Source organism: Ruegeria sp. HKCCA4633 (genome assembly GCF_013034605.1).
In the GTDB taxonomy this organism is placed as follows: domain Bacteria; phylum Pseudomonadota; class Alphaproteobacteria; order Rhodobacterales; family Rhodobacteraceae; genus Ruegeria.
Window position 1 is genome coordinate 56,665 of record NZ_WQGJ01000006.1, and the last position, 55,885, is coordinate 112,549.

At 56.6% G+C, this 55,885-nt stretch carries 62 protein-coding genes (2 of these 62 running past the window's edge); 26 read left to right on the forward strand and 36 right to left on the reverse strand.

Translation table 11 applies throughout. The features are described from left to right. Positions 1-732 carry the 5' portion of a dimethylsulfonioproprionate lyase DddP gene (dddP, locus tag GOV85_RS15040; RefSeq protein ID WP_171179566.1) on the reverse strand. 612 nt of this gene lie to the left of the window's left edge, so the window shows 732 of its 1,344 coding nt (coding positions 1-732); the start codon lies at positions 730-732; the stop codon falls past the left edge of the window. 122 nt (positions 733-854) lie between these two features. On the opposite strand from dddP, the gene GOV85_RS15045 reads away from it, so the two are divergent. Beyond that, entirely contained in the window at positions 855-1,598 is a 744-nt protein-coding gene (locus GOV85_RS15045; RefSeq protein WP_171179567.1) for a DUF3445 domain-containing protein, read from the forward strand. Positions 1,599-1,633: 35 nt separating this feature from the next. On the opposite strand, the gene GOV85_RS15050 is transcribed toward GOV85_RS15045, so the two are convergent. The 5 genes from GOV85_RS15050 to GOV85_RS15070 all read right to left on the reverse strand — a co-directional run bounded on the left by GOV85_RS15050 (position 1,634) and on the right by GOV85_RS15070 (position 6,121). Beyond that, complete coding sequence (locus GOV85_RS15050) at positions 1,634-2,563, reverse strand: hypothetical protein (RefSeq protein ID WP_171179569.1); 930 nt, start codon at positions 2,561-2,563, stop codon at positions 1,634-1,636. Positions 2,564-2,744: 181 nt separating this feature from the next. Next, a complete protein-coding gene (locus tag GOV85_RS15055) occupies positions 2,745-3,533 on the reverse strand; it encodes a lytic transglycosylase domain-containing protein (protein ID WP_171179572.1) in 789 nt (262 codons plus the stop codon). Between the two features lie 66 nt (positions 3,534-3,599). After that, the gene (locus tag GOV85_RS15060) at positions 3,600-4,235 is read right to left on the reverse strand and encodes an MSMEG_1061 family FMN-dependent PPOX-type flavoprotein (RefSeq protein ID WP_171179574.1); all 636 of its coding nucleotides are present in this window, start codon (positions 4,233-4,235) and stop codon (positions 3,600-3,602) included. 107 nt (positions 4,236-4,342) lie between these two features. Next, entirely contained in the window at positions 4,343-5,749 is a 1,407-nt protein-coding gene (glnA, locus tag GOV85_RS15065) for a type I glutamate--ammonia ligase (protein ID WP_171179577.1), read from the reverse strand. A gap of 33 nt (positions 5,750-5,782) precedes the next feature. Further along, positions 5,783-6,121: a P-II family nitrogen regulator gene (locus GOV85_RS15070; RefSeq protein ID WP_171179579.1), complete on the reverse strand. Its 339-nt coding sequence runs from the start codon at positions 6,119-6,121 to the stop codon at positions 5,783-5,785. 169 nt (positions 6,122-6,290) lie between these two features. On the opposite strand from GOV85_RS15070, the gene GOV85_RS15075 reads away from it, so the two are divergent. From GOV85_RS15075 to tig, 3 genes are all read left to right on the forward strand, one after another. Continuing rightward, positions 6,291-7,895, forward strand: coding sequence for an NAD(P)H-hydrate dehydratase (locus GOV85_RS15075; protein ID WP_171179581.1), 1,605 nt, complete (start codon positions 6,291-6,293; stop codon positions 7,893-7,895). A 308-nt stretch (positions 7,896-8,203) separates the two neighbouring features. Next, a complete protein-coding gene (locus GOV85_RS15080) occupies positions 8,204-9,328 on the forward strand; it encodes a porin (protein WP_171179582.1) in 1,125 nt (374 codons plus the stop codon). Between the two features lie 185 nt (positions 9,329-9,513). Continuing rightward, positions 9,514-10,845 carry a trigger factor gene (gene tig / locus GOV85_RS15085; protein ID WP_171179584.1) on the forward strand — a complete coding sequence of 444 codons (1,332 nt, stop codon included), beginning with the start codon at positions 9,514-9,516 and terminating at the stop codon, positions 10,843-10,845. 98 nt (positions 10,846-10,943) lie between these two features. Here tig and GOV85_RS15090 read toward each other — a convergent pair whose 3' ends face one another. From GOV85_RS15090 to rpsF, 6 genes are all read right to left on the reverse strand, one after another. After that, positions 10,944-11,792, reverse strand: a complete 849-nt coding sequence (locus GOV85_RS15090; RefSeq protein ID WP_171179586.1) for an acyl-homoserine-lactone synthase — start codon at positions 11,790-11,792, stop codon at positions 10,944-10,946. 96 nt (positions 11,793-11,888) lie between these two features. Beyond that, complete coding sequence (locus GOV85_RS15095) at positions 11,889-12,590, reverse strand: LuxR family transcriptional regulator (protein ID WP_171179589.1); 702 nt, start codon at positions 12,588-12,590, stop codon at positions 11,889-11,891. Between the two features lie 238 nt (positions 12,591-12,828). Continuing rightward, on the reverse strand, positions 12,829-13,311 hold the full coding sequence (locus GOV85_RS15100) for a transglycosylase SLT domain-containing protein (protein WP_371732260.1): 483 nt from the start codon (positions 13,309-13,311) through the stop codon (positions 12,829-12,831). 156 nt (positions 13,312-13,467) lie between these two features. Then, positions 13,468-14,088: a 50S ribosomal protein L9 gene (rplI, locus tag GOV85_RS15105; RefSeq protein ID WP_171179592.1), complete on the reverse strand. Its 621-nt coding sequence runs from the start codon at positions 14,086-14,088 to the stop codon at positions 13,468-13,470. A gap of 12 nt (positions 14,089-14,100) precedes the next feature. Next, positions 14,101-14,328: a 30S ribosomal protein S18 gene (gene rpsR / locus GOV85_RS15110; RefSeq protein ID WP_005608650.1), complete on the reverse strand. Its 228-nt coding sequence runs from the start codon at positions 14,326-14,328 to the stop codon at positions 14,101-14,103. 28 nt (positions 14,329-14,356) lie between these two features. Further along, on the reverse strand, positions 14,357-14,710 hold the full coding sequence (gene rpsF / locus GOV85_RS15115) for a 30S ribosomal protein S6 (RefSeq protein ID WP_171179594.1): 354 nt from the start codon (positions 14,708-14,710) through the stop codon (positions 14,357-14,359). 292 nt (positions 14,711-15,002) lie between these two features. On the opposite strand from rpsF, the gene GOV85_RS15120 reads away from it, so the two are divergent. After that, entirely contained in the window at positions 15,003-15,512 is a 510-nt protein-coding gene (locus tag GOV85_RS15120) for a hypothetical protein (RefSeq protein ID WP_254442989.1), read from the forward strand. A gap of 125 nt (positions 15,513-15,637) precedes the next feature. Then, a complete protein-coding gene (locus tag GOV85_RS15125) occupies positions 15,638-16,210 on the forward strand; it encodes a YceI family protein (RefSeq protein WP_171179600.1) in 573 nt (190 codons plus the stop codon). Between the two features lie 91 nt (positions 16,211-16,301). On the opposite strand, the gene GOV85_RS15130 is transcribed toward GOV85_RS15125, so the two are convergent. Continuing rightward, positions 16,302-17,522, reverse strand: a complete 1,221-nt coding sequence (locus GOV85_RS15130) for a cytochrome b/b6 domain-containing protein (RefSeq protein WP_171179602.1) — start codon at positions 17,520-17,522, stop codon at positions 16,302-16,304. Positions 17,523-17,696: 174 nt separating this feature from the next. Here GOV85_RS15130 and fabD point away from each other — a divergent pair, with 174 nt between their 5' ends. From fabD to mltG, 7 genes are all read left to right on the forward strand, one after another. Beyond that, complete coding sequence (gene fabD, locus GOV85_RS15135; protein ID WP_171179604.1) at positions 17,697-18,635, forward strand: ACP S-malonyltransferase; 939 nt, start codon at positions 17,697-17,699, stop codon at positions 18,633-18,635. Between the two features lie 42 nt (positions 18,636-18,677). Further along, on the forward strand, positions 18,678-19,415 hold the full coding sequence (gene fabG / locus GOV85_RS15140; protein ID WP_171179605.1) for a 3-oxoacyl-[acyl-carrier-protein] reductase: 738 nt from the start codon (positions 18,678-18,680) through the stop codon (positions 19,413-19,415). Between the two features lie 208 nt (positions 19,416-19,623). Then, the gene (locus GOV85_RS15145; RefSeq protein WP_050602116.1) at positions 19,624-19,857 is read left to right on the forward strand and encodes an acyl carrier protein; all 234 of its coding nucleotides are present in this window, start codon (positions 19,624-19,626) and stop codon (positions 19,855-19,857) included. 138 nt (positions 19,858-19,995) lie between these two features. Then, complete coding sequence (locus tag GOV85_RS15150; RefSeq protein ID WP_171179607.1) at positions 19,996-20,535, forward strand: GNAT family N-acetyltransferase; 540 nt, start codon at positions 19,996-19,998, stop codon at positions 20,533-20,535. 123 nt (positions 20,536-20,658) lie between these two features. Continuing rightward, a complete protein-coding gene (locus tag GOV85_RS15155; protein WP_171179609.1) occupies positions 20,659-21,402 on the forward strand; it encodes a HisA/HisF-related TIM barrel protein in 744 nt (247 codons plus the stop codon). A 194-nt stretch (positions 21,403-21,596) separates the two neighbouring features. Further along, on the forward strand, positions 21,597-22,862 hold the full coding sequence (fabF, locus tag GOV85_RS15160; RefSeq protein ID WP_171179611.1) for a beta-ketoacyl-ACP synthase II: 1,266 nt from the start codon (positions 21,597-21,599) through the stop codon (positions 22,860-22,862). Continuing rightward, positions 22,863-24,020, forward strand: coding sequence for an endolytic transglycosylase MltG (mltG, locus tag GOV85_RS15165; RefSeq protein WP_171179613.1), 1,158 nt, complete (start codon positions 22,863-22,865; stop codon positions 24,018-24,020). Positions 24,021-24,105: 85 nt separating this feature from the next. Here the strand turns inward: mltG and GOV85_RS15170 are convergent, their stop codons facing one another. After that, positions 24,106-25,371, reverse strand: a complete 1,266-nt coding sequence (locus GOV85_RS15170) for a DEAD/DEAH box helicase (RefSeq protein ID WP_171179615.1) — start codon at positions 25,369-25,371, stop codon at positions 24,106-24,108. A 591-nt stretch (positions 25,372-25,962) separates the two neighbouring features. On the opposite strand from GOV85_RS15170, the gene GOV85_RS15175 reads away from it, so the two are divergent. The 5 genes from GOV85_RS15175 to GOV85_RS15195 all read left to right on the forward strand — a co-directional run bounded on the left by GOV85_RS15175 (position 25,963) and on the right by GOV85_RS15195 (position 29,031). After that, on the forward strand, positions 25,963-26,307 hold the full coding sequence (locus GOV85_RS15175; protein WP_171179617.1) for a hypothetical protein: 345 nt from the start codon (positions 25,963-25,965) through the stop codon (positions 26,305-26,307). A 494-nt stretch (positions 26,308-26,801) separates the two neighbouring features. After that, entirely contained in the window at positions 26,802-26,978 is a 177-nt protein-coding gene (locus GOV85_RS15180; RefSeq protein ID WP_171179619.1) for a hypothetical protein, read from the forward strand. Beyond that, entirely contained in the window at positions 26,978-27,250 is a 273-nt protein-coding gene (locus GOV85_RS15185) for a hypothetical protein (RefSeq protein ID WP_171179621.1), read from the forward strand. The genes GOV85_RS15180 and GOV85_RS15185 overlap by 1 nt, the downstream gene beginning before the upstream one ends. Before the next feature lie 36 nt (positions 27,251-27,286). After that, positions 27,287-28,426 carry a hypothetical protein gene (locus GOV85_RS15190; RefSeq protein WP_171179624.1) on the forward strand — a complete coding sequence of 380 codons (1,140 nt, stop codon included), beginning with the start codon at positions 27,287-27,289 and terminating at the stop codon, positions 28,424-28,426. Beyond that, on the forward strand, positions 28,426-29,031 hold the full coding sequence (locus GOV85_RS15195) for a hypothetical protein (RefSeq protein ID WP_171179626.1): 606 nt from the start codon (positions 28,426-28,428) through the stop codon (positions 29,029-29,031). Before GOV85_RS15190 ends, GOV85_RS15195 begins: the two co-directional genes overlap by 1 nt. Positions 29,032-29,336: 305 nt before the next feature. On the opposite strand, the gene GOV85_RS15200 is transcribed toward GOV85_RS15195, so the two are convergent. From GOV85_RS15200 to GOV85_RS15235, 8 genes are all read right to left on the reverse strand, one after another. Beyond that, positions 29,337-29,576: a hypothetical protein gene (locus GOV85_RS15200; RefSeq protein WP_171179627.1), complete on the reverse strand. Its 240-nt coding sequence runs from the start codon at positions 29,574-29,576 to the stop codon at positions 29,337-29,339. Beyond that, positions 29,573-30,082, reverse strand: a complete 510-nt coding sequence (locus GOV85_RS15205; protein ID WP_171179629.1) for a hypothetical protein — start codon at positions 30,080-30,082, stop codon at positions 29,573-29,575. The genes GOV85_RS15200 and GOV85_RS15205 overlap by 4 nt, the downstream gene beginning before the upstream one ends. A 40-nt stretch (positions 30,083-30,122) precedes the next feature. Further along, complete coding sequence (locus tag GOV85_RS15210; protein WP_171179631.1) at positions 30,123-30,338, reverse strand: hypothetical protein; 216 nt, start codon at positions 30,336-30,338, stop codon at positions 30,123-30,125. Positions 30,339-30,374: 36 nt separating this feature from the next. Then, positions 30,375-30,599 carry a hypothetical protein gene (locus GOV85_RS15215; RefSeq protein WP_171179633.1) on the reverse strand — a complete coding sequence of 75 codons (225 nt, stop codon included), beginning with the start codon at positions 30,597-30,599 and terminating at the stop codon, positions 30,375-30,377. Between the two features lie 238 nt (positions 30,600-30,837). After that, a complete protein-coding gene (locus GOV85_RS15220) occupies positions 30,838-31,026 on the reverse strand; it encodes a hypothetical protein (RefSeq protein WP_171179635.1) in 189 nt (62 codons plus the stop codon). After that, complete coding sequence (locus GOV85_RS15225) at positions 31,023-31,250, reverse strand: hypothetical protein (protein WP_171179637.1); 228 nt, start codon at positions 31,248-31,250, stop codon at positions 31,023-31,025. Before GOV85_RS15225 ends, GOV85_RS15220 begins: the two co-directional genes overlap by 4 nt. 3 nt (positions 31,251-31,253) lie before the next feature. Further along, positions 31,254-32,645, reverse strand: coding sequence for a phage major capsid protein (locus tag GOV85_RS15230; protein WP_171179639.1), 1,392 nt, complete (start codon positions 32,643-32,645; stop codon positions 31,254-31,256). 3 nt (positions 32,646-32,648) lie between these two features. Further along, entirely contained in the window at positions 32,649-32,795 is a 147-nt protein-coding gene (locus tag GOV85_RS15235) for a hypothetical protein (RefSeq protein ID WP_171179641.1), read from the reverse strand. Positions 32,796-32,802: 7 nt separating this feature from the next. Between GOV85_RS15235 and GOV85_RS15245 the strand changes: the two genes are divergently transcribed. Continuing rightward, the gene (locus tag GOV85_RS15245; RefSeq protein ID WP_371813603.1) at positions 32,803-36,408 is read left to right on the forward strand and encodes a glycoside hydrolase/phage tail family protein; all 3,606 of its coding nucleotides are present in this window, start codon (positions 32,803-32,805) and stop codon (positions 36,406-36,408) included. Continuing rightward, on the forward strand, positions 36,408-36,704 hold the full coding sequence (locus tag GOV85_RS15250) for a hypothetical protein (RefSeq protein ID WP_171179643.1): 297 nt from the start codon (positions 36,408-36,410) through the stop codon (positions 36,702-36,704). Before GOV85_RS15245 ends, GOV85_RS15250 begins: the two co-directional genes overlap by 1 nt. On the opposite strand, the gene GOV85_RS15255 is transcribed toward GOV85_RS15250, so the two are convergent. Next, positions 36,685-37,023, reverse strand: a complete 339-nt coding sequence (locus GOV85_RS15255; protein ID WP_171179645.1) for a TraR/DksA family transcriptional regulator — start codon at positions 37,021-37,023, stop codon at positions 36,685-36,687. The two genes, GOV85_RS15250 and GOV85_RS15255, sit on opposite strands and share 20 nt — an antisense overlap. 84 nt (positions 37,024-37,107) lie before the next feature. Here GOV85_RS15255 and cysE point away from each other — a divergent pair, with 84 nt between their 5' ends. Further along, a complete protein-coding gene (gene cysE / locus GOV85_RS15260; protein WP_171179647.1) occupies positions 37,108-37,917 on the forward strand; it encodes a serine O-acetyltransferase in 810 nt (269 codons plus the stop codon). Positions 37,918-37,924: 7 nt separating this feature from the next. Here the strand turns inward: cysE and GOV85_RS15265 are convergent, their stop codons facing one another. From GOV85_RS15265 to pgk, 7 genes are all read right to left on the reverse strand, one after another. Continuing rightward, positions 37,925-38,167, reverse strand: coding sequence for a hypothetical protein (locus tag GOV85_RS15265; RefSeq protein ID WP_171179649.1), 243 nt, complete (start codon positions 38,165-38,167; stop codon positions 37,925-37,927). A gap of 154 nt (positions 38,168-38,321) precedes the next feature. Further along, positions 38,322-39,632 (reverse strand): pyruvate dehydrogenase complex dihydrolipoamide acetyltransferase, encoded by a 1,311-nt coding sequence (locus tag GOV85_RS15270; protein WP_171179651.1) that lies wholly within the window; start codon positions 39,630-39,632, stop codon positions 38,322-38,324. Between the two features lie 14 nt (positions 39,633-39,646). Further along, the gene (locus tag GOV85_RS15275; RefSeq protein WP_171179653.1) at positions 39,647-40,132 is read right to left on the reverse strand and encodes a hypothetical protein; all 486 of its coding nucleotides are present in this window, start codon (positions 40,130-40,132) and stop codon (positions 39,647-39,649) included. Between the two features lie 3 nt (positions 40,133-40,135). Next, a complete protein-coding gene (locus GOV85_RS15280; RefSeq protein ID WP_171179655.1) occupies positions 40,136-41,500 on the reverse strand; it encodes a pyruvate dehydrogenase complex E1 component subunit beta in 1,365 nt (454 codons plus the stop codon). 15 nt (positions 41,501-41,515) lie between these two features. Then, a complete protein-coding gene (gene pdhA / locus GOV85_RS15285; RefSeq protein WP_171179657.1) occupies positions 41,516-42,505 on the reverse strand; it encodes a pyruvate dehydrogenase (acetyl-transferring) E1 component subunit alpha in 990 nt (329 codons plus the stop codon). Positions 42,506-42,681: 176 nt separating this feature from the next. Continuing rightward, a complete protein-coding gene (locus tag GOV85_RS15290; protein ID WP_171179659.1) occupies positions 42,682-42,981 on the reverse strand; it encodes a septum formation initiator family protein in 300 nt (99 codons plus the stop codon). 150 nt (positions 42,982-43,131) lie between these two features. Next, on the reverse strand, positions 43,132-44,322 hold the full coding sequence (gene pgk, locus GOV85_RS15295) for a phosphoglycerate kinase (RefSeq protein ID WP_171179662.1): 1,191 nt from the start codon (positions 44,320-44,322) through the stop codon (positions 43,132-43,134). Between the two features lie 133 nt (positions 44,323-44,455). Here pgk and GOV85_RS15300 point away from each other — a divergent pair, with 133 nt between their 5' ends. Both GOV85_RS15300 and GOV85_RS15305 read left to right on the forward strand, forming a co-directional pair. Next, positions 44,456-44,962, forward strand: a complete 507-nt coding sequence (locus tag GOV85_RS15300) for a peptidylprolyl isomerase (protein ID WP_171179664.1) — start codon at positions 44,456-44,458, stop codon at positions 44,960-44,962. Further along, positions 44,955-45,512, forward strand: a complete 558-nt coding sequence (locus GOV85_RS15305; protein WP_171179666.1) for a peptidylprolyl isomerase — start codon at positions 44,955-44,957, stop codon at positions 45,510-45,512. Before GOV85_RS15300 ends, GOV85_RS15305 begins: the two co-directional genes overlap by 8 nt. Before the next feature lie 65 nt (positions 45,513-45,577). Here GOV85_RS15305 and aqpZ read toward each other — a convergent pair whose 3' ends face one another. From aqpZ to GOV85_RS15335, 6 genes are all read right to left on the reverse strand, one after another. Then, positions 45,578-46,267, reverse strand: coding sequence for an aquaporin Z (gene aqpZ / locus GOV85_RS15310; RefSeq protein WP_171179668.1), 690 nt, complete (start codon positions 46,265-46,267; stop codon positions 45,578-45,580). Between the two features lie 111 nt (positions 46,268-46,378). Next, a complete protein-coding gene (locus GOV85_RS15315; protein ID WP_171179670.1) occupies positions 46,379-47,188 on the reverse strand; it encodes a zinc-dependent peptidase in 810 nt (269 codons plus the stop codon). A gap of 121 nt (positions 47,189-47,309) precedes the next feature. Next, positions 47,310-47,810, reverse strand: a complete 501-nt coding sequence (locus GOV85_RS15320) for a polymer-forming cytoskeletal protein (RefSeq protein ID WP_171179672.1) — start codon at positions 47,808-47,810, stop codon at positions 47,310-47,312. Next, a complete protein-coding gene (locus GOV85_RS15325) occupies positions 47,800-49,131 on the reverse strand; it encodes a DUF5930 domain-containing protein (protein WP_171179674.1) in 1,332 nt (443 codons plus the stop codon). The genes GOV85_RS15320 and GOV85_RS15325 overlap by 11 nt, the downstream gene beginning before the upstream one ends. Before the next feature lie 174 nt (positions 49,132-49,305). Further along, positions 49,306-50,124, reverse strand: coding sequence for a ferritin-like domain-containing protein (locus GOV85_RS15330; protein ID WP_171180055.1), 819 nt, complete (start codon positions 50,122-50,124; stop codon positions 49,306-49,308). Positions 50,125-50,178: 54 nt separating this feature from the next. Continuing rightward, positions 50,179-50,676: a peroxiredoxin gene (locus GOV85_RS15335; RefSeq protein WP_171179676.1), complete on the reverse strand. Its 498-nt coding sequence runs from the start codon at positions 50,674-50,676 to the stop codon at positions 50,179-50,181. Between the two features lie 68 nt (positions 50,677-50,744). On the opposite strand from GOV85_RS15335, the gene GOV85_RS15340 reads away from it, so the two are divergent. The 3 genes from GOV85_RS15340 to GOV85_RS15350 form a co-directional block, all read left to right on the forward strand. Continuing rightward, entirely contained in the window at positions 50,745-54,116 is a 3,372-nt protein-coding gene (locus tag GOV85_RS15340) for a DUF3971 domain-containing protein (RefSeq protein WP_371813604.1), read from the forward strand. Positions 54,117-54,158: 42 nt separating this feature from the next. Beyond that, on the forward strand, positions 54,159-55,205 hold the full coding sequence (queA, locus tag GOV85_RS15345; RefSeq protein WP_171179680.1) for a tRNA preQ1(34) S-adenosylmethionine ribosyltransferase-isomerase QueA: 1,047 nt from the start codon (positions 54,159-54,161) through the stop codon (positions 55,203-55,205). Between the two features lie 111 nt (positions 55,206-55,316). After that, a protein-coding gene (locus GOV85_RS15350; protein WP_171179682.1) for an MFS transporter crosses the window boundary here: on the forward strand, positions 55,317-55,885 show its 5' end (the start). 703 nt of this gene lie beyond the right edge of the window; 569 of the gene's 1,272 nt are visible here — the first part of the coding sequence; its start codon is at positions 55,317-55,319; the stop codon falls past the right edge of the window.

Genomic DNA, 55,885 nt, shown 5'->3' on the forward strand with positions numbered 1-55,885 from the left:
TTCCGAGGTTTTCCCATCGCCCACATTGGCACGCGCGAACTTTTCCATTTCTACGACCGCTGTCTCGCAGGCGTGGCTGGCGCAGCGCATGGCGAGGATTTCGTCAGGCCCTTTGATGGCACGGGTCTTTTCGGTCAGCTCTTCGCCTTCCATGATCTCGAACCCTTGCGCCTCAAGTGCACGCAGGCCGTGCAGCATGATCTTGTCGACGGCCAGTCGCTTGTTGCCGCCACTGTGTTCTTCGATCAGCACCCGCACTTCGTTCGAGAACACATCCGCAGCAACGTCGACCTTGTCACCCCGGTCAAAGTAAAACAGATCGGCGCCCGAACGTTGTTCACGCACCAGGGGGTTGAATGTGCTGAGGAAGGGCGAATTCTTGTAGTCCCAAATCACCATATAGCCATCAGCGCACAGCAGAACCGCGCGAAACGGGTTATGCGTGTTCCAAAGCTGCATGTTGGTGCTGTCGGTGGCATAGCGAATGTTCAACGGGTCAAACATCAGCAAGCCGCCATAGCCGCGATCTGCAATGGCCCGTGTCAGTCGCTTCCAGCGGTGTTCCCGCATCCGCGTCAGGTTGGGCAGCTCAAGCCCCGCAGCGGCCCATTCGTCAAAGGCCAACTGCGTTGGCCCGATCTCAATCCGATCATTGTCGTTCGGAGTACCGTCACCCAACGTCGCGCCTTTGCTGGGGTCAATCTTGCGCGTGTCTCGGTAATGTTGATTCATGGCGGGCCTCTTTAAGTGCTGCGGCAAAACTAAAGAGCCGACCCGTATCGTCTGACAAAATTGCGACGGCGAGGCTGTCGTTTTCGACCGACACGTGGCTCCGTGCGTGCTAAGTCTTTGTCATGGGGCAGATTCTACAAAACACAATCCCGTATGATGTTGGTAATCCACGTGCTCTGCCCGGGATACAGCCCACAACACTTGAAGATTGGCTGCATCAGGACGAGGCGTTTTCCGGTCAAATGCAGCGCCGTGAAGAGCTGCTTTGTGATCACCGAGACGACGTTCTGGCCCTTGATCCGCAAGCCGAACCTGCCGCCCAAGAGCTGCTGGATATGGTCTTGGCGCGCGTTTACCCGTCAGCAGCTGAGGCAGTTGTCCGACCCGATGGCGCGACGGTCCTCATTGATCGCAGCCAACCGTTGGATACGTTGTGCAAATTGGTGCAGGAAGACTTCTGCATTCTTCAAAAACTCGGTGAAGAGCATGTTTTGACCGGGGCGATCCTGTGCTTTCCGGCCAGTTGGCGCTTGTTGGAAAAATTCATGCGGCCTCTGGTCGACATTCATGTGCCGGTTCAGAGTTACGACGCCAATATTGCAAAGCGTGTGCAAAGATTGTTCGACGGAATTCAGCCCGGTCGTCCGTTGTGGCGTTTCAATGCTCTTTGGTATGAGGATTCCGAGCTGTTCCAGCCCCGCAGTGCCCATGCCCGACGAGAAATCCCGGATCGGCGCGAGAACTCGTTTTTGCGGAGCGAGCGGCAAACTTTATTGCGTCTGCCCGAAACAAACGCGGTCGTGTTTTCCATCCACACTTATGTGCTGGCCGCGCACGCAGTTGCAGAAATGGAAAACCCCGCCTGACGGCGGGGCCTCCAAGGAGGGTCTTGGTAATTCAGTTACATGCCCAACGCATCTGCAACATCGGCAAACGCATTGCTGGCGTTCAGTGCTACAATGGCAAAAGTGAACACAAGCACCTGGGTATTCAGGCGGAAATCTTCGCCTCGGATCAGGTTGACGGCGGCCATTGACACAGCGATTGGCGCTGAAACGCTGGCCAGAACACCTGTCATGCACCAGCTGCTCAGCCGCAAGACATCGCTTGGGCGTTCACCATCTTCTGTTATTTTGGCTCCAGGCGCGGTCTGGTCAAACGGGGGCGTGTCTTCGCTGCGGAACGCGATGCTGAGCAATTGCTCATCTGTAAGCTGGATCGGACGTGCCGTCGGGGCGTGAAGTGCACTAACAGTGTCGTCCAGCTCGGGCAGGTTGACGCCGGTGAACTGACCGGTCAGTGACTGAAAAATCTGTTTTCGGTCGCGCGTTGCGGGATTAGGCGCCAGGGTGTCGAAGGCGCTCATGAATTGTTCGACCGTTAGCACCGTGCTCGGCGAAAGCCATTCGACTCGCCGGGTCGAGCAGATATCGACCATGCGATACAAAATGACCACCAGCATCAGTTCCGAAATCTCAGTATCATCCAATAACGGGGACACGGGGGTGACTGATAGCACGAGCCGGTTTTGAGGATGTGACACGCGGGGTTTTGTTATGGTTTTTAACCCCGCGGCACGGTCCATACGCTCGTAACGGTCTTCCTGCTCGGGTGTGCCTGTATCCAGCGTAAGGCGAACCAAGTATTGGCTCGATACGATGCTGGCTTCGGAATAACTGAGCAACGCTTTGCGTTCGACCAGATGGCCATAATCTTCAAGCGTTGTGGCAACGATGGTTCCAAAACGCTCTAGAGCGCCGTTTGCGTCACCATCAAATTGCAGGCCGCCATGGTAGCTGTGCTTCCGAGCCACTGCTTTGTCCTTATTCAAGCTTTGTTCGAAAGACACTCTAGCAACCGTTCTGGGGCAGAATTTGGCGAAAAATGCAAAAAACCGAAATTTTCCCGCGATTGATTACGCTTTGGAAACCAAGAAACTAAAGGCTTTTGTTTGTCACTGTGGCGGAAATGTGGCGAAAACGGGTGCTGCGCATGTTTTCCGTGCGGCGACGTTATTGATCGATTCGGGAGGCCATGATCGCGATGGATTGCTGATACACTGAGGCTGCGTTCCACTGCTGCAATACACGGAAATTTGGCTCTCCTGGCTGATAGCCGCGCCCCGGTTTCCAGCCCTTCTTGCGAAGAAAATTTGCGGTTGAAGCCAGTGCGTCCGTCATGTTGTAGAAATCCACACGCCTGTCGCCGGTGGCATCGACCCCATAGGTCAGAGCATTGCCTGGCAGGAATTGCGTGTGGCCCAACTCGCCATGTTTTGCCCCTTTTGTCGCCATTGTGATACTCCCCTTGTCCACCAATTTCAGCGCCCCAATTGCGTGCGGAATAAAGAACTCGGATCGGCGACAATCATAGGCCAAAGTGGTTATTGCGGACACAACCTGGCTGTCGCCCATGAAGTTTCCAAATCCGGTTTCCATGCCATGAATGGCGATCAGCACGCCTGCTGGTACACCGTATTGGCGCTCGAACGCAGCATAATAGTTGGGGTTGGCGGCTTTGCGTTTGCGCCCTTGAGCGACGATAGTGTCGGCCCCTCGGACCCGCATGAATTTGTCCAATGAGTATTTAAAGCTTTTCTGATTGCGGTCCGCCGCGATGGTGCGCGTTGCGTATTGCGTTTGCGACAGCGCACGTAATCCCTTTTTTTTCACCCCGGCCTTTCGTGCCTGTTTCGCAAAATCGGTTTTCCACGCCTCAAAGCCAGCGCTGGTATTCCCGCATGGGGCGGCCAAAACGGGGGCGGTAAGAGACAAGGCAAGGATAGCAGCGAGGCGAAACATAGGTTCAATCCAACGAAGAAGAAATCTGACTTCAGCGTAGCGCGGGTGTCGAGATCGGAAAAGAAGCTAGTAGAGATCTAGCTCTCCTTTTTCCTTTAGCGTCTCAAACCATTCATTAGGGGTGGCCTTGATCCGGGCATGTTTTACCATCATGGCGTTCATGTTTGGCAGGTTGGACGCATCTGGCCACGCGTCGGGTTGCCACAGGTTTGATCGGATGACGCATTTGGGGCAATGCGCAAACACCGTATGAACGTGGATCAGCAGCGCCAGTTTAGGAGCATGGCCAGAGATGGCCATTTGCTCCAGTAGCTGCGGGTCCGCGCAGATTCGGGCTTCGCCTCGTAGTCTGAGTGTCTCCATCTTGCCAGGCACAAAGAATATCACACTGACACGCGGGTCCTTTAGAACGTTGTGAAAGGTATCCACCCGTTTGTTGCCTGGCCTGTCCGGGATCGCGATCAGTGTGTCAGACAATACCTGAACAAAACCAGCCGGGTCCCCCCTTGGTGAGATGTCCAGGTATCCGTCAGGGTTGGCCGAGGCGATCAAGCAGAACGGAGACGTTGCGATGAAGTCGCGGCACATCCGGTCCAGCGCGTTCAGTTCTTTGGCGAGGATCTGAGGCAGAGGGGAGCCTGTGATACGCTCAAGGTCCTCTGCCGTGGTCACAATGTTGGAAAACTGTGAAAAAGCGTTCATGCGATCTCTCCTGCATTGGGATCGATGGGCAGGAGTGTGAAAGATCAATACTAACGAAACAAGGGCGCCCGATTGGACGCCCTTGCAGATTTAAACCCAAGCCCAGCTTAGCAGCTGTAATACATGCCGTATTCAACCGGGTGCGGGGTGTGCTCGTAGGTTTCGACCTCTTCCATTTTCAGTGCGATATAGCCGTCGATCTGGTCTTTGGTGAAAACGTCGCCCTGCAGCAGGAAGTCGTGATCAGATGCCAGAGCTTCCAGAGCTTCGCGCAGGCTGCCGCAAACGGTCGGAATGTCGGCCAGTTCTTCGGCAGGCAGATCGTACAGGTTCTTGTCCATGGCTTCGCCCGGATCGATCTTGTTCTTGATACCGTCCAGACCAGCCATCAGCAGTGCGGCAAACGCCAGATAGGGGTTCGCAGCCGGATCCGGGAAGCGGGCCTCAACGCGCTTGGCTTTCGGGCTTTCCGTCCACGGAATACGGACACAACCCGAACGGTTACGGGCCGAGTAGGCGCGCAGAACGGGCGCTTCGAAGCCGGGGATCAGACGCTTGTAGCTGTTGGTCGCCGGGTTGGTGAAGGCGTTCAGGGTCTTGGCGTGCTTCAGGATGCCGCCGATGAAGTACAGTGCTTCGTCTGACAGGTCGGCGTATTTGTCACCTGCGAACAACGGCTTGCCGTCTTTCCAGATCGACATGTTCACGTGCATACCAGTGCCGTTGTCACCCGCGATCGGCTTCGGCATGAAAGTCGCCGATTTGCCGTAAGCATGCGCAACGTTGTGGATAACGTATTTGTACTTCTGCAGCTCGTCCGCTTGTTTGGTCAGGCTGTCGAAGATCAGGCCCAGTTCGTGCTGGCACGAGGCAACCTCGTGGTGGTGCTTGTCGACCTTCATGCCTAGACGCTTCATGGTCGACAGCATTTCCGAACGCAGATCCTGCGCTTCGTCAACCGGGTTCACCGGGAAGTAGCCACCCTTGACGCCCGGACGGTGGCCCATGTTGCCCATCTCGTACTCGGTGTCGGTGTTCCACGACGCGTCGGTCGCATCAACTTCGTAGGATACTTTGTTGATACTATTGGAGAAACGAACATCGTCAAACAGGAAGAACTCGGCTTCCGGACCCATATAGGCAACGTCGCCGATGCCGGATGCTTTCAGGTAAGCTTCGGCTTTCTGAGCAGTACCGCGCGGGTCACGCTCGTATGCTTCGCCAGTGTCGGGTTCAACAACCGAGCAGTGCAGGCAGATGGTCTTTTCCGCGTAGAACGGATCGACATAGGCGCTGCCTGTGTCGGGCATCAGTTTCATGTCCGAAGCTTCGATCGATTTCCATCCCGCGATGGACGAACCGTCGAACATAAAGCCTTCTTCCAAGAAGTCCTCGTCGACCTGATCGGCCATGATCGTCACGTGCTGAAGCTTACCGCGCGGGTCGGTGAAGCGGATGTCGACGTATTCTGCGTCTTCTTCCTTGATCAGCTGAAGAACTGCGTCCTTGCTCATTCTCTTGTTTCCTCTGACTTGAAGATTTGAGTTTTACAGCGCGTCCGAACCGGTCTCGCCGGTACGGATACGGATGGCTTGTTCAATTGGTGAGACAAAAATTTTGCCATCACCGATTTTGTCGGTTTTTGCGGCCGAAACGATGGCTTCGATGGCGGCATCGACCTGATCATCGTCCAACACGACCTCGACCTTCACCTTGGGCAGAAAGTCGACGACATATTCTGCGCCACGGTAGAGTTCCGTGTGTCCTTTCTGGCGGCCGAAGCCTTTGACTTCGATCACGCTGAGGCCCTGGACGCCGACGTCCTGTAATGCCTCTTTCACTTCGTCCAGTTTGAACGGCTTGATGATCGCTTCGATCTTTTTCATCCCGGCTCACCTCGCATGGTTGTCAGACCCGCAGTGATCACGTCTAAGATCAGGCGGCAATGTGATTGCGGAATTGTTGTGCGGCGGGCAGGGCGAATTTCGAGGCTGGGTGAGATTTTGGGCATGTTGCACAAAAAGTAATCGAAATTGAATCTCGGAAAGGATTGAGATGACAGAGTTGCTGACAGCGGCCCAAATGCGGGCGATTGAGCGGGCCGCCATCGAGTCCGGTAAAGTGACAGGTCTGGAACTGATGGAACTGGCCGGGCTGGGCGTTGTCGACGCGATCTTCGAGGAATGGCCGGAGTTGCGGGATCGAGGGGCCAGCCCCTCGAGCTCCCCGAGGTATTTGGGGCCAGATGAAGGGGATCCCCGGCGCGCGGTGGTTTTGTGCGGGCCTGGGAACAATGGTGGCGACGGGTTTGTTGTTGCGCGTCTTCTGCGAGAGTTAGGATGGGAGGTTGAGGTTTTTCTGTATGGGGAACCAGAAAAGCTGCCTCCGGATGCGCGGGTGAATTATGAGCGGTGGGCCAAGCTTGGCGAAACGCATGCCAGGGTCATCGATCCTGCGCCGTTTCATGACGATTATTTGCGCTTTCCCGACAGATTTGACCTGATTGTTGATGGGCTGTTCGGAACCGGGTTGACGCGTCCCTTTAGCGGCGTGTTTGCTCACTTGGCTCTCGAAGAAACAAGATCTCTAGTTCGAGAGAAGGGCGCGCGCATCGTCTCGATCGACACCCCAAGTGGTCTGTGTGCAGACAGTGGTCATGTGATCGGGAATGCGATTGAAGCCGATCTGACGGTCACCTTCCATGCAAGAAAGATTGGGCATGTGGTGGCCGATGGACCGTTGAAGTGCGGCAACGTCAGAAACAAGTCCATCGGTCTTGCTCATTCTGAACCCGACCAAGTCGTACGCTTGATGTCTTCACAGGATGTTTTGGTCGCGAAAGAAGTCTCTGGTCACAAATACACCCACGGTCACGCCCTAATCCTGTCGGGCGGTTCCGGAAAAACCGGCGCGGCGCGGTTAGCGGCGCGGGGGGCGCTACGAATTGGGGCCGGGTTGGTAACATTGGGGGTACCGCCCTCGGCACAGATGGAAGTGGCCAGTCAGATCACAGCTTTGATGATGCAACGGGTTGAGGGGGCGGAGAGTTTGGCTGAGGTCCTGAGCGACACGCGCCTGAATGCGCTTTGTCTGGGGCCAGCGCTTGGATTGCAGCGAGCTCGTACGTTGGTTTCTGTGGCTTTGGCGGCGAGACGGGCGACAGTGTTGGATGCCGATGCCTTGTCAGCTTTTGCAGACGATCCGACCGTCTTATTTGAGCAGATTCACGAGAAATGCGTTCTGACTCCGCATGGTGGAGAGTTTGCGAGGCTTTTCCCGGACATTGCAGAGAAGCTGAATGCGGTGCCAACCAAAGGTCCGGCTTATTCCAAGGTTGACGCTACGCGGGCCGCGGCGAAACGGGCGGGGTGTGTGGTTCTCTTCAAAGGGCAGGATACGGTGATTGCGTCACCAGATGGGCAATGCTCGATCAATGCGGCGTGTTACGAAAGGGCGGCCCCCTGGCTGGCAACCGCTGGGTCCGGCGACGTGTTGGCGGGTTTCATCACGGGTTTGCTGGCTCGTGGGTTTGCACCGATGCAAGCGGCCGAGACGGCGGCGTGGCTGCATATGGAATGCGCGTGCCAATTCGGGCCCGGTTTGATCGCCGAAGATATTCCAGAGCAACTGCCCGAAGTGTTTAGAAAGATGAATATTTGAGTGTGTTGGCGGGGAATGGCTCAATCCACACAAAACCGGCAAAATTCCGCCGATCGCGTCTGTATGATGACAGAGCGAGTGTTTGCCAGACACACATTCGGACGGCACAGTTTTTCTGAGCACCTCCGAAACGGATTGGCGGTGATGTGTTTAAGTTAATGAAATACATTGTAAAACTTTCACGACCGCTGTGCCCAGTGTTGCGAATTTGCAATTCCTTTACAAAACAGCGCGCTGTTATCTGGAACGTCGATGCTCGGTAATCAATTAGACGGGGTGAAAGACCCGAACCATTCATGGTGAGTGAAATGACTTTTAAATTCAAAACCCTATCCGTTGCCGCCACGTTGACAGCGACGACGGTCATCCCGGCTGCGGCAGAACTGAAATATGAAAACAACACTGGTGGTTATGTTCTGCTGTACGGGCAACTGCACCCTGCGCTGATCTCGGTCGATGACGGACAAGATACCGAGACCCGCGTTCTGGACAACGATTTGTCGAACAGCCGCGTGGGCCTGCGCCTGATGCAGCCATATGGCAGCAATGAGTTCCAGTTTTGGTTCGAAACGGGTCTCGGTTTGCCGGGGTCCGCGTCGGCCGATCAATTTGGAACCAACGCTGATGGCTGGAATCGCGAAGACATTCGCCACGTGGATTTCTCGCTCAAGGGCGGCTATGGCAAGTTCTCAGCCGGTCAGGGCAGTATGGTCGCTGATGGTGCCGCAGAGGTCGATCTTTCGTATGTCGGAACTGCGTTGTATTCGTTTACCAATGATGAAAACGCAGGCTTCTTTTACCGCGATACGACCGGTTTGCTGAGCGGAATTACTGTCGGAGACAGCGCAAGCAACTTTGACGGCGGGCGCCGTGGGCGTGTGCGGTATGATACGCCATCGTTGAATGGGTTTTCGGCTGGTTTTGCGTATGGTCAGAATATTCTGTCCAGCAGCGATGATGATGACTATTACGACGTTGGCCTGTTCTATGAAAACACCTTTGCCGGTGGTGTGAAATTCGCAGCAGCCATTGCTTATGCGGTGAGAGATCGGGATGACAATTCCGGGGATAGCAAAGACACGATAGGCTCTGCGTCGGTTCTGCTGCCGAGCGGTCTGGGATTTACGATCGCGGGTGGTACGCGTGACGATGATCAGGCTGGTGCAACGGATCCGAATTACTGGTACGGCAAAATCTCGTACGAAGGAAACTGGATTTCATGGGGAAAGACGGGTGTCGGTATTGATTACTATGACGGTTCGGATTTCGACAGCAACGGGTCGGACACCAAGGCCTGGGGTATCGCGGTGGTTCAGAAAGTCGACGCGATCGATACAGACGTTTACCTGAAATACCGCAACCACGACTTTGATGACGGATCATCCTTTGACAACAACGAAGCCTGGGTTCTGGGTGCGCGTTGGAAGTTCTGATCGACGTGACAGCGCCAAACGTAAACGCCCCGGTTTCCGGGGCGTTCTTTTTTGCGGTTTAGGCGATCAAATGCTGTTGGATTCCGCCTTTGCCCCTTGCACGTAAGCTGCTGGCCAAATAGAAGGCGTCAAATTTGCCCGGCGCGCCCTTTTTGCGCGCCCCGAATCCTATGGGGACTACCATAATGCAGGTTACCGAGACGCTGAACGAAGGTCTGAAACGTGGCTACAACATCGTTGTGACCGCAGCCGAGCTGGACGACAAGGTCAATGAAAAGCTGACCGAAGCGCAGCCGGAAATCGAAATGAAAGGTTTCCGCAAGGGCAAGGTGCCGATGGCGCTGCTTAAGAAGCAGTTTGGCCAGCGCCTGCTGGGTGAAGCGATGCAGGAAAGCATCGACGGTGCGATGAACCAGCACTTTGAAGACAGCGGTGACCGCCCTGCGCTGCAGCCCGAGGTCAAGATGACCAACGAGGATTGGAAAGAAGGCGACGACGTTGAAGTGGCGATGTCTTATGAGGCACTGCCTGCAATTCCCGAGGTTGACCTGAAGTCGGTCGAGCTGGAGAAGCTGGTTGTCAAAGCTGACGATGCTGCTGTGGAAGAAGCACTGAACAACCTGGCCGAAACTGCGCAGGATTTCAAAGCGCGTCGCAAAGGTTCGAAAGCCAAAGATGGCGATCAGATCGTATTCGACTTTGTCGGCAAGGTTGACGGCGAAGAGTTCGAGGGTGGATCGGCCGAAGATTATCCTTTGGTTCTGGGCTCGAACAGCTTCATCCCTGGCTTTGAAGAGCAGTTGGTTGGTGTGAAGGCTGAAGAAGAAAAGGACGTCAACGTCACTTTCCCCGAAGAATACGGTGCCGAGCACCTGGCTGGAAAAGATGCCGTTTTCACTTGCACCATCAAAGAAGTGAAGGAGCCGGTGGCCGCAGAAGTAAACGACGAACTGGCCATGAAATTCGGCGCCGAAGATCTGGACGCCCTGAAAGCGCAGATTTCCGAACGTCTGGAAGCAGAATACGCCGGTGCATCGCGTGCGGTCATGAAGCGCACTCTGCTGGATGTGCTGGACGAGAAAGTCTCGTTCGACCTGCCGCCGTCGCTGGTGGAAGCCGAAGCCAAGCAGATCGCGCACCAGCTGTTCCACGAGGAAAACCCGGACGTGGAAGGCCATGACCACGGCGAAGTGGAGCCCACGGAAGAGCACACCAAGCTTGCAGAGCGCCGTGTACGTCTCGGTCTGCTGCTGGCCGAGTTGGGCCAGAAGGCCGAGGTTGAAGTGACCGACGCGGAAATGACACAGGCGATCATGAACCAGGCGCGTCAGTACCCGGGTCAAGAGCGTCAGTTCTTTGAGTTCGTTCAGCAGAACGCTCAGATGCAGCAGCAAATGCGTGCGCCGATCTTTGAAGACAAGGTTGTCGACTATGTGTTCGAGCTGGCTCAGGTCAGCGAAAAGGACGTGAGCAAAGACGATCTGCAAAAAGCCGTAGAGGCTCTGGAAGAGGAGTAATCCTCTTCCGCCCATTCCCAATGGGCACAAAGCAACGGAGCCGCCTGTTGATCAGACGGCTCCGCATGGGTGGCTTTTGTATCTATGAGGTGAGGGGGTCAGGCCTCATGAGCAAAAGCGCGGGGGGTTTCTAAAAGAGCGGTTCTCTGCTCTGGGGTGAACGTGTCCATCAGCGTCTCTATCAGCTTAAGGACATCCTGCCGCTCAGCTTCGGTTTTTGCGGCGTTCATCTGTTCCACAAAATACTTCTCAAGATCGGTGAGCGGTTGGTGGTTGGTGTTGGCTGGCGCTTCAGTTTTGCCCTGAGCAAACAGTTCCAGCGCCTGTTCATCGGACATAAAGACATCGTGATCGATGCCAGCATAGTCGCGGATGCCCGAAATACGCTCGTCTGAGCAATCCATCAGAGCTGCCATTGCCACCACTTTACCCATAGGTTTGGCTGAGCCAAGGTAGTCATATGGAGCGTTTCCTGATCGCTGGAGAACGCGGTTCATGACCGGGTCGATGACGGCGATCGAATCCAGCACGCCAGCGGTTTTTGCATATTCGAACGATCCGATCATGACCTCGCTGGTGACATAGGACACAGAGTTTTTGCCGCGGCCGCGGCCCAGTTTCTTGGTGTCGACGCAGAAACGGGTTGCTTCCCAAACCTGCGAACTGCGGAGTGGTGGCTCTCCGTCCAAGATCGAGTTGAATACGTCCGACAACATGTGTGGACCAGTTGTCTGCAACAGGCGCATACAACCGACGACTTCCCCCTCGTCGTTGATGCTGACCACATGCGCAGGATTTAGGTCGTCGAACATGTCGCGCTCGCGACCGTCCACGATATTAACTTCCCAGCCCAAACGATCCCCGAACACACGAGCCCGAAGCTTGAACATATCGTCCAGGACGTCTTTGAATTTATGTTGGTTGATACCATCAATTACGATGATCATTTCCATCCCCCTGCAGTCTGGTTACCGTGACACAACATTTAACCATATTGTGATCGGGGACTATTGGGGATTTCCCGTATTTTTGCGATTTTTTACTTAACCCGGTGCTATTAAGCCCAGACCTATTGCCCGTCCGATGGCTTGGGGAGTGGTCAGCGCGCCCAGTTTTTCCCGACCCGACCGCATGTGAACCTCAACCGTTCGGTGCGAGATAGACAAAATATCGCCGACATCTTGTTGGGATTTGCCTTCGGCAACCCATTGCAAAATCTCTTTTTCGCGCGTGGACAGGGCAGGGAGGTAAAGCGCTTTGGCCAGAACGCCAGACTGCATAACCATGTCATGAGCATGCACAGCCGCCATTTGCAGATCGCCCATAACATGCTTTTTCAGCTTTTCCCACTCACCGTCTGAACAATCGCGTGTCACGCTGAGAATCCCGCACTCGCCATAAGGACCACGAACAGGGACAGTCAACCCGCGTGGGGTAATGCCAAAGTCATGCGCGTCGCGAAAAACAGCGTTGAAGTTTTCGTCCTGATTAAAGCGGCTCCAATCGACCGGGGCGATGCTTAGAACGGATTGATAGATTGTGGGATCGAAATGGTGATACCCGTGGCTGCCATAATGAATCTTCCACTCGTCAGGATAGTTTGCATATCCTTGCACATCCCCTTTGACAGGGTTCATCGTGGCATAGGACGCGTAGTCGAATCCAAGCTCCTCGCAGACAGAATTTATAACGTCTGCGGTCGACTTTTCCTCGTGGTCAAGCGCGGCCAAGTCTATCAGTTTCACCTGTCCAACCTTTGTTTAGCCCTTCCCATCCCTCAAGAAGTGCCAAGTTTGTCCGTATTCAACGCTACGTTGCGTCAACCGATGCGCAAAGCGCAAGGGAAGTGTTCATATCTCGCAGTTTGGTGCGTGTTTTGCGCAACATTAAACCTCGAATGCGGCTGAATATGGTGATATTGCGGGGGATTTGACGTGAATTCGCGTCGAATGTCCATAGTTAATCGCTAGATTGTGCAGACTGCTACTGCGATTTCAATCCAGTTTCTACCAGCAATCCGCGGGCTTTGGCCTCGGGCCAATACCCTTTGGCATACAGAAAGATCGCGCGTTGCTGGTCTCCATCAGACAGCAACCATGCCCCGCGCAGGTATTTGCCTGCGAATTCTAGGTTGGTATCCGCGTCCAGCAATCCTTCGGCATTGCCTTTGTATCCCATGGACCGTGCTGTGGCTGGGAGGATCTGCAATAGCCCATAATATGGGCGGTTCACTGCCCATGGGCGGTGTGTGCTTTCGCGGATGGCCAGTTTATGCACAAGCTCACGGGGCAGCTCGTAATGGTCTGCCCATTTGTTGATCGACGCTCTGAGTTCAGGGGTTTCGTTTGGATATAGCGGTGGGTTGTATAGGGACGTGTCCGCTTTGGAGACTTCTCCGCCACCACAGGCAAGCAGTGGCGTTGCGAACAAAAGAGCAAGAATGCTGCGGCGAGGGTAAACAGGCATCATGAATCTCCGGTCAATAGGGCGCTATGATATGGAACGTTTGTCCGGTCGCAACACTAGCGATCAATTTGGGCCGAAATTTGCTGGTGTGACTGCGGCGCACAAAAAAGGCCGCACAAATTGCGCGGCCTTTGGATTGGTAGGTTCGAAACCTGATCAGGCTTTCGCTTCGTCTTCCTCAGCAGGAGAGACTTCGGCAGCCAGGTCATCATCATCTGACGCAGCCGAGCCGATGTCGTCGAACAGTTCGGCGATTTCGAATTCAGCAGCGGCTTCTTCTTCAGCAGCCAGTTCCTGGATCGATTTACCCGATGCCTGAAGTTCAGCTTCTTCTTCCGAACGAGCAACGTTCATCTTGATCGCGACTTCGACCTCGGGGTGGAGACGAACACCAACGGTGTGCAGACCCAGTTCCTTGATCGGAGCAAGCAGGACGACCTGTTTCTTGTCGACGGTGAAACCGGCCTCAGTCGCAGCGTCTGCCGCGTCACGCGGGGTGACAGAGCCGTACAGAGCGCCAGCATCGGATGCCGAGCGAATCACGATGAACTGCTGACCGTCCAGCTTTTCAGCCAGTGCTTCAGCTTCTTTCTTGGTTTCCAGGTTGCGGGCTTCCAGCTGCGCTTTCTGGGCTTCGAACGAGGCGATGTTCGCATCGGACGCGCTCAGCGCTTTGCCTTGGGGCAGCAGGAAGTTGCGGGCATAGCCGGGCTTGACGTCAACGACGTCGCCCATCTGACCCAGTTTCGCAACGCGTTCCAGCAGGATAACTTGCATGTCAGTGTCTCCTTACTTCACGGCGTAGGGCAGCAGGGCGAGGAAGCGGGCGCGTTTGATAGCACGGGCCAGTTCACGCTGCTTTTTCGCCGAAACGGCGGTGATGCGCGAAGGAACAATCTTGCCACGCTCAGAGATGTAGCGCTGCAGCAGACGGGTGTCCTTGTAGTCGATTTTCGGCGCGTTCTCACCCGAGAACGGGCAGACCTTACGACGGCGGAAAAATGGTTTTGCGGCCATGGTTTAGTGTCCTTTCCTCAGGCGGTGATCAACGACGCTCGCGGCGGTCGCCACGTTCGTCACGCTTCTGCATCTGAATCGACGGGCCGTCTTCGTGGCCGTCGACCTTGATGGTCAGAACACGCATGACATCGTCATGCAGGCGCATCAGGCGTTCCATTTCCTGAACCGCACCCGAGGGGGCATCGGTCTTCAGGAAGGCATAGTGGCCTTTGCGGTTTTTGTTGATCTTGTAGGCCATCGTCTTGACGCCCCAGTACTCGCTGTCGACGAGGCTGCCGCCATTGTCGGCCAGTACGGTGCCAAAGTGTTCGACGAGGCTTTCCGCCTGCGCGTTGGACAGGTCCTGACGCGCGATCATTACATGCTCATACAGTGGCATGTGCACTCCTGTTTATATCAAGGCGCATTTCATAGGCGGGGCCATCTGGTCCTTCGCGACCCTGCCACGAGAGGCTGCGCGATTCATATGACTGCGAAGGATGGCCCCGTATACACGTTTGAGCGGGCGGGGCAAGCCCTGCCACATATGCCTTTGAGACGCCGCCCAATTTCCTTTGGGGTGCCCAATTGCTGACGCTTTTCGGCTCAAAGTTGTTTTGCATACCGGACGATACCCGGAGCCAATTTTTATTCGACAGTAACCTGACAAAAGGTGAAATGTTATGACCGCGATGAACACAAACACATACCGGGAAGATGCGGCGGGATCGCGTTTTGAGCACTCGGTCCCGGTAATGATTGCCTTCGCGCCGAATTGGAAGGCGCGTCTGATCCTGGCGCGGATGGTTGGCGCTTTTCTGATCGTATCGGCGTTTTCCATGTGGCTGATGCCGGGGTCCGTCATTGAGGCTGAAGTCTGGCCCATCAAGATGGCCGCTTCGATGCTGTTTTTGATCGTTGGTGTCAGCCTGCTGACAATCGAGGTTCTTGATCCTCGTCCTGATGCCTATTTCGACCCAATTCGCCGCGAAGTACGAGTGCTGCAGAAGAACGAGGACGGGCGTCCGCAGACTGTTTTGCGCCGCAGCTATGACTCTTTGGGTGGTGCGCGTTTTGAAGAGAATGAAGTTCATCTGTTTGACGTGGACGGAAGCTTGTTGATGAAGCTGCCGCTTGAATCGGCGGATGTCAGCCGAGCTCTGAAAGGACAGCTGAGCAAAAGCGTAACAATTTTCGGCTGATATTTATTCTGTTCAAAAAGGAACAGAAATTGTTAGCCAACAGAGGTTGTGTGCCGCCCTAGGGCGGCACATCTTGTTTTTGAGCAACCCCATCGGCTTGCATTCACAAAAACGCGGAGATTGTTATGAAATCCACCCTTCTTGCTGCTGCTTTGGCCGTTTCGGCGACTGCTTCGTTCGCCAGCGCTGAGAAATACGTGCTGGACCCCAGCCACAGCCAGGTTCTTTTCAGCTATGACCACCTTGGGTTTTCGACCACCTATGGCATGTTCTCGGGCTTTGAGGGCGAGATCTTGTTTGATCAGGAAAACCCTGCGGCGTCCAGCGTCAGCGTTTCGATGCCAGTCATGGAGATGTTCACCGGCTGGAAGCCGCGCGAAGATCACTTTATGACCGAGGATTTCTTCGGCGCTGCCGAGGGCGATCTGATCACTTTCACTTCGACCGGTATCGAGGTGACGGGCGACGACACCGCCAACATCACCGGCGATTTGACCATGAATGGCGTCACCAAATCCGTTGTTCTGGACGCCAAGTTGAACAAAGCGGACAGCCACCCGATGGCCAACAAGCCTTGGGCCGGCTTCAACGCAACGACAACTTTGGTTCGCAGCGATTTCGATCTGGGTCAGTTTGCACCGTTTGTCGGTGACGAAGTTCAGGTTCAAATCTCGATAGAGGCCCAAAAGGCCGACTAAAGCCCACATTGCTAAAGACAAAGCCGCCGGTGAGCATTTCACCGGCGGTTTTTTGTTGAACCGTCCTTTTTCCGCGTGGATAGCCCTAGGATCATTCCGCGCGGGTAGCTGTAAGGTCGACGGAAACAGAGACGGCAAAACCCAGGGATTCCTCGGTGGGCTGTGACGTGCCGACATCAAATTCCAAGCGGTTCAAATCAACCGAGCCAGACATTACGGCTGTTTCACCCTCAACATCCAGCGAGAAGGGCAGCACGATATCAATCGTTTTGTCGCGAATTGTCAGGGGGCCGCGAGCTTCAAACCCGGTTTCGGTCCTGAAGAGGTCAGCAGTGAATTGAGCAGTGGGGAATTGCGCCGTATTGAAGAAATCGGCACCCATGGCCTGCTCGGTAACTGTACCAAGATTGAGCGAGCCAATGGCAATGGTGACGTCCACTGATCCCGCAGGTCCGACTTGCGCCGGGTCGTCGAATGTGATGGCCGCCGTCCAGTCTGTAAAGGAACCGGTGACGGGGCTGCCCAGTTGCGAGATCGTAATCGACAGAGTGCCTGTCTGAACTTGCCAGTCCGATTGAACCTCGGCCAGTTCGATGTCGGCGTCTCCAGCTTCCCGAGCGAATTCACCCGTGACCCAACCGCCCGTCAAAACCATAGCCCAGACCGCCAAAGCGGCAACTGCGGGAACGAGAGAATGGTGTTGTCGCGGGGGTTCAGGCGCATCCGAACGTCCTGGCAGCATTCTGCGCAACGTGCTGTCTTTATCGACGACATGGTGTTTCAACGCGCCAGCGATGTGCAGAACCAGAGAACCGACCAAAACCCACATGAACAGCCAATGAAGCACGCCTGTAACCTCGGCCAGTACGTCGGACTTGGGAACAAAGGGCAAGTTTTGCCCAAAAGGCCATAGGATCGGAGCAAAGCCTTCTGTTGCGGCGTGGTGAACCCACCCGCTGAGAGGAACAAGAACCAAGGATCCATAAAGAAGCCAGTGAACGGTCTCTGCGGCGAAGGCCTCAGGCTTGTTTTCGGCATTCAAAAGGCCGGGCTTTGTTTGGGTGAGGGCCCACAGGATACGCGCCAATGCGACGAAGAACACTGCGATCCCGACTGTTTTGTGCAGCGAAAAGACGCGCGCTGCGCGGGCGATCTCGGCTTCGGTTGGTGCGGTGTCTGCGTGAAGAACCGCATATGCAAGGTTGTCTGCGACCCAGCCGAGCGGCAAGGTCGTCAGGATCAGCAGGGCTGTGAGCCAGTGAAACGTCTTTGCAACGCTTCCGTAGCTGGAAAAGGAATTGGTCGCGGCCATGGGTCGTGGACTCCGAGATTCTTGATCTTGTCCAACGTAAAGCTGACAGAATGAGACACAAGTAAGCGCGGGCGCACAGCAACAGTGCCAGAATGCAGAACGCAGGCAGCGCTTGTGCCAGACGAGCAGTCAGTTTACACCCCGCCGCAACCTAACAGCATGCATGAGGTTGCAATGACACTCGCGTTCGTTTTTCCGGGGCAGGGCGCCCAGACAATCGGTATGGGCAAAGCGCTGGCCGAGGCTTACCCGGCGGCGCAAGCCATCTTTGATGAGGTGGACGACGCTCTGGGTGAGAAACTGAGCAGCCTGATCTGGGATGGCGATATCGCTGAGTTGACGCTGACACAGAATGCGCAACCCGCGTTAATGGCAACGTCAATGGCCGCAATGCGTGCCTTGGAGGCCGACGGTGTTTCAATCAGCAAGACCGCTTTTGTGGCGGGGCACTCGCTTGGTGAATATTCCGCTTTGGCCGCTGCTGGAGCGTTATCGGTTGCCGACACCGCGCGCCTGTTGCGCACGCGCGGGCAAGCCATGCAAAGCGCCGTGCCCGTGGGTGAGGGGGCCATGGCCGCTGTTCTCGGGCTGGACCTTGAAGCGGTACGCGCCGTTGCCGAAGAGGCCGCGCAGGGCGAGGTATGTCAGGCGGCCAATGACAACGACCCAACCCAGGTTGTTGTGTCCGGTTCAAAAGCCGCCGTTGAGCGTGCTGCTGAGATCGCCAAAGAAAAAGGGGCTAAACGTGCAGTTATGTTGCCTGTAAGTGCTCCATTTCACTGTGCGCTGATGCAACCTGCTGCAGATGTAATGGCGGAAGCCCTTGCTGCAGTCGAAATTAAGGCACCTGCAGTGCCGTTGGTCGCCAATGTACGCGCTGAGGCGGTCAGCGACCCTGATTTGATCCGTCAGTTGCTTGTCGAACAAGTGACGGGCTCGGTGCGCTGGCGCGAAAGCGTGCAGTACATGGCTGCGCAGGGTGTGACCGAGACATGGGAGATTGGCGCCGGCAAAGCACTCTCTGGAATGATCCGTAAAACCGACCGTGCCATCGCCGGCAAAGCTGTGGGTGCGCCGGAAGATGTTCATAAGGCCCTTCAGGCCGAATCGTAAGCTGAATGCGCGTCTTTGCCGACGCACCAAGAGGGAAACTGTATGTTTGATTTGACAGGTAAAAACGCACTGATCACTGGTGCGTCAGGGGGCATCGGTGGTGACATTGCACGTGTACTGCACGGCGCGGGTGCAACGGTTGGGTTGTCCGGTACACGGGTCGAACCGCTGCAAGCCCTTGCTGATGAGCTTGGCGAGCGTGCACATGTACTGCCTTGTAATCTGAGTGATCCCGAAGCTGTGGAGGCGCTGCCGAAGCAAGCGGCCGAGGTGATGGGATCGGTCGACATTCTGGTCAACAACGCCGGTATAACGCGCGACAATCTGTTTATGCGTATGTCAGACGAGGAATGGCAAAGCGTCATTGACGTGAACATGACCTCGACCATGAAACTGTGTAAAGGCGTGATCCGGGGCATGATGAAGGCCCGATGGGGGCGCATCGTGAATGTCTCGTCCATCGTGGCGGCTATCGGTAATCCGGGGCAAACTAACTACGCCGCTTCAAAGGCCGGAATGATTGGTTTTTCCAAGGCCTTGGCCCATGAAGTTGCAACGCGCGGTATCACCGTAAATGCCGTGGCGCCGGGTTTCATCACAACGGCAATGACAGAAAAGCTGAGCGAGGATCAGAAAAAGGGTTTGTTGACCAAGGTTCCGGCGGGCCGCATGGGCGACCCCAGAGAAATTGCTGCGGCGGTTCTGTACCTCGCAAGCCCCGAAGCAGGCTATGTCACCGGAAGCACCTTGCATGTGAACGGCGGTATGGTCATGTTGTGATCGCATCAGGGGCGAGCGCGAAAGCGTTTGCCTCTTGCGTCGACTATGCTATAGGCGGCGCATCTATGCGGGGCCGGTCTTTCAGGTCGGCCTTCTACTTTCCCGGTTTCCCGGGACCCAAACCGCCCGAAACGGGCAAATCAAAGCCAACCCGTGCGGGCAAGGGCAGAATCGGGCAGACCGCCCTGTAAAGGAATGAGGAATAGATATGAGCGACGTCGCAGATCGCGTTAAGAAGATCGTTGTTGAGCACCTGGGTGTTGAAGAAGATAAGGTCGTTGAAAACGCGTCCTTCATCGACGATCTGGGCGCAGACAGCCTGGACACTGTTGAGCTGGTTATGGCCTTCGAAGAAGAGTTCGGCATCGAGATCCCCGATGACGCAGCCGAAACCATTCAAACATTCGGCGACGCGGTTAAGTTCATCAGCGAAGCGTCCTAAGCGTTTCTATCTGATCAAAAGCGGCGCTTCCGAGCAACGGAGGCGCCGTTTTTTTGTGCCCGATCAAATTTCGGTCTTGCGTGGTCATTTTCCACTGCGCACTGTTTCCATTGAGGCAAAACTCAAAGTGGACAGGGCATGATAAGATCCACTCCAATGATAAATACCGCGCGTTTGACGCTTTGCGCCATGCGCCCCGAGGATTTTGAGCGGTTCGCCGAAATCTGGCGTGACCCTTGCGTCGTTCAGAATATTGGCGGGACGCCACGGTCACGTGGCGAAGCGTGGGATTCGTTTCTGCGAAATGCTGGGCATTGGCAAATGGCCGGATTCGGCCAGTGGGGCGTAATGCAGCAGTCAACGCGTACGCTGATAGGGCAGGCAGGGTTCTTCTACGGCAACCGACGTATGGGGGAGGATTTTGACGGTTTCCCCGAAGCCGGTTGGATCCTAGCCCCCGAAGCTCAGGGCCAAGGGTTGGGATATGAAGCGGCCAAGGCCGCCCATGATTGGTTTGATCGGGTGATTCCCGGACCTTTGGTTGCAATGGTGAACGCGTCGAATACGTCTTCGCAGAAGCTCGCGAAAAAGCTGGGCTATGTTCTGATCCGTGAAGGGGTATATAATGAAACCCCGGTGCATTTGTTGCGGCGCAACGGACCACCCGCCCGCGCGTAATTCCGCCAGTTCGCCTATATGCCGCAAAATGGCCAAACTGTGCCGATCCCGGTAAATCGGGTTTGGAATGTGTGATCTATGCTGCCGGGGATTTTCAGAGCGATTGAGCGGAGGAGCAAGCTCATGAGGATTTACCCCACGATGGAACTGCAGAACGGCCGGTGTGTCACGCTGGATAAAGGCCGTCTGGATAACGCGATGATCTGGCATGTGAATCCGGTTGAAACCGCGCGGAGCTGGGCCGAGGCAGGTGCCGAATGGATGCATCTGACTGATTTCGACGCGATTGAAGGCAAGGACACCAACGCCCAGCTGATTGAGGAAATCATTCGCGGAGCAGAGATTCCCGTGCAACTGGCCGGCGGTATGCGCACACGTGAACAGGTCGAATACTGGATCGACAAAGGGGTGGGGCGTGTCGTTATCGGCACGTTGGCCGCGCTGGAGCCGAATCTGGTCAAAGAACTGGCCAAGCTCTATCCGGATCAGATCGTGCTGTCTGTCGACGTCTGGCAGGGATTTGTCATGACGGATGGCTGGCGTAACCAGAGCGCCTTTACACCCGAGGCATTTATTGACGCGTTTGAGGGCGTTCCGTTTGCAGCGATTGTCGTCACGGATATCGATAGCGACATGGAAGATGTAGACGCGCAGCTTGGTTTGATTTCCGGGATCGCCGGGCATTCCCGGACCCCGGTAATTGCAAGCGGAGTCGTGCGCACGGCGGACGATATATCCCGTCTGGCCTATATCCCGAACATTTCGGGCGCAATTGTCGGGCGGGCGCTGTTCCGAAAGTCGCTGGAATTGTCAGATGCTCTGGAGATGGCTAAGGCCGCACACGAGCCAGTGGCGCAGTTCCAATAAGCCGAATAAACAAACCATCCCGCCCTTTCTGCTGCGCGCGTGAAAGGGCGGGTACTGTGTTTTCCTTAAAATACGCGTTTCTCTGGGTGATCGGCGGCAGGATGCCGGCGCGGAAATCGCCCTTGCTCTTGCCCCCGGACCCCGGGCCGGGGTATGAGCGGTTCTCATAACAGGAAGCAGGCAAGAGGCACTTCATGCGCAGAGTCGTTGTAACCGGTCTTGGATTGGTCACTCCTTTGGCCAGCGGGGTCGAGGAAACATGGTCGCGGTTGCTGGACGGGGAATCCGGCGCAGGCCCCATCACGCATTTCGACTCTGAGGCAAGCGGGGTCACAACGACCTATGCCTGCGAGGTGCCGCGCGGGGATGGTACCAACGGAACGTTCAATCCTGACGATTGGATGCCGCCGAAAGAACAGCGCAAGATCGAAGACTTCATCCTGTATTCGATTGCGGCCGCGGAAATGGCCTGCAAGGACGCCAACTGGTTGCCGGAGGATGAGGAAGACCGTCTGCGAACAGGTGTTCTGATTGGTTCGGGTATTGGTGGGTTGGGCTCGATTGCCAACACCGCTAATCTGATCCGCGACAAGGGTCCGCGCCGGGTGTCACCGTTCTTTATTCCGGGTGCTCTGATCAACCTGGCCTCGGGTCAGGTGTCGATCCGCCACGGTTTCAAAGGGCCGAACCACTCTGTTGTGACCGCATGTTCGACTGGTGCCCATGCGATTGGCGATGCCAGCCGTATTATCCGCGCGGGTGATGCGGACGTCATGGTTGCAGGTGGCGGCGAAGGCTGCATCTGCGAGATCGGGATTGCAGGTTTCAATGCCTGTAAGGCGCTGTCGACGAAATATGCAGACGACCCGAAGAAAGCCAGCCGTCCCTATGACGTCGACCGCGACGGGTTCGTCATGGGCGAGGGTGCGGGCATCGTGGTGTTGGAAGACTACGAACACGCAAAAGCACGTGGAGCCAAGATTTATGCCGAAGTTCTGGGTTATGGCATGTCGGGTGATGCGTATCACATCACCGCGCCGTCAGAGGATGGCGATGGGGCCGAACGTTCGATGAAGGCCGCGCTGCGCAGTGCCGGGCTGGAGCCGAAAGATCTGGACTATATCAACGCGCATGGCACCTCGACCATGGCGGATACGATTGAGTTGGGTGCTGTGGAACGCCTGCTGGGCGATCATGCGTCAAACGCCACAATGACATCGACAAAGTCAGCCACTGGGCACTTGCTGGGGGCTGCGGGCGCGATTGAGGCAATTTTCTCGATTCTGGCAATCCGTGATCAGGTTGCGCCGCCGACGATCAACTTGGACAACCCGGCGGTCGAAACACCGATTGATCTGGCACCGAATGCCAAGCGCGAGCGTGAGATCAACGTGGCTCTGTCAAACTCGTTCGGGTTTGGCGGTACCAATGCCAGCGTGATCTTTGGAAAGGTCAGCTAAATGTGGCGGGCCATTGCTTCGAATGCTCTGACCATGTTGGTGGTCGGCCTGTTCCTGATGGGCGGTCTGATCCTTTGGGGGCAATCCCAGTACAAGGCGGAAGGCCCGCTTGAAACCGCAATCTGCCTGCAGGTCAGAAGCGGATCGAACATGACGCGTGTCAGTCAGGAACTGCAAGAGCAAGGCGCGATTACCAATGCGACGCTGTTCCGGATGGCAGCGGACTACACCGACCGCGCGCAGCAGCTGAAAGCCGGTAGCTTTCTGGTGCGCGAAGGCGCGTCGATGGAGCAGATCATCGCTGAGATTACCAGCAGCGGTGCCAGCACCTGCGGATCCGAGATCGAATACCGCATCGGCGTGACCCGTGCCCAGACACGGGTGCGCGAGCTGAACCCCGCGACGTTGGAGTTTGATGAAATCGCGTCTTTCGATGCGTTGGAGGAAGAGGCGCCAGAAACCTATACCAAAAAACGTAACGAGGCCGATACCAGGTACCGTGTGTCGTTGGCCGAAGGCGTGACCTCGTGGCAGGTGGTTGAGGCGTTGAAGTCCTTCGAGGCGCTGGCCGGAGAAGTGACTGAGATTCCGGCCGAGGGGATGTTGGCTCCAGACAGCTATGACATTGTGGCCGGTCAGGACCGCAACGACGTCCTGCAAGCCATGCAAGATAAACAGCAGCTTCGGATCAATGCGGCCTGGGAAAACCGTCAGGATGGCTTGCCGCTGGAAAGCCCCGAAGAGATGCTGATCCTTGCTTCGATCATCGAAAAGGAAACCGGAGTTCCCGAAGAGCGTGGTCAAGTAGCCAGCGTGTTCGTGAATCGCCTGAATCAAGGGATGCGGTTGCAGACGGACCCGACGGTCATCTACGGCGTGACCAAAGGGCAGGGCACTTTGGGTCGGGGTTTGCGGCGCAGCGAGTTGAATCGCCCAACGCCGTGGAACACGTACCAAATCGATGGGTTGCCGCCGACCCCGATTGCGAACCCAGGTTTGGCAAGTCTTGAGGCTGCTGTTGCGCCGGATGACACCAGCTTTGTGTTCTTTGTGGCCGATGGTACCGGCGGTCATGCGTTTGCAGAGACGTTGCAGGAGCACAATCGTAACGTAGCCAAGTGGCGCGAGATTGAAGCCGAGCGGAACTCGGGGAATTAATCCGAACCTTAAACGCTTTCAAAAGAAACGCCGACGTCAGAGGGTTGTCTGACGTCGGCGATTCATTTTGAATTAGGTGTGGGCGCTACGCAGCAGGACGCCTGCGGCGGGGACGTCGACCTTTTGACCCTGAAGGTTTGCCAGCACCATTTGCCGGTTTGGGCTTGAACCCCCGGCGGCGGTTGTTCTGGCGACGCGCCGGTTTTTGAGTTTCTATCCCTTCGGGCATGGAGCCGCTTGCCACTGGAATTTCGATCTTCATCAGCTTCTGAATCTGAAGCAACAAATCGACTTCTTCCGGAGAGCAGAAGGCAATAGCCTCACCTTCGCGCCCGGCACGGGCTGTGCGGCCGATACGGTGGACATAATTATCTGGCACTTCGGGCAGGTCGAAATTGATGACATAGGCAACACCGGGGATATCGATACCACGGGCTGCGACGTCGGTGGCCACCAGGACATTGACCTCGCCTGCGCGAAACGCCTTGATCGCGCGGTCGCGTTGCCCCTGGCTTTTGTTGCCATGGATCGAAGCGGCGTTGTAGCCGTCGGCCACCAGTCCCTTCATCAACCGCTCGGCCCCGTGTTTAGTGCGCGAAAACACCAGCGTTAGGGCATTGCTGTCTCGTGAGAGAATCTCGCGCAGTTTGGCTGGCTTTTCGGGTTTTGAGACGAAATGCACGGACTGAGTAATTTTATCGGCGGCCTTGCCCGGAGGCGAAACCTGCACCCGTTGCGGGTTATTCAGATAGGCTCGGCTGAGTTCTTCCATTTGCTTGGGCATGGTCGCGGAAAACAGCATGGTTTGACGCGGCGTTCCCAAAGCGGGTGCAATGCGACGCAATGCGTGAATAAAGCCAAGATCAAGCATCTGGTCTGCCTCGTCAAGCACGAGATGCCGGACTGCGCCGAGGTCAACCGCGCCTCGGTCCATTAGGTCAATCAAGCGACCGGGGGTTGCGACCAGAATATCAGTGCCACGGGACAGGAACATGATCTGCTTGTTGATCGATTGTCCGCCCACAACGGTCGCCACACGCAGCTTGGAGCCTTTGGTTAGGAAGCGCAGGCTGTCGGCGATTTGGTTCACCAGTTCGCGGGTCGGTGCAAGGATCAGCGCTTTGGCTGTCTTTGGATCAGGTTTTCCCGGCTGAGCCAGCAGGTGGTCGATCAGAGGTAGGCCAAAGGCCAGTGTCTTGCCTGTACCAGTTTGGGCCAGCCCGAGGATATCGTGCCCATTCAGCGCCAGCGGAATGGCTTGATTCTGGATCGGGGTGGGTTGTGTGAAATTGGCGCTCTTCAGTGCTTTGTTGAGTGCGGGGGCAAGGCCCAGCATGTCGAAGTCGTACAAAAAATTATCCTTTTTGTCCGGAGCTATCGCCCACGGACAGATCGTGACGGGTCGCATGTGGCGACCAGCAGGGTTGTGCGAGACCTCGGGACGGGCAGGCGCACCCTGCGCTATCCGGTCGTCGCGTCAAGAACCCTGCGTGATGGGGAACTGTAATGTGGATCGGGCGCTGTAGGGCGGAAGAGGTCCGCGCAAGCTCACGCAGCAGCGCTTTGATTGGCGGCAAATGGGGGTTGAGGGAAGGATTGTCAAGCTAGCATTTGTAAATGGAGCCATGCGTTGGCAGCGAGGGTGTCAAATTTAACGCGTTTCTTAGCCCGGTTTTGAGTGACGTCCTGAAGCAAGAGGGTGGTTTTGATGGTTTTTCAACGAGAGCAGTATTCGCGAAGCAGCTATGCTGGGGGCTGAAAGTCTTACTTCTGCGTACGCTCCCTGTTGCGTTCGTGTTGCGTAACTAATTGACATTGCGAACTTAAATCCATATAAGTTGTGTCATGCTAGAAGAAGTGGGCAACGGCCACGGGGAAACCCAGCGGCCGTTTTTCGTTTCTCTCGTGCGGAGAAAACTCACGCATGAGGTCACAGGCAAACATGACTTTGATTACCCCGGAAGAGCGGATTTCCCAGACGGCTGATTTGTTGCAGTCGCTTGAGAGGTCCATTCGCGATCTGCGGCAAGCGGCGGAAGACCTGCGCAAACAGATCGGTGCCGGGGAGGATGCAGATCTTGCTGGTTCAGCCAGGCAACTCGGGCAGTTAGAGGGGCTGATCCGAAGTTGTCAGAAAGTGGAGACAAGCTTTGTCGAACAACATCACAGACAAGCCGGAATTGCCCAAGGGGGGTACGCGCTCGACCTTGAGCGCGCTCGATTTGAAATCGGGTGCAGGTTGGCTCGCCTCCGCCGATGCTGCGGTGCGGGAGAGATTTCTGAGTGAGATCGGGGAGGGGGGGCTGTGTGCCCTCCCTTTACATGCGTTTCGTCTAAGCGGGACGGGCTCTGAGCGATCCGTGCGTGGGCGAAACGTGGGCTGAGAGAGGGTTCGGGTGTCCCCAGTCCAAGGATGGCCTGCAGCAAGGCCGGACCGGGAACGCCCTCGCTAGCCAGCGCCCCAAAGCGAAACACTCTTCGGACTGACCGCATCTGAAGAAAAACACACCACCAGTTTCAGGGGAAGATACCCAGAACAACGCGCTACCCCATAGGGGACCAAACCTACGGGGTAGCGACTTTTTCAGCGATATTGGGACGGGCCGACCAAAGCCCACCTCCCATAAACCACGGGCGAGGGTCCGGGGCAATATACCGTTGTCGGGGGCCGTTGTGACAACGCTAAGTGTTTGAGAAATAACGCATATCTTGTGCAGGGCGTTTCCTCATGTTATTTTATATTCAGGAAATGGAATATGATTCGCCCGAAAGGACCACGACATGAAACGCTACAAAAATCATTCCGTCATCACCACCGAGACCGGCACCTACCGCGTGTTCGCGGACGGGATGTACTGGCACATTCTGGAATCCAGCCCGTTCGGCGGCACCCTGAAAACAAGCCAGGGTGGATACCTCACCCGCGAAGAGGCCGAAGCCAAAGCGGAGGCGATGTAATGGACGCCCAAAAAACCTGCACACAATGCAAGACCGAGAAGCCCGCCACGGACTTCTACCCGGACAAACGCGCCAAGGACGGTCTCCGCGCCGCATGTAAGGAATGTGCGAAGGCGCAGTCCCGGCAGCAGCAAAAGGCAGACCGGACCAAGCACAACAATCGAATGAAGGCATGGCGCGAGGCCAACCCCGACAAATGGCGGGCAATCCAGAAACGGACACATGCGAAGCGTAAAGCCAAGAAATTGGCAGGAAATCACAAGCGCGGCTGAAGCCCAGTAAATAAATACGGAATAGGAGGACCACCAATGACCGTACGCATCAAATGGCACCGGGAGGCCGTCTACGCCGCAGCCAGAACCTGCAACACCAAGGACGGCTTTTACCGCAAGTATGGCGCAGCATACAACGCCGCCAAGGCTGACGGGTATTTGGTTGAATTGTTCGATCACATGGGTTGGGCTCCACCTAAAAAAATGGATTGGACCGTGGGGGACGTGATAGCCGATGCCCGCCGGTTCAGGACCGCAGCCGAATGGAAGCGTGAATCCCACAAGGGTTACAGGAAGGCCACCCAACTCGGGTGCCGCGCAGAGGCATCAGCCCACTTCGATTACGAGTTGGGCCGTGAAATTTTGGCCAAAAAGGTGTCCGCCACCAAACTGGCTCAACATGCTGCCAAGGGTCCTAAGTGGTCAGACGCGGAGTTGATCAAAAGCGCTAAGTCCTTCATGAACCCCAAGGCGTGGAAGGACGCCAATCCGAACTTTTACAGGCAAGCTATGGATCGCGGCCTGTTGCCCCGAGCCACCGCTCACATGACTGACAAGCTCATGGTGTGGACCGAAGAAAGCATCTGGGAGGCCGTGGCAGTTTGCGACACCAACCGGGACTTTAGGGAAGAATTCCCGAGTGCTTATAACGCTGCCCGGGACATGGGTATTCTGGACGAAATCAACGCGTCGTTGGAAAAACACGGCAGATACACCGAGTGGAGCCGGGAAAAAATTCTGGCCAGCATCGAGGGCTTCGACACGATTACGGATTGGTATCACACACACAGTGGGGCGCGGAAGGCCGCAGAGCGCCTCGGGATGATCGAAGAAATACGGGATATTATTGGTGTTGCTTCGGCTGGTTTCGACCCCGAAAGCCCCGGGCAACTCTACTATGTGAAGGTCCAGACGGACGTCCCCGGGGAATTCGTGTACAAGATCGGGATCACGGTATTCGACAACCTGTATCGCCGGTTCCAAGGGGACATGTGGCGTGTAACAGTGCTTAAAACGTGGGCCTTTGACCGCATTGCCGATGCCAAGGACCGGGAAACCATGGTCAAAGAAACATTTAAGGAATTTGCCTACACGGGACCAAAGTTCATGAGCAACTGGGGCGAAACCGAAATGTTTTACAAGGACGTCCTGGGGCTCGACCGAGAGGTTGCCTGATGCCTACCCCAACTCTGTATGAAGAGGCCCTTGCCCACACTGCGCCGATAGATGGGCAGTTCCCACGACCTTGGATGACCGACCTGCCAGACCCAAGACAAGCAGACTGTTTCATCGTGGGACGCAACCAGCGCAACGGCTACGATGTGGGTTTAGTTGGCGACCAGACGCGCCACGTTGATGCCCTGTTTAACTGCAATGGCCAGACGTGCCGTGGCCTCTACGAGCAACTGTGCGAGACCTCCCCGACGCGACAGAACATCGACAGGTTGTCGGAACGCCTCAAACGCGTTGGCGCAAAGGTTCTGGAAACCAACGTGGTCTGCTTTTCCACACCCATGAGCGCCGACTTGACGAACGACCAACGCAGGGTCGGCACGGAGATTTTCAAGTGGGTCTACAACCGGATTGCACCCCAAGTCATTGTTGTGCACGGCGCAGGTGCGGCCAAGGACTTGGCCCGAATAGACACCTCGGGCAGTCGCGTCATTGAAATGCCGTCGCTGGCACCGCCAGCCTACAACAAATGGCACCATCGCTCGGATGCGGAGTTGGACAGGGTTGCGGCAGAGGTTCGCGACATCCTTGGACAGGGGGCTGTGTGATGTCCGACAACGTGATTCAGTTCCCGTGCAAGGACGCACAGTCGAGTTCGCCTGAGTTGCCCACCTGTGCATCTTTGCGAACCGGGGCCCACGAACCAAAACAACAGTCCGCGCCCCGCTTTTGGTGGGTCGGGACGATAGTCTATGGAATCCTGGGGTATCTAGCCGGTCTCGGGATACTTTCCTTAATAGGTTGAAAACCCAAAACGGCTTAACGGGAGGGGGTCGGGACGGGCGGAAGCCATATTCAGGCTATATCTACACCGGAGAGGGCCCTGAAATGGCCCCGGAAGGGCCCGCAACGCCTAGTGGACGGTGGCCCCATCGTTAGGGGCAAGGCGAAACAGCAACTGGTATACATCTTCAACGTCACAGTCGACGTTGCAAAGGGCGCAATGCTCGACCACCATGAATGCACAGTTGCGGACGTGAGCCAATGCGGCAGGATAATCGAGGCCACATTCCAACGATTCCTGAACGGCCTCGTGGACAAGGACGCCCAAAACGAATTCTTTCATCAGATGGTCGGTACCCGTTGAAGTCATTTCGGGGCCTTGAGGGTTTTTTGATAAATCTTGATTGCCTCTTTGACAAGTTGAGCGTTGGCCGATGAAATCATTGTCTGAAGGGCTTTCGGGGTGTTGTCGGAAATAGTCTGGTGCCAAAACGGCTTCTTCGGGTACGCACCCAACTTGCGACCGCGTTTGTCACGCCGACCAGCCGAACGGCCAGTTTCCAACAGACGATAGAAGTTGAGACGGCCTTTTTTGCTGCGTGACGGATCACCCAAATAAACACGGGCAACAGCACCTGCCTGTTTTATCTGATTCCGTTTCCGTGGTTGCCACATATGTATCGACTTTCGCAAGCGACCCGGGCCGGAGAAAGAATACTGGACATACCGGCGCTTCCCTTTGACGGCCTTACGCCTGACGGCTGTACGCATTTCCCTTGCGGCAACTGCAACACCCCGACGACCCACATTCACGGCAACATTTAATGGCAGGTCCTTTAAACCTTTTTCGAGTTCGGCCAAACCGGCGATTTCCATCCCGCCTTTGATGCGTGTAACCATCGGGGTGTTCCTTTACTTAGATCGGTATTTCCATGTTGCGGAACGTCACCGGGTTGTTGAGGCATGGGCCCCGAACCTCGGGCCCGTCCTCCTTCAGAGCAATACGGTGGGCCTTGCCCGTCCGGGGGTCCGTCACAATGAGCGACGGGTCCTTGTTCTTGCGATACTCGACGCCCACGTGGATGGATGGGCCGGGGTTTTGGCTGGTGTCTCTACGTCTTCGAATGGTCATAGGTCTGTTTCCCTTTTTTCGCTGTGTTGTGGCCCGTTATGGTGGGCCGGTGGTCTCGGACATCTCTGTCCGTATCAGGGCCATTGTCTGATCGACCCTGGCCTGAATTTCGGTGTCGTCGAGCGGCACTTCGTTTTGCGCTGCAAGCGTTGCATCTAAAATCGATTGGCTGGCGATGCCGTGGAGGGCCTGATGAATCAACTCTTCGTCTATCATGGCGCGGGCACGACCTCGCTTGGACGCCAAAAGGTGTGTTCCCACACCGGCATGCCTTCCTGCCCGAGTTGTCCACCTTGGACAAGGTCGGGCGCAACGGTCTTGGTGACGGCGAAACGGGTTTCGTCCACCGGGGGCTCGAGTAACGTCCCAAACTTAGTTCGTCTTGGTGCCATCTTTCGTCTCCTCATCGTCTTGCGCCGGGGGCGTTTCCTCAAAACCGGGGCAGTTAGGAAAGCCGCAATTTGGATACGTGCAATCCGGAAAGCCGCAGTCTGGGAAATTACCCACGCTTAGCCTCCAGAACCTTCTGGCGATCAGCACGGGCAACACGACGCGTGTGCTTGGTCGCCTTGAACATGTAATCGTTGTTGGGCGGGGTGGTTTGCTTGGAATAGTCGTGCACCAAGATACCTCCGTGGGCGTCGTCGGTCAGACCCTCGAATCCAGCGGGTGTTTTGACTACTTTCATGCTTGAATCCCCTCATGTTTCAGACGGTCGTTGTAAGGCTGCATTGCAACGGTCACTGCGGCCTTGAGGTCTTTGGTGGCGGGAACGTGATAAGTCACATCCGATTCCACTGCAGTGGCCACGATTTGGCCGGTCCTTGTGCTGCGAACGGCGCAACACAACCGGTGTTGGCCGTCGCGGTCCACGGCGTAGGTCAAATGCTTATGTGGGCTTGGTTCGAACATCCATCACCCCCAAGCAACGCCGGTCAGATACGCGACCGAGTTGGGCATGGTCGTCCATGTCAACGGATGCACCATCCGCATTGCGACCGAGTTGGTCTGGAACGTGCTGACCACCTTGGTCGCAGGGACGGTCCCGGCAGCGTCCGAAACATGAATTGAACCACCCAAATCGTCCACAGCATCTTCGGTCGCCCCGGTCGCGGTCATCTGCGGGTCGGGCGGTTGGGCCGATGCCAACGCAACGGTCGCTGCTGAACTCGTATCCAGTTCGGGCAGGTCGCTTGCATGATAATAGGCCGCAGCATCTACGCCGACGACGATGCCCTTGGTCACGAACGGGCTGTGTATCAGGGTCAGACCCCAAAGGTCGCCGGAAGCCACCATTGCGGCCAAGGGGAACCGACCGTCCACTTGCAACATCTCCAAGGCCCGCATGTGGTCGCTGTGCATTATGATAGCAGGGCGACGGGCGTTGCTGAGTTGGCCCCGAAGATACCTGATGTCCGCGAGGACATTATCCAAGGTTGCCCCGGCGCTGGCCTGATTGGGCGCGCCAACAGTGATAGCAGCAGGGCGCACAGCCGGTATTGCGGTGCTGGTCGGGTCTAAAACGTGGAAGTCGAGGCCCTCAGCGACATCGTCTTGAATCATCTGCTCCATCACGTCGAGAATGTTGGAGACCCGGATAAGTTCGTCGGTTGCAATAGTGATGATGCCCAACTTATACTTGCCCATCATAGTCGAGGCCAGCGTTGCCGAACTGACCGGGATAGTTGCGCGTTCCTGTACGAAGGCCGGTTTCAGACTTCCATCATCGTTTGCGCCCCGGTGTGGGAACGTGATGTTGGCATTGCCGCCAAAATCGACATTGGTGCCCAACTCGGCCAGTTGCGCGACTGCCGAACGCTCTTTCAATGACCGGTAAAACGCGCCGACATCCGACTGGACGAGTTCTGCGCCCCACGAAGCAGCCGTGGTCGAGCCCGGCACTGTGGCGGATTTTGCCAGTTTGCGGGCGATACGATGCTCGTCGCCGGGCAACAGTTTGAGCAGGTTGGTCTCGGGATTGTTTCCACCCAACTTATGCATCATGTGCGCGACGACGTTTGCGGCCAGCAGACGGGACGCCGGGAGAACTCTTTGAGGTTTGTTCGCGGTCGCGGGCTTGGGCTGAGCCAGGGTCACATTTTGGGGGCGCTCGACTGCACGACGAAGCGCTGTCATTTCGGCCTTGATGGTCGGCAGATAGGTACGGGCCTCGTTCGCTTCGGCGTATTCCTCGGCAATGGCATCCCAAAGAATGGCGGCTTGGGCCTCTTCGGCCTTTTTCACGAACTTATTCCGAACCGTCTCGGGTAGGGCTTGAACGCGGGGGTCTTGGGTCAGGTCCTTCATATATCAGTCCTCCAGAAACGCCTTGGACGACGCCTCAATATGTTTTGCGGTTTGGTCCCCGATGCCCTCAACACGGGCTTCTAGGGCGTCCAGTCGCTGATTGATTTCTCGGGTGTGCTTCACGATTAGACGCCCCATCACCTCAGCCATTTGTTTCGTGGACCCGCTGATTGAAGCCATTGAGGGCGCAGGTACTGTACCGGCGTATCGGGGAACGGCCTATGTGGTCATCGAAGATTTCCCGCTTGCCGCCTTTGGTAACCGCGTGCCGCAGTTTTCATTTGAAGTCGTACGGCATGCACAGCGTGACATGCCCGATCATGACAGTGCGGTCTCGCAGCTCGTACGGGGGGTCGCAATGATCCCCGGAACCGGTGAATACACATTGGCGACGTCACAGGTGAACTTTAAGAACAAAGGGAAAAGTTGGGCCACCAACGCGCATTCAGCGTCTGGAATGACCGATTTTCTGGCTTCGACGCGCGCTTTGCGAACTGAACTTCCCAATTGCGATGCCGCATCTTTGGTTGTGTCTTGGTTCGGCGACGACCTGCGGTGCAACGCTTGCCAGATACGTCCAAAGATTGAACAAAACAGCCTGGATAGCAGAGACATGCCGTGGGCTGTGTCGGACCAGAATCGAGGCAATGCGGGTGTTGTGGCCAAGGAAAATGGCCGCCCGGTCTATGGTGGAACACCCGCGGATGCGGCTGTGGTCGAGGCGATCCGCCATCTGAACAAGACCGGCAAAAGGGTCATGTTCTATCCATTTATTTTGATGGAGCAATTGAAGGATAACGGGCTGCCGGATCCATGGTTTGACGCGACAAACCAGCCACATTTGCCGTGGCGGGGGCGGATCACGCTGGACGTGGCGCCTGGGCGTGCCGGGTCACCGGATCAGACAGCCGCCGCAGATGCTCAGGTGGCTGCGTTCTTTGGAACAGCGCGGGCGCAGGATTTTACGATCAACCCCGAAGCACTTGACCCGGATAATGACTCTGATCGCGACACACTTACGCCGCCATTGCTTGGAGGGCGTGCGGATGATCAAGGGCGAGGAGAGCTGATTTGGTTCGGCGAAAACGGTTTGTTAGCGGGGCTTGGCGTTGGCGAAGGACCTATTATTGCAAAGGAAATCATCTCGTATTCAGGGCCGCAGGAATGGAGCCTGCGCCGCTTCATTCTGCACTATGCCATGTTGTGCAAAGCCGCGGGTGGTGTGTCGTCTTTTTGCATATCCTCAGAAATGCGTGGTCTGACGCAAATACGCGGGGCATCTGGCTTTCCCGCCGTTGCGCAACTGCGAGCCCTGGCGGCAGAAGTCCGTCAGATTCTGGGCCCGAATACGAAAATCAGTTATGCAGCGGATTGGTCCGAGTATTTTGGCTATCAGCCTGAAGGCAGTGATGACAGGTATTTTCACCTCGATCCACTGTGGGCAGACGACAACATCGACTTCATAGGCATCGACAATTACATGCCGTTGTCCGATTGGCGCGATGGTGAGAACCATCTGGACGCCCAGGCCGGTGCCCCGTCTATCTACGATCTGGATTACTTGCGCAGCAACATCGAGGGCGGGGAAGGTTATGACTGGTATTACGCCTCGCCCGAAGAGGCCGATGCACAGATCAGAACCCCCATCGAAGACGCAGCGCATGGCGAGGCATGGGTGTGGCGTTACAAGGATCTGCGCAACTGGTGGTCGAACCCCCATCACGAAAGGATCGATGGGATGCGCCAACCCAACCCAACGGATTGGGTGCCGGGTTCAAAGCCGATCTGGTTCACCGAACTAGGCTGTGCAGCAATTGACAAAGGCACCAACCAGCCCAACAAGTTTCTGGACCCCAAGTCTTCGGAATCGCTGTTGCCTGCGTATTCGAACGGATTGCGGGATGATTTCATTCAGGCGCAATACCTGACGGCGACTCTTGGGTATTGGAACGATCCCGCAGTCAATCCTGTGTCACATATCTATGGCTCTCGGATGCTGGACTTGGCGAACGCTTACGTCTGGGCCTGGGACACTCGTCCATTTCCTACGTTCCCCAATCTGCAAAGACAGTGGGATGATGGTAAGAACTATGCCCGTGGGCATTGGCTGAACGGGCGGTCCGGATCGCGCACGCTTGCATCTGTCGTGACCGAAATATGCCATGGGGCAGGTGTGACGGATATTGACGTCTCGCGGCTTTATGGCGTGGTTCGGGGATATGTCATCGAAGATGTGACCAATGCGCGATCTGCGTTGCAGCCCTTGATGCTGCGGTATGGTTTCGACGCGATCGAACGGGACGGTCAATTACGGTTCCATATGCGCGACGGCTACGGTGCGGTCGCGCTGAACTCCGATCATCTTGCTGTAAGTAGCGATCTGGAGGGTACGCTGGAACACAGGCGCGAGGCCGAAGCCGAAATGACCGGGCGGGTTCGTCTGCGATTTGTGCAGTCAGATGCCGACCATGAACTGGTTGCCGAAGAAGCCGTGCTGCCCGAAGATAAAACCCATGCTGTGTCCGTGAACGAAATGCCCTTGTCGATGACGCGCACGGAAGGCCGTCATACGGCCGAAAGATGGCTCAGCGAAGCTCGGGTTGCGCGTGATACTGTCAGGTTTGCATTGCCACCTTCGCAATTGCATCTGGGGGCGGGGGACCTGGTTCGGTTATCGGATGCTGAAAACAGCCCTATCTACCGCATCGACCGTCTGGAAACATCTGACTTGCAATTGGCCGAGGCGGTCCGGGTTGAACAAGGCGTCTATAAAGCGTCGGAATTGAAAGATGACAGGCCGACAGTCAAACCCTATGCCGCGCCAACGCCTGTATTGCCGATCTTTCTGGATCTGCCGTTGATCACCGGGGCGGAAACGCCGCATGCTCCGTATCTTGCCGTGTCGCGCGATCCTTGGCCTGGTGCCGCTGTTGTTTACTCTTCGTCCAGTGACGAATCGTACACTTTAAGCGACATCATCCAAAGGCAGGCAGTTGTTGGCACCACGGAAACACCACTGCACCGCGCCAAAACGGGGGTTTGGGACGAAGGCCCCGCGCTGCGGGTCAAGCTTGTCTCGGGTCAATTGGAATCGCGTACGCGCGGATCGGTTCTGAATGGCGTTAACCTGGCGGCCATCGGTGATGGGTCGCCCGGTAATTGGGAGGTATTCCAGTTCTCTGACGCGACCCTGGAAGCGCCCGGTGTTTATGCCCTGAGCGGCCGTCTCAGGGGGCAACTGGGTACGGATGCGCTGATGCCGGATGTCTGGCCGGATGGGTCCGTGTTTGTGTTGTTGAACACGCAGATCCAGCAGATCAACTTGCGACGCAATGAACGTCGAATGGCCAAGCACTATAGGATCGGCCCGGCAAACCGACGCTATGATGACCCGTCTTTCCAACATCTGATCGCCTCGTTTGATGGTAACGGACTGCGCCCTTACGCTCCGGCGCACTTGAGTGTGCAATCCAGCTTATCCGGTGATGCATTTAGCTGGATACGGCGCGCGCGTCTTGACGCTGACGATTGGTCGGGATTTGAGATTCCATTGGGCGAGGAAAGCGAATCTTACCTTGTGCGCATCCGTGCCAATGGCACCTTGATGCGCGAAGAACTCATCGCCGAGCCGTACTGGACTTATTCTGCGTCCATGAAGGCGGCGGATGGGGTCACTGGCGCGTACGAGCTTAATGTGGCGCAGGTGTCGGCGATCTATGGCCCCGGTTTGTCGTCGCGTTTGACAGTGCGGCTGGTGATCTGATGCGCCCAGTCCTGCACGGAGATGTCAGCGCAGCGGCGCGCGCGTTGCTGACCGTGCCGCAAGCGGAACGGACCCGTCTATGTGTTCGGATGATCCATGAGGCGGAACTGGCCGACGAGCACCTTAAAAACACCGGGCGGCTTCATCCCATTCACGGCAACGGCTCTCTCATGGCCGTTGCTCGCAACAGAGCCCTGGCAGATGAGCCAGGGTTCGACAACTTGCAATATTGCCAGTGTTTTGAAACGGTTTTGCACCATCTGTCCAGATTTCTGATCACCCGGCAGCGCAGCTAACGCATTTGCTGGCAGCCAAGTCCAAAGACAACCGCCCATCCGGGATACGATCGCTGCAATCTTCGCAATACCCGTACTCTTCCTCCTCAATCCGTACCAAAGCGGCTTGAAGCCGACTCTTTTCAATGTCGCGGTTGGCCTGCTGTGCTTTTGCCATCGCCTGGTTTTGCAAGGCGTCCATTCGGCTCAGCCGCCCAATAGCCTGCTGATCCAATTCGACCACCGCCTGCGCCTTTAGGGCTGACGCAGAAAGCTGCTCAAGCTCGGCCAGCCGCTCGCGAATTTTTGTTTCGAAATATGTGCTTTCGGACTCATTCATTTTTGTTGCGCAGCAGATCATGGGTTTGCGTTTGGTCTTTTTGCCACTAAATGGCATTCTAGGCGCAGCAAAGGATCAAAAGCCATGTTTGAAAAGCGCAGCCATGTGACGCCGGTCGATCCGGTGTGGAACCGCATCACATCCGAGGCCCATGCGGCCGTTGAACAAGAGCCACTTATGGGCGGCCTTGTGCACGCTTGTATCCTGCATCACCGCAGTCTTGAGCGCGCGCTTTCCTATAGGATTTCGGCCAAGCTGTGTTCTAACGAAATGTCGATGATGGTCCTGCGCGAGATTGTCGATGAGGCTTACGGTGATGATCCCAATGTGATCGAAGCGGCGCGGGCCGATTTAATGGCTGTTTACGAACGTGATCCAGCATGCCACCGCCTTTTGCAGCCAATCCTGTATTTCAAAGGCTACCAGGCCATGCAGGCTTATCGCGTCGCGCATTGGCTGTGGAACAAAGGTCGCTATGATCTGGCCTACTTCTTCCAGATGCGCTCGTCCGAGATTTTCGGAATCGACATTCACCCAGCCGCAAAAATCGGAAAGGGTATCATGATCGACCACGCGCATTCGATTGTGATTGGTGAGACTGCTGTTGTGGGTGACAATGTTTCAATGCTGCACTCTGTAACGCTGGGTGGGACCGGCAAGGAAGAGGAACAGCGTCACCCCAAGATCGGTAACGGTGTTCTTATTGGAGCCGGGGCAAAAGTGCTGGGCAACATCGAAGTGGGCCATTGCAGCCGTATCGCTGCCGGTTCGGTGGTATTGCAACCCGTGCCAGCGTGCAAAACTGTTGCAGGTATCCCGGCGAAGATCGTGGGCGAGGCGGGATGTGACCAACCCGCAATTTCGATGGATCATATGCTGGGCAAAGACCAGTAGGTAAAAATCACTTCAAGCGGTTGGTGCGTTTTTCCAACGGCTTGCGCTTGCGTTCCTCTCGTTTTTGCTGGCGCAATTCTTTGCGCCGCTTTTGTTCAGCTTTCTGCTCGGCAATCGCCGCAGGATCGTTGGAATTGAATTTCGAGTGCTCACCCGGATAACTGTTCGGTTTCGCAATCGCCTCGTCTGATGCCGTTCCGGTCAGAAAGGCCAAAATTATCAGGCTTTGAACAAGGTTCTTGCGGGTCACAGCGCACTCTCCTTCTGTCTTAATCTTAAAGAACAAGGTGGGAGAGCAGACTGCTTTAGGCAATTGATGCGCCGATCACGTGGGCTCAATTCGGCGCCAAGAGATAGGATGCCCCCGCCCGGCAAGAGCTTGGACGGGGGCATGATTCAGTTCCTCAGGCCAGCATGACCATCGGGTTTTCCAGATTATCGACGATGGCCTTGAGAAGTTCTGCCCCCAACGCCCCGTCGATGACGCGATGATCCACGGACATTGTGACAGACATCACGGTTGCCACGGTCAATTCGCCATCATCTCCGACAACAGGCTTTTTCACACCGGTTCCTACAGCCAGAATTCCGGCATGCGGCGGGTTCACAATGGCGTCGAAGTTATCGATGCCGAACATGCCTAGGTTCGAGATGGCAAAGGTGCCGCCCTGGTATTCATGCGGGGCCAATTTGCGCTCACGGGCGCGGCCTGCAAGGTCTTTCATCTCGGTAGACAGGGCGGACAGCGACTTCATGTCAGCATCTTGCAGAACCGGGGTGAACAAGCCGCCTTCGATCGCAACAGCAACAGCCACGTCCGAAGGTTTCAATTGCAGCACCCGGTCGCCCGCCCAAACTGCGTTGCAGGCTGGAACCTGTTGCAGCGCGTTTGCGACGGCCTTGATGATGAAATCATTGACGCTCAGCTTCACGCCACGGCCTTCCAACTGCTTGTTCAGTTGGCTGCGGAACTTGAGCAGCGCGTCCAGTTTGATGTCGCGACGCAGGTAGAAATGCGGGATGGTCTGCTTGGCTTCGCCCAAACGCGCGGCAATGGTCTTGCGCATACCGTCTAGCTGAATTTCTTCGTACTCGCGACCTTCGTACATGCGTGCGACCATATCTGCCAAGGGGCCGGCAGGTGCCGCAACAGGAGCCGAAGCAGCCGCAGTTGGGGCCGGTGCCGCAGCAGCCGTAGCAGTGGTCGCCGTGGTGCTTTCAACATCTGCCTTGACGATACGGCCATGCGGCCCCGAGCCGCTGATCTGCGAAAGATCCAGACCTTTTTGTGCCGCGATCCGACGGGCCAGAGGTGACGCAAAGACGCGACCGCCATCTGCCGTGACCGGAGCCGCTGGGGCAGGTGCAGGCGCCTCAGTTGTCGCTGCCGAAGCAGCCTCTGTGCCCGCAGCGACCGCTGGTGCAGCCACAGGCGCTGCGGCATGCGTTGCTGCGATGTCATCCGCGCTTTCGCCGTCTTCCAGCAGAACCGCGATGGCGGTGTTTACCTTGACCCCTTCAGACCCCTCGGGGATCAGGATCTTGCCGATGGTGCCTTCGTCAACGGCTTCGAACTCCATCGTGGCCTTGTCGGTTTCGATCTCGGCCAGCAGGTCGCCGGACGAGACTGCGTCGCCCTCTTTGACGAGCCATTTTGCAAGCGTGCCTTCCTCCATAGTTGGGGATAGGGCGGGCATCAGAATTTCGGTGGGCATGTCTTCATGTCCTCTTACTTCGAAAATGAGTATATCAGCGTTGCGATGTCGATCAGGAGAATGGCCGCGCAGAAGGTGACGAACACCCCCACGACCACAGAGCGCGCCTTCGAGACGCGTGGATGGTTCTTTTCGAGCCACTCGGTGAACAGACCAAGCGCTGCGGCGTCGCTGTGTTCAATGGTTGCCAGATAGTCCATACCCAGTTGCAGGCGCTGCTGCTCGAGTACGATGTAAATGACCGAGGCATAAGACACGACACAGGCAACAGACAGCATGGCTCGGATCGGCCAAGCGCTGGTCAGGTTGCCCTCGACCGATAGCAGATCGAAAGAGATCTGGTCGAAGGCCTCAAGATTGAACGCAATACTGACAAAGGAAACCACCAGGAACGCCGCACAGACATAAAGCAGGTTGCGGTTGTTATCCTTGCGCGCGGAGACGAGGCTTTCGAACAGCCAGTCCACGCCCGCAGGATTATGTACGTTCCCGGGGGTCATCGCCTATCGGTAGGTCACTTGTTTGACGGCGGCGATCACCTCATCGGTGGTGATCAGCGCCAGCTTTTCCAAGTTCGCGGCATAGGGCATTGGCACATCCTTGCCGGTGCAGTTGATGACCGGGGCGTCGAGATAGTCGAACGCTTCCTGCATCACCACTGAGCTGATGTAGCTGCCGACGGAACCCTGCGGCCAGCCTTCTTCAACGGTTACCAGACGGTTGGTTTTCATAACCGAGTTGATGATCGCGCCGGTATCCATCGGGCGGATGGTGCGCAGGTCGATCACTTCGGCGCTGATGCCTTCTTCGGCCAGCTTGTCGGCGGCTTCAAGCGCGTATTGCATGCCGATACCGAAGCTGACGATGGTCACGTCGGACCCTTCGCGCCAAATGCGCGCTTTGCCCAGCGGGATGGCCAGGTCATCCACTTGCGGTACTTCAAAAGAGCGCCCGTAGAGGATTTCGTTTTCCAGGAAAACTACGGGGTTGGGATCACGGATTGCCGACTTCAGCAGACCTTTGGCATCCGCGGCCGAATAGGGCATCACAACTTTCAGTCCAGGTACCTGCATGTACCAGGCAGCGTAATCCTGAGAATGCTGAGCAGCCACGCGCGCGGCAGCACCGTTGGGGCCACGGAATACGATTGGGCAACCCATCTGACCGCCTGACATGTAAAGCGTCTTGGCGGCAGAGTTGATGATCTGGTCAATCGCCTGCATGGCGAAGTTGAAGGTCATGAACTCGACAATCGGCTTCAGACCACCAAAGGCCGAACCAACAGCGATACCTGCAAACCCATGTTCGGTGATCGGGGTGTCGATCACGCGTTTGCTGCCGAACTCGTCCAGCAGACCTTGGCTGATCTTATACGCTCCCTGGTATTCGGCGACTTCTTCACCCATCAGGTAGACGTCTTCGTCGCTGCGCATTTCCTCGGCCATCGCGTCGCGCAGTGCTTCGCGGACGGTTTCAGACTTCATCTCTGCATCAGCAGGCCAGTCAGGCGACAGATCGACCACCGGTGCGGCAGGTGCAGCAGCGGGGGCAGGGGCCGCTGCGGGGCTAGCCTCGGCTGCCGCTTCTGCTGCAGGAGCCGCTGCGGGCAGGGCAGAGGCGTCTTCGCCGTCTTCCACCAAAACCGCGATAGGGGTGTTCACCTTGACCCCTTCGGTCCCTTCAGCGATCAGGATTTTTCCAACGATCCCTTCATCGACCGCTTCGAATTCCATCGTCGCCTTGTCGGTTTCGATCTCGGCCATAATATCGCCTGAAGATACAGTGTCGCCTTCCTTAACCAGCCACTTGGCCAGCGTGCCCTCTTCCATTGTGGGCGAAAGGGCGGGCATGTGAATTTCGGTTGCCATGTCTTATTCGTCCTCTCAGGCGTAAATGTCGGTCCAGAGCTCTTCGACGGAAGGCTCGGGGCTTTCTTTCGAGAATTCGGCGGCTTGATTGACGATCTCTTTGATCTCTTTATCGATCGCCTTCAGATCATCCTCGGTTGCGTGTTTGCCGGTCAGCAGAAGCTCGCGCACATGTTCGATCGGATCGCTCTGCTCGCGGACCTTCTGAACCTCTTCGCGGGTGCGGTACTTGGCCGGATCAGACATCGAGTGGCCACGATACCGGTAGGTTTTGACCTCAAGGATGTAAGGGCCTTTGCCCGCACGGCAGTGGGCAACAGCTTTTTCACCTGCGGCCTTAACCGCCAACACATCCATACCGTTGACGATCTCGCCGGGGATGCCAAACGCTTCGCCGCGCACGTAGATGTCCGGCGACGATGTCGAGCGCGCCTGCGCTGTACCCATGGCGTATTGGTTGTTTTCGATCACAAAGACCACAGGAAGATCCCAGAGAGCGGCCATGTTGAACGTCTCATAGACTTGCCCCTGGTTGGCCGCGCCATCACCGAAATAGGTGAATGTCACGCCACCGTTCTCTTTGTATTTGTCAGCAAAGGCCAGACCTGCACCCAGCGGAACCTGTGCGCCAACGATGCCGTGGCCGCCATAGAAATGCTTCTCTTTCGAGAACATGTGCATCGAGCCGCCCTTGCCTTTGGAAAGGCCGCCTTCGCGCCCGGTCAGTTCGGCCATAACGCCGCCCGGATCCATACCGCAGGCCAACATGTGGCCGTGATCGCGATACGAGGTGATGCGTTTGTCCCCTTCCTGAGCTGCCGCTTCGAGGCCGACAACAACGGCTTCCTGTCCGATATAAAGGTGGCAGAAGCCGCCAATCAGACCCATACCATAAAGCTGGCCTGCTTTTTCCTCGAATCGGCGGATCAAAAGCATCTCGCGGTAGTAGGTCTTGAGTTCTTCCGCAGAAACGTTTGGTTTCTTTGTGGTTTTTCGCGCAGCCATTGTGGCGATCTCCCCCTTTCGGACAGATAGTTTAGCGTTAAACTATCTCATAAAGCATTTGATGCTATCTGGCGAGGGTAAATGTGACGCAGCGTCGGATTGCGCTGAGCCACGCTTGTCGAAGCAGGGTAAAATTTTGGATGTGCCAGATTTTTCGACGAAAAATCCAAATCAGGTCAGCGAATGACAATCTCGTCTGCGCGGATCATACCCAGAACCGAACGTGCCTGTTGGTCCAGAAGATCTAGATCAAGGTAGGTATCGGACAGCCTTAGGGTCAGGTTTTCCATCTCGGTGATCTCGGCGTTCAGTTTCGCCAAGTCGCGCGACAGAGCGTCCCGTTCCGCTGCAATCTCGACCCGCCGAAACAGACCATAGTCTCCTTGCACGGCAGCGAAGGTGAAGTAGACACCCAGCATGAAAGCCACCGAGAAGAAAGCAACTGCGCCCAAACCGGGCCGATGGGAACGGGACACTCTGTTTACCGCCGTATGAAAACTTGCCTCAATAACGGGTCCTTTTTGGACCTCTTTCAGCACTATGTCACAGGTGATTCGGCTTGTGAATCCCCTGACGCGGAAAAATCAGGGGATGAGTCAGAATGTCTCGGCACGCGCAGTAAAACCTTACTGCTCCAACGCTGCAACGCCAGGAAGGGACTTACCTTCCATCCACTCCAAAAACGCGCCACCCGCGGTGGAAATGTATGAGAAATCATGCGCTGCACCCGATGCGTTCAGGGCTGCAACAGTGTCGCCGCCGCCTGCGACCGAAACCAATTGTCCCGAACGCGTCAAGGCGGCTGCCTTCAGAGCCGCTGCATTGGTGGCTGCATCGAAAGGTTCCAGCTCGAACGCGCCCAGCGGGCCGTTCCAGATCAGGGTTTGGCTTTTTGAAAAGATGTCTGTGATGACAGCAACACTTTCGGGGCCTGCGTCCAGGATCATGCCGTCTTCGGGGCATTGATCTGTGGGCAGCGTTTGATGTGGTGCATGGGCTTCAAACTTCTGTGCGACCACGATGTCCTTTGGCAGAACGATAGTGCAACCGGAGTTTTCGGCTTTGGCCAGAATCTCAGCTGCGGTCCCCTGCATGTCGCGCTCCGCCAATGATTTTCCGACGTTGATCCCTTGGGCAACCAGAAACGTGTTGGCCATTCCGCCACCGATAACCAGATAGTCCACCTTGTTGATAAGGTTGCCAAGCAGCTCCAGCTTGGTCGAAACTTTGGCGCCCCCGACAACTGCCGTTACAGGCCGTTTCGGAGCACCCAAAGCGCCTTCCAGTGCCTCAAGTTCGGCCTGCATTAGACGGCCTGCACATGCAGGCAGAAGCCGCGCCAGTGCTTCGGTTGAACTGTGGGCCCGGTGTGCGGCCGAGAACGCGTCATTGCAATAGACATCACCAAGCTTGGCCATGCCTGCGGCCAGATCGGCGTCGTTCTTGGTCTCGGCAGCGTGAAAACGGGTGTTTTCCAGCAGCAATACCTGACCTGGTTGAAGCGCTTCGGTCGCCAACTCCGCCTCGGTTCCGACGCAATCAGCGGCAAACAAGACCGGCGCGCCGAACGCGCTTTCCAGTGTTGGCACCAACTGCTTGAGCGAAAGATTCTCGCGTCGCTCGCCGCCCGGACGTCCAAAATGCGCCAGCAAGATCGGCTTTCCGCCCGCAGCAAGGATGTGGCGCACTGTGGGCACGATCCGTTCAATACGCGTTGCGTCGGTGACAGTGCCGTCCACGACCGGTACGTTAATGTCCACACGCACCAAGACGCGTTTGCCACCCAAGTCCATATCGTCCAGTGTTTTCCAGCTCATCTTGCGATCCTCGTCATTGGCAACCGATTTAGGCGGTTCTTTTCCTGCATTTTACCCTCAGGTCAATGCGTCACTTGGCATTCACGCGCGTGCGGCATAGGTATTTGCGCAAGACAAACGACAGGAGGGCCACATGGCCGAGATCAAAGATCCCGAAAACACAATCATCATCGAGCTGAAGGGCGGCAATGTCGTCATCGAGCTGCTGCCGGATGTAGCACCGTTGCACAGCGCGCGGATGAAGGAACTGGCCCGTGGCGGAGAATATGACAACGTGGCCTTTCACCGTGTAATCGACGGCTTCATGGCGCAAACCGGTGACGTTCAGCACGGCGATATGGAAGACGGCTTCAACCTGCGCATGGCGGGCACCGGCGGGTCCTCGTTGCCGAACGTTCCGGCAGAATTTTCCAAACTGCCGCATGATCGGGGCACGCTGGGCGCGGCCCGGTCGCAAAATCCGGATTCGGCCAACTCGCAGTTCTTCATCAACTTCAAGGACAACCACTTCCTGAACGGTCAGTATACCGTCTATGGTCGCGTGATCGATGGCATGGAGCATGTGGATGCGATCGTTCGGGGCGAGCCGCCTGCGAACCCGGATCGCATGATCAGCGTCAAGGTGGCCGCCGATGCATAAGCTGGCTGCAGCCTTTGCACTTCTGGCCAGTCCCGCGTTGGCCAGCGGTTTGCAGATCGACGTCGAAGGGGAGGGAGCCAACGGCACCATCTCGATCGACCTGTTCGAGGATGTCGCACCCAAGCATGTGGAACAGATCACCGCCTTGGCCGCCGACGGTCAGTATGATGGCGTCGTGTTTCACCGCGTGATTGACGGCTTTATGGCGCAAACTGGCGATGTGGAATATGGCAACTCCGGCGCGGCCGGTTTCGACATGCGCAATGCAGGACGTGGCGGATCTGACCGTCCTGACCTGCCGGCTGAGTTTTCCGATGTCACCTTTGACCGGGGCGTGGTCGGCATGGCCCGTTCGAATGACCCGGATTCAGCCAATTCGCAGTTTTTCATCATGTTCGAACCCGGCCCGTTCCTAGACGGGCAGTACACTGTAGTCGGTCAGGTGACTGACGGCATGGATGTGGTGGACGCAATCAAGCGCGGTGCCGGTCAAAACGGTGCGATCATTGGCGCACCGGACGTGATGAAGAAAGTCACAGTCATCGAATGAACGAAAAAGCCCGACGCGCGTTACCGCATCGGGCTTTTCCATATTGTGGGTTGCACGAACCGGAATCAATCGTCGGGTGACATCATCTTCCAGATCACCGCGCCGATCGCTCCACCGATCAATGGGGCCACCCAGAACAGCCAGAGCTGCGCCAAGGCCGGGCCATCCGCGAACAGCGCCACTCCGGTAGACCGCGCCGGATTCACCGATGTGTTGCTGACCGGGATCGACACCAGATGAATCAGCGTCAGCGCCAGACCAATTGCAATCGGCGCGAACCCGGCGGGTGCCTTTTCTGACGTTGCACCCAGGATGATGATGATGAAGAAGGCGGTCATCACAATTTCGATCACCAATACGGACATCATCGAATAGCCCTCGGGCGAGGCGTCTCCGTATCCGTTTGATGCAAACCCTCCGACGCCTTCGAAGCCGGGTGCGCCGCTTACGATCAGATACAGCACGATGGCAGCTGCAATCGCGCCGATGACCTGAGCGCCCCAATAGGGCAACAGATATTTGGCCGGAAACCGCCCGCCGATCATCAACCCCAAACTGACGGCCGGGTTGAAATGCCCACCCGAGATGTGACCAACCGTGTAAGCCATAGTCAGAACTGTCAGGCCAAAGGCGAAAGACACGCCAAGCCATCCGATGCCGACATCCGCGACACCGGCTGCTAATACGGCACTGCCGCATCCCCCAAGGACCAGCCAGAATGTGCCGAAGAACTCGGCAAGTAATTTCGATGACATGAAAAATCCTCCGCAATGTTATGAGGTTAAGTGTAATTCAAAAATTAGCTTTTGTTAAATTATGACGAACGGGGAATTTGTCGAATGACCTGTCACCTTGGGTAAAAGCGATCAGCGCCACTGTACGGGGTCCAGATGAAACAGTTTTGACAGCTGTTCATAGACCTCCGGATCAGAGTTTCGCAGCGCCCTGGGCCGTTCAAAAAACACTTCAACCGAAACGGCGAAAAACTCTTCGTGCCCTTCCGCACCGTAGGGATCAATCACAGTTGCGCGCCCCATTTCAACGGCCTGTACATGGGCGTCGTAAGCCGCCAGAAACGCGGCCTCCCACTCGGAAAAGCTCTGGTTGGCGCTGAGAACGGGCACACCATTGGCCGAGCCTGTCAGATCGTCGATCTGATGTGCGAACTCGTGGAAGACAACATTTTGCCCGTCGTGGTCGTTCATCGCGCCGCGCCGGCTGTGCGCCCATGACAGGATCACCGGGCCGCGATTCCAGCTTTCTCCGGTGCGTACAATTTCCTTTTCGGTGACAACATAACCGCTGTGGCGGCTCTGTCTGGATTTGAAGGCGCTGGGATAGATCAGGATGGTGGTGAGGTTGTCGTACCAAAGCTCGGTGTTCACAACCAACAGACAGGCTTGCGCGGCGATAGACATTTGCATGTCTTTGGTAACGTCCAGACCGTCGCAGCCGATGAACTCAACCTGATCGAGAAACAGGTTGATCTTACCTTCCAGCTTAGCGCGCAAGCCTTGCGGCAATTTCCGCAGGATCGGGACCTGAGCGTCGATAAGGTGCCGTTCCTGATCCGTCAACGGCGCGGCCAACAGGGCCCGGCGCGCCTGTTGTTTTGACCAAAAGTAATAGGCCGCACCACAAGCAATCAGCGCAACAAGTGTCAGGAATATCAACATGACCCGACCCTAACGCGATCCCCGCACGATCAAAACCTGTTTCCCGAACTGAACAATGCCCCAAAAGAAAAGACGCCGCGGGTTTCCCAGCGGCGTCTCGGGTTTGACCAGAAAGGTCGCGTTATTGTTTGACGTCAGCCGCTGGGTTCGATCCCGATTTGCTACTGCGGCCAGGGTTCAGCGGGTCGTCCTGACGCTGCACTGAACCTTCAAAATGCGCGCCGCTTTCGATGGCGATGGTCTTGTGGATGATGTCGCCTTCAACACGCGCAGTCGAAGTCAGGCGCACCTTCAGGCCACGCACACGGCCCACGATACGACCGTTGATCACCACGTCATCTGCGGTGACTTCACCCTTGATTGTTGCCGATTCACCAATGGTCAGCAGGTGAGCACGAATATCGCCCTCCACGGTGCCTTCCACCTGAATGTCACCGGAGGTCTTGATGTTGCCGGTGATGTGCAGATCCGAGGACAGAACCGACGCCGGCGGCTTTGGCTTGGGCGCAGTGGCAGGTTTCGTCTCGGTCGGTGCAGGGGCCGCTGGGGTCGCCGGAGCGGCAGGTTTGGCCGCCTCAGGTGCCTTGGATGCGGGCTCGTTGATTTTGCTTTTAGAAAACATTTCTCGCAGCCTTGATGTAAGTCATTGGGTTCACGGGCTTTCCGTTCACGCGCACCTCATAGTGCAAATGCGTGCCGGTGGACCGTCCGGTGCTACCCATATCAGCAATATGATCCCCGCGCGAGACCCTTTGGCCAACCTTCACGTTGATCTTGGTGTTATGAGCGTAAAGTGTCTCAATTCCGAACGCGTGCTTGATTTTAACAAGCCGTCCGAAACCCGACTGCCAGCCTGCTTGAGTGACCACACCATCCGCAGTTGCAAAGATGTCAGTGCCGTGCGCACCAGCAAAGTCCGCGCCATTATGCATACGGCGACCACCGGTTTTGGGGTCGCGACGTGTGCCAAATCCGCTGGTATAGCGCACAGCACTGTTGACCGGGCTGGCGAAGGGGGCCTTTTCCGCAGCAATCCGGTACAGGTTTAGTTGGTCCATCTGCTCAAGTAGAATGTTTGCACGGGCTTCTTCAGCGGACAGCTCGTCCTCCTCACCACGCGTGCTAAGGGATAAAGGGGTCAGCGGACCGCCCATACCGCTATATCCGCGCCGGACCTCTTCGATAATGCGATCGGTCGGCATGCCGGCCTTACGGAACATCTTGTCCAAAGGTTCGACCGAGATCACCATGGCTTCTTCCAACTGGCGGAAAATCTCGTCGCTGCGTTCCTGCATCAGACGGATTTCCAGTTCCAGCTCATCCCGTTGGTCCAAAGCCTGACGCGCGTCCGAGGCGATTTGATCGCGTTCTTCCGCGGTGCGGGAAAGGGCATTTGTCATGAAGGCCATCTGCACCGGGGTGCTCGAGGCCGTCACGTACATGTCGGCATCATTGGTTTCCTGCTTCAGAACAGCCAGCTCCGTGCGGGCTTCTTCCCGTTGCTTCATCGTGCTGCGCAGCGTCGTCTGGATGACCTCGATACCGGTCTCAAGCTCGCGGCGGCGGTTTTCCGACGCCAGCAACTCGGACTGCATTGCGGAAATCTGTTCCAATGCGGCGTTAAAGCGATCTTGTGCGGCCAGTGCTTCTTGCGCGCGTGCGTCCCGTTCGGCTGACAGGATATTCAGGCGCTCTTGATATGTCGCCTGATCGCGCTTGGCTTGTTCTCTGAAGTTGCCCGACCCGATGCTGTCCATCAGCAGTATGGCCGTTGCAACCGCTGTCCACCCAACCATCACCGCGACACCGGTGACTGCGATCACCTGCGTTTCCGAACTCAGCCGAATGAACCGCGTGTCCTTGTCAGATTTCAGAAAGACCCGGCGTTCCGGGAAATACCGCTCAAGCAGTGAGTGTAGCTTTATTGCCAGACGTGTTCGCACGCGCCTTACCTCTCGTCCCCAAATTCGGGACCGGTCATGGTGCAGTAGCCGTCCCTTGGGCCGAGTGCATAAACGGCTCGCTACGATCGGGCAAGTTTGTTGACCTCTTTGCGGCAAACAGCGCAAAAATCCCCCGAAGATCGGCGGGAATTCGCCGAAATTCACATATAAGTGTCAGTTCGTGACTTCACCCGGCGCGGGCAGGTCTTCTGTCAGCGGCCAATAGAAATCGGGGGGCAGGCCAGCTTCGGCGCGCTTCTCCTCGTTAAAGGGCGGTTTCAGGACGCCGTGGAAATACCGCCGGACCAGGGCGTGGAACACGTCCTTCGGGTCGGCGTTTTCCCGACCGCACAGGAAATGAAACCACTTAGAGCCATAGGCGACATGGCCGACTTCTTCCGCATAGATCACCTCCAACGCGGCAATGGCTTGGTCCGCTTTGGCCTTTCGGAAGATTTCGATCATGCCGGGGGTGACATCCAGACCGCGTGCCTCAAGCACCATGGGAACAACAGCCAGCCGTCCCATCAAGTCTTCGGCAGTATCTTCGGCGGCGCGCCACATTCCGGCGTGGGCGGGCAGGGCGCCATAGTGGCTGCCCATCTGCTCTAGGCAGTCGCACACCAGCTCGAAATGCCGCGATTCCTCTTCGGCGCATTTCACCCAGTCATCGTAAAAGCCGATCGGCATCGGCACATGACCAAACCGCGCGATGATGTCCCAGTGCAGATCGACGGCATTCAACTCAATATGCGCCACAGCGTGCAACAGGGCGATACGCCCGGCCTCGGTCCCGGGTTTCCGCTTTGGCACTTCACGAGGCGAAAGAAGCTCGGGCTTGTCCGGGCGGGCGGGGTTCAAGGGGGGCGTTGCCGCGCCAATTTCGATTGGGTCAGCTTCGCCCTTGCGAGCAGCGAACCATGCGGCGGCGTGCGCTTTGGACAGGGCGGTCTTGGCCCGCCCGTCCGCAGTTGTCAGAACCTCTGTCGCCATCTGTGTCAGTGTCTTGGGCACGGGATCACTCCGACTCTGTCGTGTCGAGGCGGGTCATAAACCGGATGGCATGGCAGGTCGAGAGTGCGCTAACAGCGCCTTCACCGCCTCAAGCACCTCGTCCACATGACCGGGCACTTTGACTTTGCGCCAGACCTTAGCAATGCGACCTTCGGCATCTATGACAAAGGTCGAACGTTCGATGCCCATCGACTTGCGCCCATACATGTTCTTTTCCACCCACACGCCATAGTCCTCGCAAACGGTCGAGTTTTCGTCCGATAAAAGCGGTGTGGTCAGACCATGCTTGGCAACAAATTTGTCATGCTTGGCGACACTGTCGCGCGAGATACCGAAAACTTGAGCACCTGCATCCGCAAAGGCCTGAAGCTGTTCTGAAAAACCAATGGATTCCTTTGTACAGCCCGGCGTATCATCACGGGGATAGAAGAACAAAACCACGGTGCCACCGCGCAACGCCGAAAGCGTCACCTCGCCGCCGCCGTCGCGTGGCAGGGTGAAGTCGGGGGCCATGTCTGAAATATCGGGCATTGGAAACTCCGCTAAAGGTTTTTAAAGGCTGCCTGATATCATAGGGCAACACGTGCGGGTTGGAAGGCGTGGACAGTAAATTGAAGCAGCATGACGACGAACAAGACGAACCGGTACAACCGGTGCGTCGACGGTCGCGTCGGAGGGCCGCTGGTCTTTGGGCCATGCGCGGTGCTTTCATGCTGGCGCTTCTTGCGCTGTTCGCCGGTTTCATGGTGGTGGGGCAAAGGATGCACGCGCCTGCCTGGTTGCGGGACAGGGTCGAAACGCGGCTTGAACAGGCGCTGGGTGGTCTGCAAATCCGCTTTGGCGATGTCAGCTTCATCATTCACGAAGGCTGGCGGCCCCGTCTGCGTCTGACCGACGTTGCCATCAGCGACGCGGCGGGCCAGCAGATTGCGCAGGTCTCGGACATGCGTGCCAGCCTTGCCATGCGCCCTTTGTTGCGCGGGCATGTTCGCCCAAAACGCATCATCCTGAGCGGAGCTCAAATCGCCCTGACCCGAGGCATGGATGGGGCGTTGACCCTGACCGTGGGGTCTGGCAGCGCTCCGGTACAAGAGGCACCGAACCTGGCAGAGCTGATCGAGGCGTCCGATCAGGTATTCCTGTCTCCGGCTCTGTCTGCTCTCACCTCGGTCGAGCTTGATGCAATCACGCTGGATTACAGCGATTTGCGGCAGGGTCGGTCCTGGGTGCTGGATGGTGGTCATATTCAGGCCAACCGCAGTGACAACGAAGTACGACTCGCTACCGGGTTTTCGGTTCTTTCGGGGCGGGATTACGTCAGTGCCATCGAGGCCAACTATACCAGCATCCTTGGCACCCCTGCCGCTCAGTTCGGCATCTCGGTCTCGGACCTGCCTGCCGAGGATATCGCCGGTCAAAGCCCTGTTTTGGCGTGGCTGCAGGTCTTGCGGGCCCCCATATCGGGTGCCTTGCGCGGCAGTATCGACGATAGCGGTGCCATCGGAACGGGCTTTGCAACGCTCAACCTTGGGGCAGGGGTCGTACAGCCCAACCCTGAAACGCGCCCGGTGCCTTTTGAATCTGCCCGCACCTATTTCACCTATGATCCTAAAACGCATGCGCTGGATTTCAACGAAGTGTCAGTAGTATCGGCTTGGGGCGAAGTGCAAGCAGACGGTACGGCGTTCCTGCAGGGGGTGGAAGATGGTGTCCTGGACAGCCTGACCGCGCAATTGCGTTTGTCGGGCCTCAATGTGAACCCCGCCAACCTGTTTCCAGAGCCGATCCAATTGTCCCGCGCCAGCGTGGATTTCAAAATGGTGTTGGACCCTTTCGAGTTGCGTTTGGGACAGGTCACTGTTGAAGACCCAGGTCACATCATACGCGCCTTTGGAGTTCTGAGCGGCCGGCCCGACGGCTGGGCAGTGGAATTGGATGCACATCTGGATCAGATGACCTCGGACAAGGTTCTCAGTTACTGGTCCGAACTTTTGGCACCGAAACCGCGCGAGTGGGTTACCAAGAACCTTTACGAAGGCGTTCTGTCGGACATGGATTTTGCCCTGCGGCTTGAGCCCGGATCCAAGCCCGATATCTATTTGGATTTCGGATTCGAAAAGGCCAAGATTCAGTTCGTCAAAACCCTTCCACCGATCGAGGACGCCCAAGGGCAGGCCAGCCTGATCAATCAACGATTTACTGTCACCGCGCAAAAGGGGGTGGTGATCGCTGACGAAGGTGGTGCAGTGGATGCCGCGGGCACGTCCTTCATCATACCCGATACGGACATAAAGAAATCCGCGCCTGGAATTGCGCGTATACGGGCCAAGGGCAGTGTGACCGCTGCACTGTCGCTGCTGGACCGCCCCCCACTTTCATTGCTGAGCAAAGCAGGATTGCCTGTCGAGCTTGCCAAAGGCACCGCTTCGCTGACTGGCACGCTGTCATTGCCGCTGAAAAAGGAGCTGAAGTTTCAGGAAACCGAATTCCATTTCGACGGCAATCTGGCAAACCTTTCCAGCGATCGTCTGGTGCCGGGGTTCACGGTCAGCGCCGCTTTGCTGGATCTGTCCGGCAATCAGTCGGGCGTTCAAATACAAGGGCAAGGGCAATTCGGAGATGTTCCTCTTGAGGCGCTGTGGCGGCAGCCGATTGATGGAAAAACGGCGCAGCGCAGTACGCTGACAGGCCAGATCGAACTGTCCCCACGCTTGATGGATCAGATCGGGGCCGGGCTACCCCCTGGGATGCTGACCGAGTCGGGTGTTGCGGACATTACCCTGGGTCTTGGAGCAGATACCCCGCCGAAACTGTCCGTTGCGTCGGACCTACAGGGTGTGGTGCTGGCGATCCCGGAACTTGGGTGGCGTAAGGCGGCAACCGCACCGGGCTCACTGACAGCCGAAGCGACATTGGGCAAAGGGTTGAAGGTGGACAGTTTGAACATCGAGGGCGCTGGTCTGCGAACAAGCGCATCGATTACCTTTCGCGAAAACGGAGATTTTGACCGCATACGATTCAGCTCATTCGATCTGGGGAATTGGCTTGCGGTCCCGGCTGAGATGATCGGGCGCGGGGATGCCGTACCAGATATCCGAGTTCTTGGCGGTGTACTGGACATGGGGAAAGCGACGTTCGGCGAAAGCGGCGGCGGCGGGGCAGGTCCGAAGCTGGACGTTGCCTTGGATCGCTTACAAGTGACCGAAGCGGTTGCGCTTACGGGATTTCAGGGAACGTTTCAGACGACTGGTGGCGTAAACGGAGGGTTTACGGCACGGGTGAATGGGGGGGCGGCGGTCTCCGGGCAGGTGACCCCGCGCGGAAAACGCAGTGCCGTGACCCTGACATCGCAGGACGCCGGGGCGGCGTTGCGTTCTGCTGGCGTGCTGACCCAAGCGCGCGAGGGCACATTGAACTTAAGCCTCGAACCGGTGGCAGCACCGGGAAACTATGACGTGGTCCTGAAAATCATCAACACGCGTATCACCGATGCCCCGGCCATGGCGGCCCTCTTGAACGCAATCAGTTTTGTTGGATTGTTGGACGAGATGGCCGGGCAAGGCATTTTCTTCTCGGCGATCGACAGTCGCATGCGGATTACGCCGACGGATATCAAAGTGCTCAGCGGCAGCGCAGTTGGACCATCCATGGGACTTTCGTTTGACGGCACCATCGACACGGTCACCGAGATGCTGAACCTGCGCGGTGCGATTTCGCCAATCTATCTGCTCAACGCCGTGGGCAGCGTTTTCACGCGCAAGGGCGAGGGTGTGTTCGGATTCAACTACACCCTCACCGGGCCGCTGGCTTCTCCGAAAGTTTCGGTGAATCCGCTTTCTGGACTGGCCCCTTTGTTTTTGCGCGATTTGATGCGTCAACCTGCACCAAAGGTATCGGATGGCCCAAACGCGACACCGCAAAAACCAGATGAGCCCAAGCAGACATTCGGGTCACAGCCCAGCGATCGCTGACGACATATGGCCGAATCTTTTGCGGGGATGTAAGGCGCGCGCATGAAACTCAGCGATTTTGACTTCCACCTGCCTGACGACCTGATTGCCACGCGGCCTGCTAGCCCGCGATCCTCTGCGCGTCTGCTGGTGGCGCAGGGGGATCAGACAACGGACAGCCACGTCCTTCATCTGCCCGATTTTTTGCAACCCGGTGACAGGCTAGTGCTGAATGACACGCGCGTCATCCCGGCACGGCTTAATGGTCGCCGCCATCGGGACAGTGCCCAAGGTCCAGTGTCAGCCGGGATCGAGGCGACATTGCTGGATCCTCAGGCCGATGCAACTTGGTCAGCTCTGATCAAGCCCTTGAAAAAATTGAAGGTTGGGGAAGAGATTGTCTTCTCGGATGACCTGAGCGCCACGCTGGACCGGTTTGAGGATGGGCAGGCCTATCTGCGGTTTAACCTGAGTGGCGAAGATTTTGATAAAGCACTGGAGCAAGCCGGGGCGATGCCGTTGCCGCCGTATATTGCGGCCAAACGTCCGGCGGATGAACAGGACAAAACCGACTATCAAACCATCTGGGCGCGTAATTCGGGTGCCGTAGCCGCGCCGACCGCTTCGCTGCATTTCGATGATGCCCTTCTGTTGGCTTTGGCCGAGCGCGGCGTGAATTTCACTCATGTAACCCTGCACGTGGGGGCAGGCACGTTCCTGCCGGTCAAAGTTGAAGAAGTGACAACCCACAAGATGCACGCGGAATGGGGGCAGGTCAGCCCCGAGGCGGCAGCCGAGATTCAGGCCACCAAAGACGCAGGTGGACGGGTGATTCCAGTGGGCACCACAGCCCTGCGTCTGATCGAAAGTGCGGCCCGGTCCGGCCGCATCCAACCCTGGGAAGGGGATACGGATATTTTCATCTATCCGGGCTTCCAGTTCCATGTCACGGACGCGTTGATGACCAATTTCCACCTGCCGAAATCAACGCTGTTGATGTTGGTGTCCGCGTTGATGGGGCAAGATCGAATGTTTGATTTGTATCATCATGCAATAACACAGAAATATCGTTTCTTTTCCTACGGCGACGCGTCGCTTTTGATCCCATGAGGGGCGCGCATGAAGTATCAAAACAGTTCAATGTCGTAGACAAGCGCGACAGAAGCGGTCTTTGATCGCAGTACACAGCGCAACTTAGTTTGGCATCACTCGGAGACCCCAATGATTCAGGTTCTTTCCAGCGCGTGGGCGTTGCTGCTCGGCATGGGGTTGCTGATGGTCGGAAATGGCCTTCAGGGCACTCTTTTGGGTGTTCGCGGCGAGATCGAAGGGTTTTCGACTCTGCATATGTCTATTGTGATGTCCGCCTATTTCGTCGGCTTTCTGGGCGGCTCACGACTTGCCCCTGAAATGATCCGGCGCGTCGGCCATGTGCGGGTCTTTGCAGCGCTTGCGTCTTTCATCTCGGCCGTCATGATCATGTACCCCATGCTCACGAACCCAATCGCCTGGGCACTTGGGCGGGTGGTGATCGGCTTTTGTTTCTCGGGTGTGTATGTCACCGCAGAAAGCTGGTTGAACAACGCGGCCAGCAACGAAAACCGAGGCCAGGCCTTGTCTTTGTACATGATCGTTCAGATGACCGGAATCGTCACGGCGCAGGCCCTGTTGCTGGTGGGCGATCCGGCAGGGTACGAGACATTTGTGATCGCCTCGATCCTTGTTTCGGTTTCCTTCGCGCCGATCCTGTTGTCGATTTCACCAACACCAGCCTTTGATACAACAAAGCC

Coding starts and splice junctions, on each gene's coding strand:
- GOV85_RS15045 (WP_171179567.1), top strand. CDS start 855: ATGGGGCAGATTCTACAAAACACAATCCCGTATGATGTTGGTAATCCA.
- GOV85_RS15055 (WP_171179572.1), bottom strand. CDS start 3,533: ATGTTTCGCCTCGCTGCTATCCTTGCCTTGTCTCTTACCGCCCCCGTT.
- GOV85_RS15060 (WP_171179574.1), bottom strand. CDS start 4,235: ATGAACGCTTTTTCACAGTTTTCCAACATTGTGACCACGGCAGAGGAC.
- glnA (WP_171179577.1), bottom strand. CDS start 5,749: ATGAGCAAGGACGCAGTTCTTCAGCTGATCAAGGAAGAAGACGCAGAA.
- GOV85_RS15070 (WP_171179579.1), bottom strand. CDS start 6,121: ATGAAAAAGATCGAAGCGATCATCAAGCCGTTCAAACTGGACGAAGTG.
- GOV85_RS15075 (WP_171179581.1), top strand. CDS start 6,291: ATGACAGAGTTGCTGACAGCGGCCCAAATGCGGGCGATTGAGCGGGCC.
- GOV85_RS15080 (WP_171179582.1), top strand. CDS start 8,204: ATGACTTTTAAATTCAAAACCCTATCCGTTGCCGCCACGTTGACAGCG.
- tig (WP_171179584.1), top strand. CDS start 9,514: ATGCAGGTTACCGAGACGCTGAACGAAGGTCTGAAACGTGGCTACAAC.
- GOV85_RS15090 (WP_171179586.1), bottom strand. CDS start 11,792: ATGATCATCGTAATTGATGGTATCAACCAACATAAATTCAAAGACGTC.
- GOV85_RS15100 (WP_371732260.1), bottom strand. CDS start 13,311: ATGCCTGTTTACCCTCGCCGCAGCATTCTTGCTCTTTTGTTCGCAACG.
- rplI (WP_171179592.1), bottom strand. CDS start 14,088: ATGCAAGTTATCCTGCTGGAACGCGTTGCGAAACTGGGTCAGATGGGC.
- rpsR (WP_005608650.1), bottom strand. CDS start 14,328: ATGGCCGCAAAACCATTTTTCCGCCGTCGTAAGGTCTGCCCGTTCTCG.
- rpsF (WP_171179594.1), bottom strand. CDS start 14,710: ATGCCACTGTATGAGCATGTAATGATCGCGCGTCAGGACCTGTCCAAC.
- GOV85_RS15120 (WP_254442989.1), top strand. CDS start 15,003: ATGAACACAAACACATACCGGGAAGATGCGGCGGGATCGCGTTTTGAG.
- GOV85_RS15125 (WP_171179600.1), top strand. CDS start 15,638: ATGAAATCCACCCTTCTTGCTGCTGCTTTGGCCGTTTCGGCGACTGCT.
- GOV85_RS15130 (WP_171179602.1), bottom strand. CDS start 17,522: ATGGCCGCGACCAATTCCTTTTCCAGCTACGGAAGCGTTGCAAAGACG.
- fabD (WP_171179604.1), top strand. CDS start 17,697: ATGACACTCGCGTTCGTTTTTCCGGGGCAGGGCGCCCAGACAATCGGT.
- fabG (WP_171179605.1), top strand. CDS start 18,678: ATGTTTGATTTGACAGGTAAAAACGCACTGATCACTGGTGCGTCAGGG.
- GOV85_RS15145 (WP_050602116.1), top strand. CDS start 19,624: ATGAGCGACGTCGCAGATCGCGTTAAGAAGATCGTTGTTGAGCACCTG.
- GOV85_RS15150 (WP_171179607.1), top strand. CDS start 19,996: ATGATAAGATCCACTCCAATGATAAATACCGCGCGTTTGACGCTTTGC.
- GOV85_RS15155 (WP_171179609.1), top strand. CDS start 20,659: ATGAGGATTTACCCCACGATGGAACTGCAGAACGGCCGGTGTGTCACG.
- fabF (WP_171179611.1), top strand. CDS start 21,597: ATGCGCAGAGTCGTTGTAACCGGTCTTGGATTGGTCACTCCTTTGGCC.
- mltG (WP_171179613.1), top strand. CDS start 22,863: ATGTGGCGGGCCATTGCTTCGAATGCTCTGACCATGTTGGTGGTCGGC.
- GOV85_RS15175 (WP_171179617.1), top strand. CDS start 25,963: ATGACTTTGATTACCCCGGAAGAGCGGATTTCCCAGACGGCTGATTTG.
- GOV85_RS15180 (WP_171179619.1), top strand. CDS start 26,802: ATGAAACGCTACAAAAATCATTCCGTCATCACCACCGAGACCGGCACC.
- GOV85_RS15185 (WP_171179621.1), top strand. CDS start 26,978: ATGGACGCCCAAAAAACCTGCACACAATGCAAGACCGAGAAGCCCGCC.
- GOV85_RS15190 (WP_171179624.1), top strand. CDS start 27,287: ATGACCGTACGCATCAAATGGCACCGGGAGGCCGTCTACGCCGCAGCC.
- GOV85_RS15195 (WP_171179626.1), top strand. CDS start 28,426: ATGCCTACCCCAACTCTGTATGAAGAGGCCCTTGCCCACACTGCGCCG.
- GOV85_RS15200 (WP_171179627.1), bottom strand. CDS start 29,576: ATGACTTCAACGGGTACCGACCATCTGATGAAAGAATTCGTTTTGGGC.
- GOV85_RS15205 (WP_171179629.1), bottom strand. CDS start 30,082: ATGGAAATCGCCGGTTTGGCCGAACTCGAAAAAGGTTTAAAGGACCTG.
- GOV85_RS15210 (WP_171179631.1), bottom strand. CDS start 30,338: ATGACCATTCGAAGACGTAGAGACACCAGCCAAAACCCCGGCCCATCC.
- GOV85_RS15220 (WP_171179635.1), bottom strand. CDS start 31,026: ATGAAAGTAGTCAAAACACCCGCTGGATTCGAGGGTCTGACCGACGAC.
- GOV85_RS15225 (WP_171179637.1), bottom strand. CDS start 31,250: ATGTTCGAACCAAGCCCACATAAGCATTTGACCTACGCCGTGGACCGC.
- GOV85_RS15230 (WP_171179639.1), bottom strand. CDS start 32,645: ATGAAGGACCTGACCCAAGACCCCCGCGTTCAAGCCCTACCCGAGACG.
- GOV85_RS15235 (WP_171179641.1), bottom strand. CDS start 32,795: ATGGCTGAGGTGATGGGGCGTCTAATCGTGAAGCACACCCGAGAAATC.
- GOV85_RS15250 (WP_171179643.1), top strand. CDS start 36,408: ATGCGCCCAGTCCTGCACGGAGATGTCAGCGCAGCGGCGCGCGCGTTG.
- GOV85_RS15255 (WP_171179645.1), bottom strand. CDS start 37,023: ATGAATGAGTCCGAAAGCACATATTTCGAAACAAAAATTCGCGAGCGG.
- cysE (WP_171179647.1), top strand. CDS start 37,108: ATGTTTGAAAAGCGCAGCCATGTGACGCCGGTCGATCCGGTGTGGAAC.
- GOV85_RS15270 (WP_171179651.1), bottom strand. CDS start 39,632: ATGCCCACCGAAATTCTGATGCCCGCCCTATCCCCAACTATGGAGGAA.
- GOV85_RS15275 (WP_171179653.1), bottom strand. CDS start 40,132: ATGACCCCCGGGAACGTACATAATCCTGCGGGCGTGGACTGGCTGTTC.
- GOV85_RS15280 (WP_171179655.1), bottom strand. CDS start 41,500: ATGGCAACCGAAATTCACATGCCCGCCCTTTCGCCCACAATGGAAGAG.
- pdhA (WP_171179657.1), bottom strand. CDS start 42,505: ATGGCTGCGCGAAAAACCACAAAGAAACCAAACGTTTCTGCGGAAGAA.
- pgk (WP_171179662.1), bottom strand. CDS start 44,322: ATGAGCTGGAAAACACTGGACGATATGGACTTGGGTGGCAAACGCGTC.
- GOV85_RS15300 (WP_171179664.1), top strand. CDS start 44,456: ATGGCCGAGATCAAAGATCCCGAAAACACAATCATCATCGAGCTGAAG.
- GOV85_RS15305 (WP_171179666.1), top strand. CDS start 44,955: ATGCATAAGCTGGCTGCAGCCTTTGCACTTCTGGCCAGTCCCGCGTTG.
- aqpZ (WP_171179668.1), bottom strand. CDS start 46,267: ATGTCATCGAAATTACTTGCCGAGTTCTTCGGCACATTCTGGCTGGTC.
- GOV85_RS15315 (WP_171179670.1), bottom strand. CDS start 47,188: ATGTTGATATTCCTGACACTTGTTGCGCTGATTGCTTGTGGTGCGGCC.
- GOV85_RS15320 (WP_171179672.1), bottom strand. CDS start 47,810: ATGTTTTCTAAAAGCAAAATCAACGAGCCCGCATCCAAGGCACCTGAG.
- GOV85_RS15330 (WP_171180055.1), bottom strand. CDS start 50,124: ATGGCGACAGAGGTTCTGACAACTGCGGACGGGCGGGCCAAGACCGCC.
- GOV85_RS15335 (WP_171179676.1), bottom strand. CDS start 50,676: ATGCCCGATATTTCAGACATGGCCCCCGACTTCACCCTGCCACGCGAC.
- queA (WP_171179680.1), top strand. CDS start 54,159: ATGAAACTCAGCGATTTTGACTTCCACCTGCCTGACGACCTGATTGCC.